The sequence below is a fragment of the Curtobacterium sp. NPDC098951 genome (assembly GCF_044759965.1).
Lineage (GTDB): Bacteria > Actinomycetota > Actinomycetes > Actinomycetales > Microbacteriaceae > Curtobacterium.
Genome location: NZ_JBIWAG010000003.1, coordinates 278,150 through 331,875 on the forward strand (window position 1 = coordinate 278,150; position 53,726 = coordinate 331,875).

Annotated in this window: 63 protein-coding genes (2 of these 63 running past the window's edge); 38 read left to right on the forward strand and 25 right to left on the reverse strand. The window is 72.7% G+C overall.

What is annotated here, in order from left to right:
* The 8 genes from ACIQUC_RS10290 to ACIQUC_RS10325 all read right to left on the reverse strand — a co-directional run.
* A protein-coding gene (locus ACIQUC_RS10290) for a hypothetical protein (protein WP_402266377.1) crosses the window boundary here: on the reverse strand, positions 1-185 show its beginning. The gene continues 2,644 nt to the left of window position 1, outside the view; only the first 185 of its 2,829 coding nucleotides appear in the window; it begins with the start codon at positions 183-185; its stop codon lies beyond the left edge, outside the window.
* Positions 182-913, reverse strand: a complete 732-nt coding sequence (locus tag ACIQUC_RS10295) for an ABC transporter ATP-binding protein (RefSeq protein WP_402266380.1) — start codon at positions 911-913, stop codon at positions 182-184. The genes ACIQUC_RS10290 and ACIQUC_RS10295 overlap by 4 nt, the downstream gene beginning before the upstream one ends.
* Entirely contained in the window at positions 910-1,488 is a 579-nt protein-coding gene (locus ACIQUC_RS10300; protein ID WP_402266383.1) for a PadR family transcriptional regulator, read from the reverse strand. Before ACIQUC_RS10300 ends, ACIQUC_RS10295 begins: the two co-directional genes overlap by 4 nt.
* 166 nt (positions 1,489-1,654) lie before the next feature.
* Positions 1,655-2,536: an aldo/keto reductase gene (locus tag ACIQUC_RS10305; protein WP_402266386.1), complete on the reverse strand. Its 882-nt coding sequence runs from the start codon at positions 2,534-2,536 to the stop codon at positions 1,655-1,657.
* Between the two features lie 109 nt (positions 2,537-2,645).
* Positions 2,646-3,227, reverse strand: a complete 582-nt coding sequence (locus tag ACIQUC_RS10310; RefSeq protein ID WP_402266389.1) for a YdeI family protein — start codon at positions 3,225-3,227, stop codon at positions 2,646-2,648.
* 38 nt (positions 3,228-3,265) lie between these two features.
* Positions 3,266-4,804 (reverse strand): FAD-binding oxidoreductase, encoded by a 1,539-nt coding sequence (locus ACIQUC_RS10315; protein WP_402266392.1) that lies wholly within the window; start codon positions 4,802-4,804, stop codon positions 3,266-3,268.
* Positions 4,801-5,037: a hypothetical protein gene (locus ACIQUC_RS10320; RefSeq protein ID WP_022907020.1), complete on the reverse strand. Its 237-nt coding sequence runs from the start codon at positions 5,035-5,037 to the stop codon at positions 4,801-4,803. The genes ACIQUC_RS10315 and ACIQUC_RS10320 overlap by 4 nt, the downstream gene beginning before the upstream one ends.
* Positions 5,034-5,621 carry an acyl-CoA thioesterase gene (locus ACIQUC_RS10325; protein ID WP_402266396.1) on the reverse strand — a complete coding sequence of 196 codons (588 nt, stop codon included), beginning with the start codon at positions 5,619-5,621 and terminating at the stop codon, positions 5,034-5,036. The genes ACIQUC_RS10320 and ACIQUC_RS10325 overlap by 4 nt, the downstream gene beginning before the upstream one ends.
* A 130-nt stretch (positions 5,622-5,751) precedes the next feature.
* Here ACIQUC_RS10325 and ACIQUC_RS10330 point away from each other — a divergent pair, with 130 nt between their 5' ends.
* Positions 5,752-6,738 (forward strand): aldo/keto reductase, encoded by a 987-nt coding sequence (locus ACIQUC_RS10330; protein WP_402266398.1) that lies wholly within the window; start codon positions 5,752-5,754, stop codon positions 6,736-6,738.
* A 76-nt stretch (positions 6,739-6,814) separates the two neighbouring features.
* On the opposite strand, the gene ACIQUC_RS10335 is transcribed toward ACIQUC_RS10330, so the two are convergent.
* Both ACIQUC_RS10335 and ACIQUC_RS10340 read right to left on the reverse strand, forming a co-directional pair.
* Positions 6,815-7,297, reverse strand: coding sequence for an FBP domain-containing protein (locus tag ACIQUC_RS10335; protein WP_022907023.1), 483 nt, complete (start codon positions 7,295-7,297; stop codon positions 6,815-6,817).
* 181 nt (positions 7,298-7,478) lie between these two features.
* Positions 7,479-8,285 (reverse strand): SAM-dependent methyltransferase, encoded by an 807-nt coding sequence (locus tag ACIQUC_RS10340; RefSeq protein WP_402266402.1) that lies wholly within the window; start codon positions 8,283-8,285, stop codon positions 7,479-7,481.
* A 38-nt stretch (positions 8,286-8,323) separates the two neighbouring features.
* Here ACIQUC_RS10340 and ACIQUC_RS10345 point away from each other — a divergent pair, with 38 nt between their 5' ends.
* Positions 8,324-8,590, forward strand: a complete 267-nt coding sequence (locus ACIQUC_RS10345; RefSeq protein ID WP_402266405.1) for a hypothetical protein — start codon at positions 8,324-8,326, stop codon at positions 8,588-8,590.
* A 187-nt stretch (positions 8,591-8,777) separates the two neighbouring features.
* On the opposite strand, the gene ACIQUC_RS10350 is transcribed toward ACIQUC_RS10345, so the two are convergent.
* The 3 genes from ACIQUC_RS10350 to ACIQUC_RS10360 form a co-directional block, all read right to left on the reverse strand.
* Positions 8,778-9,683 (reverse strand): helix-turn-helix transcriptional regulator, encoded by a 906-nt coding sequence (locus tag ACIQUC_RS10350; RefSeq protein ID WP_402266408.1) that lies wholly within the window; start codon positions 9,681-9,683, stop codon positions 8,778-8,780.
* A 78-nt stretch (positions 9,684-9,761) separates the two neighbouring features.
* The gene (locus ACIQUC_RS10355; protein ID WP_402266411.1) at positions 9,762-11,036 is read right to left on the reverse strand and encodes a hemolysin family protein; all 1,275 of its coding nucleotides are present in this window, start codon (positions 11,034-11,036) and stop codon (positions 9,762-9,764) included.
* 83 nt (positions 11,037-11,119) lie between these two features.
* A complete protein-coding gene (locus tag ACIQUC_RS10360) occupies positions 11,120-12,055 on the reverse strand; it encodes a M23 family metallopeptidase (RefSeq protein ID WP_402266414.1) in 936 nt (311 codons plus the stop codon).
* A 162-nt stretch (positions 12,056-12,217) separates the two neighbouring features.
* Between ACIQUC_RS10360 and ACIQUC_RS10365 the strand changes: the two genes are divergently transcribed.
* Entirely contained in the window at positions 12,218-12,712 is a 495-nt protein-coding gene (locus ACIQUC_RS10365) for a hypothetical protein (protein ID WP_402266417.1), read from the forward strand.
* Between the two features lie 28 nt (positions 12,713-12,740).
* Here ACIQUC_RS10365 and ACIQUC_RS10370 read toward each other — a convergent pair whose 3' ends face one another.
* Entirely contained in the window at positions 12,741-13,106 is a 366-nt protein-coding gene (locus tag ACIQUC_RS10370; protein WP_402266420.1) for a hypothetical protein, read from the reverse strand.
* Between the two features lie 190 nt (positions 13,107-13,296).
* Between ACIQUC_RS10370 and ACIQUC_RS10375 the strand changes: the two genes are divergently transcribed.
* A complete protein-coding gene (locus ACIQUC_RS10375) occupies positions 13,297-15,507 on the forward strand; it encodes an NADP-dependent isocitrate dehydrogenase (protein WP_402266422.1) in 2,211 nt (736 codons plus the stop codon).
* A 153-nt stretch (positions 15,508-15,660) separates the two neighbouring features.
* On the opposite strand, the gene ACIQUC_RS10380 is transcribed toward ACIQUC_RS10375, so the two are convergent.
* Positions 15,661-16,116 carry a DUF3817 domain-containing protein gene (locus ACIQUC_RS10380; protein ID WP_402266425.1) on the reverse strand — a complete coding sequence of 152 codons (456 nt, stop codon included), beginning with the start codon at positions 16,114-16,116 and terminating at the stop codon, positions 15,661-15,663.
* An 89-nt stretch (positions 16,117-16,205) separates the two neighbouring features.
* On the opposite strand from ACIQUC_RS10380, the gene ACIQUC_RS10385 reads away from it, so the two are divergent.
* Together ACIQUC_RS10385 and ACIQUC_RS10390 are read left to right on the forward strand one after the other, a co-directional pair.
* Entirely contained in the window at positions 16,206-16,982 is a 777-nt protein-coding gene (locus ACIQUC_RS10385) for a ThuA domain-containing protein (protein ID WP_402266427.1), read from the forward strand.
* Positions 16,979-18,109, forward strand: coding sequence for a PP2C family protein-serine/threonine phosphatase (locus ACIQUC_RS10390; RefSeq protein WP_402266430.1), 1,131 nt, complete (start codon positions 16,979-16,981; stop codon positions 18,107-18,109). The genes ACIQUC_RS10385 and ACIQUC_RS10390 overlap by 4 nt, the downstream gene beginning before the upstream one ends.
* A gap of 58 nt (positions 18,110-18,167) precedes the next feature.
* On the opposite strand, the gene ACIQUC_RS10395 is transcribed toward ACIQUC_RS10390, so the two are convergent.
* Positions 18,168-18,593 (reverse strand): hypothetical protein, encoded by a 426-nt coding sequence (locus tag ACIQUC_RS10395; protein ID WP_402266433.1) that lies wholly within the window; start codon positions 18,591-18,593, stop codon positions 18,168-18,170.
* A gap of 91 nt (positions 18,594-18,684) precedes the next feature.
* Here ACIQUC_RS10395 and ACIQUC_RS10400 point away from each other — a divergent pair, with 91 nt between their 5' ends.
* The 8 genes from ACIQUC_RS10400 (at position 18,685) to ACIQUC_RS10435 (ending at position 25,680) form a co-directional block, all read left to right on the forward strand.
* Positions 18,685-19,344, forward strand: coding sequence for a ScbR family autoregulator-binding transcription factor (locus ACIQUC_RS10400; RefSeq protein WP_402266436.1), 660 nt, complete (start codon positions 18,685-18,687; stop codon positions 19,342-19,344).
* Positions 19,345-19,522: 178 nt separating this feature from the next.
* Entirely contained in the window at positions 19,523-20,401 is an 879-nt protein-coding gene (locus ACIQUC_RS10405) for an aminoglycoside phosphotransferase family protein (protein ID WP_402266439.1), read from the forward strand.
* A gap of 60 nt (positions 20,402-20,461) precedes the next feature.
* Complete coding sequence (locus ACIQUC_RS10410; RefSeq protein ID WP_402266442.1) at positions 20,462-21,073, forward strand: hypothetical protein; 612 nt, start codon at positions 20,462-20,464, stop codon at positions 21,071-21,073.
* Positions 21,070-21,765 carry a DinB family protein gene (locus tag ACIQUC_RS10415; protein WP_402266445.1) on the forward strand — a complete coding sequence of 232 codons (696 nt, stop codon included), beginning with the start codon at positions 21,070-21,072 and terminating at the stop codon, positions 21,763-21,765. The genes ACIQUC_RS10410 and ACIQUC_RS10415 overlap by 4 nt, the downstream gene beginning before the upstream one ends.
* Positions 21,766-21,970: 205 nt before the next feature.
* Positions 21,971-22,618 (forward strand): ABC transporter permease, encoded by a 648-nt coding sequence (locus tag ACIQUC_RS10420; protein ID WP_022905976.1) that lies wholly within the window; start codon positions 21,971-21,973, stop codon positions 22,616-22,618.
* Positions 22,605-23,882 carry an ABC transporter ATP-binding protein gene (locus tag ACIQUC_RS10425; RefSeq protein WP_402266448.1) on the forward strand — a complete coding sequence of 426 codons (1,278 nt, stop codon included), beginning with the start codon at positions 22,605-22,607 and terminating at the stop codon, positions 23,880-23,882. The genes ACIQUC_RS10420 and ACIQUC_RS10425 overlap by 14 nt, the downstream gene beginning before the upstream one ends.
* The gene (locus ACIQUC_RS10430) at positions 23,879-24,640 is read left to right on the forward strand and encodes an ABC transporter permease (protein WP_022905974.1); all 762 of its coding nucleotides are present in this window, start codon (positions 23,879-23,881) and stop codon (positions 24,638-24,640) included. Before ACIQUC_RS10425 ends, ACIQUC_RS10430 begins: the two co-directional genes overlap by 4 nt.
* Positions 24,637-25,680 (forward strand): glycine betaine ABC transporter substrate-binding protein, encoded by a 1,044-nt coding sequence (locus tag ACIQUC_RS10435; RefSeq protein ID WP_402266451.1) that lies wholly within the window; start codon positions 24,637-24,639, stop codon positions 25,678-25,680. The genes ACIQUC_RS10430 and ACIQUC_RS10435 overlap by 4 nt, the downstream gene beginning before the upstream one ends.
* Positions 25,681-25,811: 131 nt before the next feature.
* Here the strand turns inward: ACIQUC_RS10435 and ACIQUC_RS10440 are convergent, their stop codons facing one another.
* Complete coding sequence (locus ACIQUC_RS10440; protein WP_022905972.1) at positions 25,812-26,441, reverse strand: TetR/AcrR family transcriptional regulator; 630 nt, start codon at positions 26,439-26,441, stop codon at positions 25,812-25,814.
* Positions 26,442-26,521: 80 nt separating this feature from the next.
* Between ACIQUC_RS10440 and ACIQUC_RS10445 the strand changes: the two genes are divergently transcribed.
* From ACIQUC_RS10445 to ACIQUC_RS10455, 3 genes are read left to right on the forward strand one after another with little or no spacing between them, the layout of a single operon-like run.
* Positions 26,522-27,250: an ABC transporter ATP-binding protein gene (locus ACIQUC_RS10445; RefSeq protein ID WP_022905971.1), complete on the forward strand. Its 729-nt coding sequence runs from the start codon at positions 26,522-26,524 to the stop codon at positions 27,248-27,250.
* Positions 27,247-28,524 (forward strand): ABC transporter permease, encoded by a 1,278-nt coding sequence (locus ACIQUC_RS10450; protein WP_402266455.1) that lies wholly within the window; start codon positions 27,247-27,249, stop codon positions 28,522-28,524. Before ACIQUC_RS10445 ends, ACIQUC_RS10450 begins: the two co-directional genes overlap by 4 nt.
* A 26-nt stretch (positions 28,525-28,550) precedes the next feature.
* Positions 28,551-29,078 carry a GNAT family N-acetyltransferase gene (locus ACIQUC_RS10455; RefSeq protein ID WP_402266458.1) on the forward strand — a complete coding sequence of 176 codons (528 nt, stop codon included), beginning with the start codon at positions 28,551-28,553 and terminating at the stop codon, positions 29,076-29,078.
* Between the two features lie 15 nt (positions 29,079-29,093).
* On the opposite strand, the gene ACIQUC_RS10460 is transcribed toward ACIQUC_RS10455, so the two are convergent.
* Positions 29,094-29,369 carry a hypothetical protein gene (locus tag ACIQUC_RS10460; protein ID WP_402266461.1) on the reverse strand — a complete coding sequence of 92 codons (276 nt, stop codon included), beginning with the start codon at positions 29,367-29,369 and terminating at the stop codon, positions 29,094-29,096.
* 103 nt (positions 29,370-29,472) lie between these two features.
* Here ACIQUC_RS10460 and ACIQUC_RS10465 point away from each other — a divergent pair, with 103 nt between their 5' ends.
* The 10 genes from ACIQUC_RS10465 (at position 29,473) to ACIQUC_RS10510 (ending at position 36,512) form a co-directional block, all read left to right on the forward strand.
* Complete coding sequence (locus ACIQUC_RS10465; RefSeq protein ID WP_402266464.1) at positions 29,473-30,144, forward strand: hypothetical protein; 672 nt, start codon at positions 29,473-29,475, stop codon at positions 30,142-30,144.
* 299 nt (positions 30,145-30,443) lie between these two features.
* Complete coding sequence (locus tag ACIQUC_RS10470; protein WP_402266466.1) at positions 30,444-31,889, forward strand: phytoene desaturase family protein; 1,446 nt, start codon at positions 30,444-30,446, stop codon at positions 31,887-31,889.
* Positions 31,890-31,891: 2 nt separating this feature from the next.
* Entirely contained in the window at positions 31,892-32,335 is a 444-nt protein-coding gene (locus tag ACIQUC_RS10475; protein ID WP_402266469.1) for an SRPBCC family protein, read from the forward strand.
* Between the two features lie 48 nt (positions 32,336-32,383).
* Positions 32,384-32,539, forward strand: coding sequence for a hypothetical protein (locus ACIQUC_RS10480; RefSeq protein ID WP_022905515.1), 156 nt, complete (start codon positions 32,384-32,386; stop codon positions 32,537-32,539).
* A gap of 248 nt (positions 32,540-32,787) precedes the next feature.
* On the forward strand, positions 32,788-33,519 hold the full coding sequence (locus ACIQUC_RS10485) for a class I SAM-dependent methyltransferase (RefSeq protein ID WP_402266472.1): 732 nt from the start codon (positions 32,788-32,790) through the stop codon (positions 33,517-33,519).
* Positions 33,516-35,324, forward strand: coding sequence for an alpha/beta fold hydrolase (locus ACIQUC_RS10490; protein ID WP_402266475.1), 1,809 nt, complete (start codon positions 33,516-33,518; stop codon positions 35,322-35,324). Before ACIQUC_RS10485 ends, ACIQUC_RS10490 begins: the two co-directional genes overlap by 4 nt.
* On the forward strand, positions 35,321-35,923 hold the full coding sequence (locus ACIQUC_RS10495; protein ID WP_022905512.1) for a hypothetical protein: 603 nt from the start codon (positions 35,321-35,323) through the stop codon (positions 35,921-35,923). Before ACIQUC_RS10490 ends, ACIQUC_RS10495 begins: the two co-directional genes overlap by 4 nt.
* Entirely contained in the window at positions 35,920-36,087 is a 168-nt protein-coding gene (locus tag ACIQUC_RS10500) for a hypothetical protein (protein ID WP_022905510.1), read from the forward strand. Before ACIQUC_RS10495 ends, ACIQUC_RS10500 begins: the two co-directional genes overlap by 4 nt.
* A gap of 71 nt (positions 36,088-36,158) precedes the next feature.
* A complete protein-coding gene (locus tag ACIQUC_RS10505) occupies positions 36,159-36,317 on the forward strand; it encodes a hypothetical protein (protein WP_156794815.1) in 159 nt (52 codons plus the stop codon).
* Positions 36,318-36,347: 30 nt separating this feature from the next.
* Entirely contained in the window at positions 36,348-36,512 is a 165-nt protein-coding gene (locus tag ACIQUC_RS10510) for a hypothetical protein (RefSeq protein ID WP_156794816.1), read from the forward strand.
* Between the two features lie 148 nt (positions 36,513-36,660).
* Here ACIQUC_RS10510 and ACIQUC_RS10515 read toward each other — a convergent pair whose 3' ends face one another.
* Positions 36,661-37,023, reverse strand: a complete 363-nt coding sequence (locus tag ACIQUC_RS10515; RefSeq protein WP_402266480.1) for a hypothetical protein — start codon at positions 37,021-37,023, stop codon at positions 36,661-36,663.
* Between the two features lie 267 nt (positions 37,024-37,290).
* On the opposite strand from ACIQUC_RS10515, the gene trpS reads away from it, so the two are divergent.
* Positions 37,291-38,331: a tryptophan--tRNA ligase gene (gene trpS, locus ACIQUC_RS10520; protein WP_402266483.1), complete on the forward strand. Its 1,041-nt coding sequence runs from the start codon at positions 37,291-37,293 to the stop codon at positions 38,329-38,331.
* Here the strand turns inward: trpS and ACIQUC_RS10525 are convergent.
* A complete protein-coding gene (locus tag ACIQUC_RS10525; RefSeq protein ID WP_402266486.1) occupies positions 38,312-39,133 on the reverse strand; it encodes a shikimate 5-dehydrogenase in 822 nt (273 codons plus the stop codon). The two genes, trpS and ACIQUC_RS10525, sit on opposite strands and share 20 nt — an antisense overlap.
* A gap of 134 nt (positions 39,134-39,267) precedes the next feature.
* Here ACIQUC_RS10525 and ACIQUC_RS10530 point away from each other — a divergent pair, with 134 nt between their 5' ends.
* The 8 genes from ACIQUC_RS10530 (at position 39,268) to ACIQUC_RS10565 (ending at position 48,937) form a co-directional block, all read left to right on the forward strand.
* Positions 39,268-39,459: a PspC domain-containing protein gene (locus ACIQUC_RS10530; RefSeq protein WP_022905505.1), complete on the forward strand. Its 192-nt coding sequence runs from the start codon at positions 39,268-39,270 to the stop codon at positions 39,457-39,459.
* A 34-nt stretch (positions 39,460-39,493) separates the two neighbouring features.
* Entirely contained in the window at positions 39,494-40,867 is a 1,374-nt protein-coding gene (locus ACIQUC_RS10535) for an L-serine ammonia-lyase (RefSeq protein WP_402266489.1), read from the forward strand.
* Between the two features lie 18 nt (positions 40,868-40,885).
* Complete coding sequence (locus tag ACIQUC_RS10540; RefSeq protein ID WP_402266492.1) at positions 40,886-41,116, forward strand: hypothetical protein; 231 nt, start codon at positions 40,886-40,888, stop codon at positions 41,114-41,116.
* Between the two features lie 62 nt (positions 41,117-41,178).
* Entirely contained in the window at positions 41,179-42,864 is a 1,686-nt protein-coding gene (locus ACIQUC_RS10545; protein ID WP_402266495.1) for a bifunctional 3'-5' exonuclease/DNA polymerase, read from the forward strand.
* A gap of 122 nt (positions 42,865-42,986) precedes the next feature.
* Positions 42,987-43,793, forward strand: a complete 807-nt coding sequence (locus ACIQUC_RS10550; protein WP_402266498.1) for a phosphatase PAP2 family protein — start codon at positions 42,987-42,989, stop codon at positions 43,791-43,793.
* Between the two features lie 10 nt (positions 43,794-43,803).
* Positions 43,804-45,432, forward strand: coding sequence for a protein kinase (locus ACIQUC_RS10555; protein WP_402266501.1), 1,629 nt, complete (start codon positions 43,804-43,806; stop codon positions 45,430-45,432).
* 47 nt (positions 45,433-45,479) lie between these two features.
* Positions 45,480-48,674 carry a GH92 family glycosyl hydrolase gene (locus tag ACIQUC_RS10560; protein ID WP_402266504.1) on the forward strand — a complete coding sequence of 1,065 codons (3,195 nt, stop codon included), beginning with the start codon at positions 45,480-45,482 and terminating at the stop codon, positions 48,672-48,674.
* A 59-nt stretch (positions 48,675-48,733) separates the two neighbouring features.
* Complete coding sequence (locus ACIQUC_RS10565) at positions 48,734-48,937, forward strand: hypothetical protein (RefSeq protein WP_402266507.1); 204 nt, start codon at positions 48,734-48,736, stop codon at positions 48,935-48,937.
* 161 nt (positions 48,938-49,098) lie between these two features.
* On the opposite strand, the gene ACIQUC_RS10570 is transcribed toward ACIQUC_RS10565, so the two are convergent.
* From ACIQUC_RS10570 to ACIQUC_RS10580, 3 genes are all read right to left on the reverse strand, one after another.
* The gene (locus tag ACIQUC_RS10570) at positions 49,099-49,626 is read right to left on the reverse strand and encodes a GNAT family N-acetyltransferase (RefSeq protein WP_402266510.1); all 528 of its coding nucleotides are present in this window, start codon (positions 49,624-49,626) and stop codon (positions 49,099-49,101) included.
* Between the two features lie 22 nt (positions 49,627-49,648).
* Complete coding sequence (locus ACIQUC_RS10575; RefSeq protein WP_402266513.1) at positions 49,649-50,587, reverse strand: aldo/keto reductase family oxidoreductase; 939 nt, start codon at positions 50,585-50,587, stop codon at positions 49,649-49,651.
* A 126-nt stretch (positions 50,588-50,713) separates the two neighbouring features.
* Complete coding sequence (locus tag ACIQUC_RS10580; RefSeq protein WP_402266515.1) at positions 50,714-51,325, reverse strand: hypothetical protein; 612 nt, start codon at positions 51,323-51,325, stop codon at positions 50,714-50,716.
* Between the two features lie 74 nt (positions 51,326-51,399).
* Between ACIQUC_RS10580 and ACIQUC_RS10585 the strand changes: the two genes are divergently transcribed.
* Complete coding sequence (locus tag ACIQUC_RS10585; RefSeq protein WP_022905493.1) at positions 51,400-52,209, forward strand: putative RNA methyltransferase; 810 nt, start codon at positions 51,400-51,402, stop codon at positions 52,207-52,209.
* Between the two features lie 17 nt (positions 52,210-52,226).
* Here the strand turns inward: ACIQUC_RS10585 and ACIQUC_RS10590 are convergent, their stop codons facing one another.
* Together ACIQUC_RS10590 and ACIQUC_RS10595 are read right to left on the reverse strand one after the other, a co-directional pair.
* Complete coding sequence (locus ACIQUC_RS10590; RefSeq protein WP_402266518.1) at positions 52,227-52,736, reverse strand: hypothetical protein; 510 nt, start codon at positions 52,734-52,736, stop codon at positions 52,227-52,229.
* Positions 52,737-52,846: 110 nt separating this feature from the next.
* A complete protein-coding gene (locus ACIQUC_RS10595) occupies positions 52,847-53,266 on the reverse strand; it encodes a VOC family protein (RefSeq protein WP_022908486.1) in 420 nt (139 codons plus the stop codon).
* 61 nt (positions 53,267-53,327) lie between these two features.
* Between ACIQUC_RS10595 and ACIQUC_RS10600 the strand changes: the two genes are divergently transcribed.
* Positions 53,328-53,726, forward strand: partial view of a helix-turn-helix transcriptional regulator gene (locus ACIQUC_RS10600; RefSeq protein WP_402266521.1) — the beginning only. 546 nt of this gene lie beyond the right edge of the window; 399 of the gene's 945 nt are visible here — the first part of the coding sequence; it begins with the start codon at positions 53,328-53,330; the stop codon falls past the right edge of the window.

Here is a 53,726-nt window from a genome sequence, read left to right on the forward strand (position 1 = left end):
GTGGACTGCACCACGACGGACACCGCGGCGAACCCCGCGGTGGGGATGCCGATGAGCGCGACGATGAGCGCCGCCCGTCCGGCCTTCGCGAACGCCAGCCGTCGACCCAGCCGGAGCGCCGGACGCAGGGCGAACGGGGTGCGGCGGGCCGGGCGGGCGTCGGCACGGCGCCGACGCGCACTCACGACGCGGCTCGGTCCGTGAGCGCCATCTCGACGCCGGAGTACACGGTCTCGTCGACGACCCGTCCGTCGCGGAGGAACACGATCCGGTCCGCCCACGCGGCGTGCCGGGCGTCGTGGGTGACGAGGAGTGCACCGGCCCCGGCGTCCACGTGGCGACGGAGCATGCGGAGCACGACCTCGCCGGTCTGCGAGTCGAGGGCGCCGGTCGGCTCGTCGGCGAGGACGAGTCGACGGTCGCCGACGACCCCTCGAGCGATCGCGACGCGCTGCTGCTGGCCGCCGGACAGGTCGTCCGGGAAGGCGTCGGTCCGGTGCCCGAGCTCGACGTTCTCGAGTGCGAGCTCGGCCGCGCGCCGGGCCCGGCTCGCCTTCCACCCGTCGAGCTCGAGCGGCAGCGCCACGTTCTCGACCGCGGTCAGCGAGGGGATGAGGTTGAAGTCCTGGAACACGAACCCGACGAGTCGACGACGCAGGGCGGCGAGGTCCTTGGCGGGCCGGTCGGACACGAAGGCGCCGTCGATGACGACCTCGCCGCTGGTCGGCGGCAGGAGCGTGCCCGCACAGGCGAGCAGCGTCGACTTGCCGGAGCCCGAGGTGCCCATCACGGCCACCATCTCGCCGCGGGCGATCCGCAGGTCGATGCCGGCGAGGGCGGTGACGGCCTTCGCGCCGGAGCCGTACTGGACGCTCACGGCGTCGAGCTCGAGGAGCGGCGTGGCGGCGTTCACCGGGCGCTCCGCACGGCTGCGTCGGACGGCTCGGCGACGTCGGTCGACCCGGGTGTCGGGGACGGTCGGAACCGGGCGACGCTCGCCTCGACGTGGTCGAGCCAGCGGACGTCGGCCTCGGCCTGGAACAGCATCGACTCGAGCACGAGCGACCAGGCGAGGTCGTCCGCCGGGTCCGAGGAGCGCTTCAGCCGGGTCAGGTCCTGCAGGTTCCGCACGGCGGCGGCGCGCTGGACCTGGACCAGTCGCGGGACGTCGACCCCGGGCACGGTGACGGCGAGGGCGAACTTGATCGCGAGCTCGTCGCGACCGCGCTTCGGCGGGACGGGCTCGCTGAACCAGCGTGCGACCTCCTCGCGACCCGCGTCCGTCGCCGTGTAGACGACGTGTCCGTCGTCGTCGGCGTCGCCGCGGGCCACGAGACCGTCGCGCTCGAGGCGGTCGAGCGTCGTGTAGACCTGGCCGATGTTCAGCGGCCAGCTGCCCCCGGTCCGGTGCTCGAACTCCCCCCGGAGCTGGTACCCGTACCCGGGTCCGGCCACCAGCAGTGCGAGTACGCCCATCCGTACGCTCATGTCGTCTTCCCCCTCGATCCGTCCGCCTTGGACATACCGAGTATGCCCATACTCGGTATGCATGCGCAAGGGGGCGCTCCTGACGGGGCAGCAGACGGACGGGAGGCGCGATGCCAGCTGGCACCGCGCCTCCTGTCCGGTGGGTGGTCGCGTCCGCGACCCGGGGTCAGGACCCCAGCTTCGACAGCTCCTCGAACTCGTCGTCGGTCAGCTCGACGGTCGCGCCCGCGAGGTTGTCCTCGAGGTGGGCGACGCTCGACGTGCCGGGGATGGGGAGCATGACGGGCGAGCGCTTCAGCAGCCAGGCCAGGGCGAGCTGGGCCGGGGTGGCGCCCTTGCGCTCGGCGATCTCGGTCAGCGGCGAGTCGCTGCCGGTGAGACCGCCGGTCGCGAGCGGGAACCACGGGATGAAGCCGATGCCCTGCTCGGTCGACCAGTCGAGGAGCTCCTCGGCGTCGCGCTTCTGCAGGTTGTAGAGGTTCTGGACGGAGACGATCGTCGCGATCTCCTGCGCCGCCTTGACCTCGTCGACCGACACCTCGGACAGGCCGATGTGCCGGATCTTGCCCTCGTCCTGTAGCTTCTTCAGCTCGCCGACCTGGTCCTCGAGCGGGACCTTCGGGTCGATGCGGTGGAGCTGGAACAGGTCGATGCGCTCGAGGCCGAGTCGGCGGAGGCTCATCTCGGCTTCCTGCCGCAGGTACTCCGGGCGGCCGACCGGCGGCCACTCGTTCGGCCCGGTGCGGGTGAGGCCGGCCTTCGTCGCAATGACGATGTCGTCGCCGTAGGGGTGCAGTGCCTCGCGGAGCAGGTCCTCGGCGACGTAGGGGCCGTAGGAGTCGGCGGTGTCGAAGAAGTCGACGCCCAGTTCGACCGCGCGCTTGAGGACGCGGACCGCCTCGTCGTGGTCCTTCGGGGGTCCCCAGACGCCCGGGCCGGTGAGCTGCATGGTGCCGTAGCCGAGGCGGTGGACCTCGAGGTCGCCCCCGATGCGGAAGGTGCCGGAGGCGGCGGCCGGACGGTTCGTGGTGTCGGTGCCAGTGGTCATGCCCCCGGTCTACGCCGCGTTCGTCGCAGCGCGCTGAGTCGGTGTCCCCCGGGATCGGTCGGAACCGGTTCGGCTCGCGGTTGCCGTGGCTCGTGCCGGTGTCGGCGCGTCAGGGCTTCCGTGGGTACGGGGTCTCGCCCCGCTCGAGCCCACCGACCAGCTTCGCGAGCCGGTTCGCCCGGGCCGTCGCACTCGGCGCGGTCGCGATCCGGTGGAGCACGGCGTACCGGTTCGTGGCGTCGAGTCCGGCGAACAGGGCGGCCGCGGCCGGTGCGGCGTCGAGCGCTGCCCGCAGGTCGTCCGGCACCGTGGCCGTCGCGGCACCGGCGTACGCACGGTCCCAGCGGCCGTCGCCCTTGGCACGGTCGACCTCGGCCTGCCCCCGGACGCGCATCCGCCCGTCGGCGACGAGCGTGGCGACGAGCCCGATGTTCCGCTCGGACCAGAGCGACGCCTTCCGCCGCGGGGTGAACCGCTGCCGGAAGGTGGCCGCGTCGCGCCCGCGCTTCTGCCCGTCGATCCACCCGGAGCAGAGGGCCTCGTCGAGCGCCTGGTCGTAGGTCAGCGTCGTCGGCTCGGTCGTGCCCTTCTTCGCGAGGACGAGCCACACGCCGTCGGGTTCGTCCTCGTGCGCGTCGAGCCAGGCACGCCAGGCGGCGGCGTCCGGCAGGACCAGGTCGTCGGCGTCCATGCGGTCATCGTATGGCGGCCCACCGTCGACGGGGCGGTTCACACCCAGTGCGGTTGCGAGAGCACCCCGTCCGGGTCCGCCTGCTCGGCGATGCGGTGCAGGCGCGAGGTGTTGTCGCCGAAGTACGCCGAGGGGTCCGTGATGGCCGCGTCGCAGTAGTTCGCGTAGGCGGCGTCGCCCCATGCCGGCCGCATCGCCTTCCGGAAGCCCCGGACGTAGGCGTCGAAGGGCGCCGGGTCCGATCCGTCGGCGAAGACCGCGGTGTACTGCACGGTCATGAGCGCGGACCGCCACGGGAAGGCTGAGTCCGTCCGGCCGATGTCGGCCACGACGCCGCCGAGGGCATCGAGGGAGACACCGCCCTCGAGGTTCCCCGGCACGTCGCCGGCCGCGTCCGCCCGGGCGACGAGCACGTCGATCTGCGCGTCGGTCAGCTTGACCGACCCGATCGAGGAGGTCGCCGCCTCGGACACCCGCTGCGGCTTGCCGGCCAGCGCGGCCATCGCGGACCCGTACGTGTGCTGCGTTGCGGTGTGGGCCAGCGGTTTCGCCCCGGTGGCGGCGATGAAACCGTCCACGGAGGTGTCGGCACCGGTCTTCGAACCCGTCCACACACCGGTCACGGTGACGGTCGGCGCGGTGTGGCGGGTGCCGTTCAGCAGCTTGAGCGTCGACCACAGCTGCGGGTCGGCGGTGGGCGCCCAGTCCTGCCAGGCGCGCACGACCGCCGCCGCGGCGGACCACGCGAAGGTGATGGTGAAGAGCAGGACGGGAGGCGCGGCCTGGGTCCGGTAGGTCAGTGCGGTCACGACGCCGACGGTCCCGCCGCCCCCACCGCGGCAGGCCCAGAAGAGGTCCGGTTCGGCCGAGGTCGAGACGTCGTGCACGACGCCGTCCGGGGTGACGAGCGTGACGCCGGTGAGCTGGTCACAGGTCAGACCGAAGGAGCGGACGAGCACGCCGACCCCGCCGCCCAGGGTGAGCCCGCCGATGCCGACGGTCGGGCAGGAGCCGGCGCCGATGGCCCGACCGGCCGTCGCGAGTGTGGCGTAGACGTCCCCGAGCTGCGCGCCGGGGCCGATCGTCACGGTGTCGTCGTCGTGCAGTTCGATGCCGTCGAGGTCCTGCGTGCTGATGACGAGCGACCGTGGGACGTCGGTGCCGGGTGCGCCGCCGGCCGACCACCCCGTGTACGAGTGCCCGCCGGCGCGGAGCGCGACCGGGGTGTGCGTGTTCCGGGCGAAGGCCAGCCCGGCCTGCACGTCGGCGACCCCGGCTGCGCGCAGGATGCCCTGCGGATCGGCGTCGTCGTAGCGTGGGTTCTCGACCAGGCGAGCAGTGTTCCACCCGTCCGACCCGGAGCGCAGCAGCCGTCCGGAGACCGCGGCGGCGAGGGCGTCCCACGAGTCGGGGCCGCCCGGTGTCGGTGACGCGGTCGGGGTCCTCGGGGGTCCGGGTGTGCCCGTGGCCGACGGGGACGGGGACGGTGCCGGTCGGCTGCACGCGGCGAGCACCCCGACGATCCCGAGTCCGACTCCCCCGGCGAGCACCGTCCGCCTGGTGGCGGGCCGGGTCACGGGCCGGAGACCCCGCCGCCGGCGCCGGAGACGCCCGGGTGCGCGGACTTCGACAGTCCCTCGGTCACCGAGTGCGCGGCATCGGCGTCCGCTCTCGCCTGCGCCCCGAGCCGCGGGTCGGCCGGTCCGAGGTGCGCGAGGCGCTTCGCGCGTCGGTGGTTCTGCACCTCGAGCACGGTGATGACGGCGGCGATCAGCACCGCGATGCCGATCACGATCCACACGATGGTCATGACGTCCCCTCTCGTCCCGGGGCATCCGTCCCCCTGCCCGCGAGCGTACCCGAGCTGCTGATCCGGGTGGCACCGGCCCAGTCGTGCACCCACTCCGGCACCGACAGGTCCCGGTCGGTGGCCCCCGCGGCGTCCAGCAGCTCCGCCGGGGACACCGTCCCACCGGCCCGCAGCAGGAACCGCGCCTGCACCACGGCTCGTGCCACCACGGTGCCGCGCCGGACGAACGTCTGCTCCAGGTAGGCCGCGCGGTCGTCCATCCCGAGCACCCGGGTCACGAGCTCGAACCGCTGTCCGAGCGTCAGAGACCGCTTGTACGTGATCGTCTGCGCGGAGACCACGGGGTACCAGCCGCGCTCGGCGATCGCACCCCAGAACCCGGAGCGCAGCATGAGGTCGAGTCGCCCGAGGTCGAGCATCGACAGGTACTTCCCGTTGTTCACATGGCGCAGCGGGTCGAGGTCGGTCAGGGTCACCCGGAACGGCGTGCGGACCTCGTCCCAGAGCGTCGGTCGACGTCCACCGACCGCGGGGCGGAGCCGGACGCGCAACCGGAGCAGGAACAGCCGGAAGTACAGGTTCACGCTCCGATCACACCAGGGTCGGGTCGGGAACGCGCGGAACCTTGGAGGAACCGCACGAACGGGCATTCCTGGCTGACGGGTCCGGTCAGTGCCTCCCTCCAACCGAGGGACGCGGAGTAGACCTGCACCCATGCAGACACGCACGCTCCGAGACCTCGAGGTCGGCCCCGTCGGCCTCGGCACCATGGGCATGAGCGCCTTCTACACGGGCGCCGGCACCGACGACGACGAGTCGATCCGCACGATCCACCGCGCGATCGACCTCGGCGTCACCCTGTTCGACACCGCCGAGGCCTACGGCCCGTACACGAACGAGGACCTGCTCCGCCGGGCCCTCGGGGACCGTCGGGACGACGTCGTCATCGCGACGAAGTTCGGCCTGATCACCCACACCCCCGGCGAGACCGAGCCGAGCACCCAGCGCGGGATCTCGAGTGCGCCCGAGTCGGTGCGCGAGGCGCTCGAGGGCTCCCTGCGACGGCTCGGCACCGACCACATCGACCTGTACTACCAGCACCGCGTCGACCCCGCCGTCCCGATCGAGGACGTGATCGGGCAGCTCGCCGGCTTCGTCGAGGAGGGCAAGATCCGGCACATCGGGCTCTCCGAGGCGAGCGCCGCGACGATCCGGAAGGCCCATGCCGTCCACCCGATCACGGCCCTGCAGAGCGAGTACTCGCTGTGGACCCGGGACCCGGAGGGCGAGGTGCTCGACACCCTCCGTGAGCTCGGCATCGGTCTGGTGCCGTACTCGCCGCTCGGCCGCGGGTTCCTGACCGGCGCGATCACGAAGCCGTCCGACCTCGACTCGGACGACTTCCGCCGTGCGAACCCGCGGTTCGCCGAGGCAGCGTTCGCCGAGAACATGCGGATCGTCGACGCCGTCAAGGACATCGCGTCCGAGGCGGGCGGCACCCCGGCGCAGGTGGCCCTGGCCTGGCTGCTCGCGCAGGGTGACGACGTCGTGCCGATCCCCGGCACGAAGCGGGTCACGCGGCTCGAGGAGAACGTCGGCGCCACCGACCTCACCCTCACCGCCGACCAGGTCGCGCGCCTGTCGGCGCTGCCGGTCCCCACGGGCGACCGCTACCCGGACATGTCGTCCATCGGTCGCTGACCGCACGACCCGACGGCCTGGAGGCGCGGTGCCGGCCCGCACCGCGCCTCCGGGCCGTCTGTTGGTCGCGCCGGTCCTAGACCTCCGCGGCGAACGACGCCGCGCGCAGCTGCAGGTCCTCGATCCGCTGCCGGCGGGCGGCCTCGACGTCGAACCCCTCGTACGCCAGGGGCGGCGTCCGCCGCACGTTCCGGGAGCACTGGAAGTCCTGGCAGACGAGCGTGCCGACGGTGTTGCCGTTGCGCCCAGCCGGCCCGGACCGTTTCGCGCTGTAGAACACGACGTCGTTCGGCAGCTTGACGTCCTGGCACCACGAGCACTGGGCCCGGGCGCGGGGCGACGCCTCGGCCTGCCGGAACAGGATGCCGACGAGTTCGCCCTCGAGCGTCGGCACGACGGCGTACGCGCGGCGCGCGAGCTTCGGGTCGCGCCAGCCGAGGTAGTCGAGCGCGTCCCAGTCGAGGGTGTCGAGGTCCCCGGGCAGGGTGAGGTCGCCGGTCTCCTTGCGGGAGGCGTTGACGAAGGACGTGCGGATGGTCTTCTCGCTGATGGGCAGCATGGTGGTTCGCTCTCGACAGGGCCCGGGGCACGCGGACGCGCGCCGCACCGGGCGGAGGGTCTCAGGGTTCGATGACGGCGGCCGCACCGCACGGTGCGACCGGGGGCATCACGCCCTGATGTCGGCGAAACGGGCGCCGACCACCTCCTGGAAGCTCACGGGACCAGCCTACGTCGACGTGTCAAGCGCGCGGCGGCACCGCGGTGACGAGGACGAGTGAGCCCACCCGTGACGGCTGCGTCCGGAGGGCGCCGTGCGCACGGTCCCAGTCCCCGGAGTCCAGCGCGTTCCGGAGCGCCGCGACCGAGCGGCGTGCGGTCAGCTCGTCCACGAGGCCCCAGGCGGGGTCGGCCCGCCGCGCCGCCGCGTCGAGGAGCCGCTCCGGTCGGGCGTAGTACGCCTCGGAGAACCCGTCGACGCACGTGAACGGGATCGGCAGCGGGGTGGTCGTGACGGTGTCCCCGGCGAGGGCCGCGGCGATGCGGCCCACCGGCGGGTACCGCCCGGCCTCGGCCGCGGTGACCTCGGGGGCGTACTCGGCGAGCCAGAAGTCCGGGACGCGGTCGGGGTCGGACGTCAGGACCACGATCGGACCCTGAGTCACCCGGCGCACCTCGGCGAGTCCCCGCTCGGGGTCGACCCACCCCTCCACGGGGAACGTCACGACCGCGGCGTCGAAGCGGTCGGCCGGGAACGGCAGCGCCCAGGTGCCGGATCCGTCGGAGTCGCTGGTGGTGTCGGTGGTGGCGTCGGTGTCGCTGGCGGCGTCGGTGTCGATCGCGTTCGTCGACGTCGCCGCGGTGACCGCGCGGTCGGCGGGCACGGAGGACACCGCGCCGTCACCCACCTCGAGGACCGTCCGGGCGTCGCCGAGGGCGGTCGCGACCGCCCGGACGAAGGACGGCTCCGGCCGGCGGTACTTCCGGTGGTCCTGCTCGGCGCGAACGGCTCCGGGCTCCCCCGCTGGGCCGTCCGCCGTCCTCGTCACGGCCCCAGCCTACGGACGGTGCCTGCTACCGTCGCCCCATGATCTCCGGGGGATTCGCCGTCGTCAGCCTGCTGTACGTCGCCTTCGTCGTGGCGCTCGCCGTCCTGACGGTCGCGCTCATCGTGCTCGTCTTCGCGGCGATCCGCGTGCTGCGCCTCTCCGCGACGGAGCGGGTGCTGCGCATCGAGCGGCTGCGGTACCGGGCGATCGTCGACGGCATCGCCGGCACCGACGACGGCAGTGCCGCGACCGACGACGGTGGCGCGGGCACGGACGCGACCGGTCCTGCGGCTCCCACCACCTGACACCGCCCCTGGCGATCCGCCGTGACCGTTCTGGTTCGGGGATCCCGGGGATCGCGAACCGGAACGGTCAACGACGCGACGGCACGGGTTGCCGAGCGGCCTCACCGGACCGATCGACCGTGACCGGACCGATCCACCGTGACCGGACCGATCCACCGTGACCGTTCGGGCCCACGGGGGCTCCGGGTCAGTCGACCGACTCGGTCTCCGACGCGCGCAGTGCCGCGTAGTGCTCGGCGCGTTCCGTGGCGGCCCACGACCCGAGGAGTGCCAGCGAGCGCTCGGACTCGCTGCCGGGTTCGGCCGAGTACGAGAACATCACGAGCCCGGGGTCCGCGACGAGCTCGAGGGCCTCGTAGTCGAGCCGGAGTTCGCCGACGATGGGGTGCACGATCCGCTTCTTGCCGGTGCGGTGCATCCGGACGTCGTGCGCGGCCCACCAGGTGCGGAACTCCTCGCTCCGGGTGGACAGTTCGCCGACGAGGGTCACGAGCCCGGGCTCGCACGGGTTCGACACCGCGGCCGCGCGGAGGATCGCCACCGCGTCCCGGGCGGTCTGCGCCCAGTCCGCGAAGAACTCCTTCGCCGCCGGGTCGAGGAACGTGAAGCGGGCGGTGTTCACCGGGCGCCCGGGTCCGGCGAACATCGGCGCGTACAGGGCACGACCGAGGTCGTTCGTCGCGACGACGTCGCCGCGCTCGTTCCGCACCCACGCGGGCGCTCCGGTGATCGAGTCGAGCAACCGCTGCACCCCGGGCCGGACGCGGGTCGGGACGTTCCGGTGCATCACCTTCACGCCGGAGTTCGCCAGGCGCGCGAGGTCCCACAGGTGGACGCGCTCGTCCTCGTCGAGCTGGAGTGCGGCGGCGAGCCCTTCGAGCACGCTGTCCGACACGCCCTTCAGCGAGCCCCGCTCGAGGCGCGTGTAGTAGTCGACGCTCACCCCGGCGAGCATGGCGACCTCGTGGCGTCGCAGCCCCGGCACCCGCCGGACGCCGCCGCCGAACGAGGGCATGCCGACCTGCTCGGGGGTGAGCCGCGCCCGCCTCGAGGACAGGAAGTCGCGGATCTCGTTGCGCACGTCGATACCCATGCGACGAGCGTACGTCCCGTGCCTGGTACCCCGGCAGGCCCTGCCCGTACCCGGGAGGCCCTGCCCGGGACCGCGACCTCAGGCGGCGACGTCCGCCGTGATGCGCACCCGGGCCACGCGGTGCCCGTCCATCGCGGTGACCTCGAGCCGGTACCCGTCGACCTCGACCACGTCGCCGACCTCGGGCACGCGGTCGAGCGCCACCTGCACCAGGCCGCCCACCGTCTCGTAGTCACCGTCCGGCAGCGTCGGGCCGCCGTCGGCGGCGAGGTCCTCGAGCACGGTCGCCCCGTCGACGCCGTCGTGACGGGCCGCCTGCTCGTCGAACTCGGCGGCGTCCCACTCGTCCCGGATGCGTCCGACGAGGTCCTCGAGCAGCGCCTCGAGCGTGACCATCCCGGCGCTCCCGCCGTACTCGTCGACGACCAGGGCGATCTGGTGGCCTTCGGTGCGCATGTCCGCGATGGCGCTCGACAGCGACTTCGTCTCCGGCAGCGCGAGCACGGGACGGACGAGGGTCGACACCGGCCGGGTGGGGTCCTCGGGTCGCAGCAGGTCGCGCAGGTGCACGAACCCGGCCACGTCGTCGCGCGAGCCCTCGGTCACGAGGTACCGCGTGTGGCCGACCTCGATGGCGTGGTCGGTGGCCTCGGCGATGGTGGTGTCGGCGGCGATGGTCGCGACGTCGAACCACGGGCGCATCGACTCGCGGAGGATCCGGTCGCCCGCGTCGAGGGCACTCCGGGCGATGCGGCGGCCCTGGGCGTCGATGGCGTCGTGCTCCTCGACGAGGCCGCGGAGCTCCTCGGTGCTCATCGACTCGCTCCGGGCGTCCGGGTCCCCGCCGAGCAGTCGCACCACGGCGTCGGTCGACTTCGAGAGCAGCCAGATCACCGGGCGCATGAGGGTGGCGAACCGGTCGAGCGTCGGCGCCACGGCCATCGAGAAGCCCTCGGCCCGCTGCAGGGCGAGCCGCTTCGGCACGAGCTCGCCGAACACCAGCGACAGGTAGGCGATCACGAGGGTCATGAGCACCAGTGCGACCACCTCGGCCGCGCCCTGCTCGAGGCCGATGCCGGTGAAGAGCGGGGCGACGTCCGGCGCGATCGAGGACGCACCGTAGGCGGCAGAGAAGAACCCCGCGACGGTCACGCCGATCTGCACGGCGGACAGGAAGCGGTTCGGGTCGCGACCGAGCTCGGCGACCCGCATCCCCCGCGAACCGCGACGCTCGAGCTGCTGCAGCTGTGACTCGCGCAGGGAGACGAGGGCGATCTCGGCCGCTGCGAACACGCCGCCGACGAGCACGAAGAGGACCACGAGCCCGAAGGCGATCCAGGTGTCGGCTCCCATCAGCGGGCCACCGGCTCAGATCGGCGTCGGGCGGGCGGTCTGTGGCAGTCGTCCATGCCTGTGACTCTGCACAGGAAACCTGATCAAGCGGTGAGGGAACGCCCGATGCGCGCTTCGAGCCAGGCCTCTGGGTCGATCGGCGTCACGCCGTCCATGAGGACTTCGAGGTGGAGGTGTGCGCCCGTGGAGACGCCGGACGACCCGACCTTGCCGATGAACTGCCCCGCCTCGACGGTGTCGCCGGCCCGGAGGGGCGAGGAGCCGGGGATCATGTGCCCGTAGAGCGTCGAGACCTTGCGGCCGTCCACGACGTGGTCGATGATCACCGCGGTGCCGTACGAGAAGTACGTGCCGGAGACCCGGACGGTGCCCGCGGCGACGGCGCCGATCGGCGCACCCATGCCCGGGTTGAAGTCGAGGCCCTGGTGGAGCGAGGAGCAGGCGCCGCAGGGAGCCGCACGGTAGCCGAAGCCCGAGCTCATCCGCACCGGACCGGGGAAGGGCGAGCGGATCTCGCCGCCGTAGGACACCGACGTGCCGGGGGTGCCCGTCGAGCCGCCGCCGACCGTGAACCCGTCGCGGTCGAGGGCCGAGGCGGCGATCGCCTGCGTGACGGCGTAGTCCTGCGTGCGCACGGACGGCGCGAGGGTCGCGGTCGCGATCGAGGTGCCGACGCTCGCGTGCGCGGGCATCGCGGACGCGGCGAACATGGCGAGGGCCGCCAGGGCGCTCGTGAGGGTGATGCGGCTGGCGCGGCGGGACCGGGAGGCGCGGGTCGCGCGGACGACGGCGGGCGCGGTCGGCGCGGGTCGGCGGACGACGCGCTGGACGCGGGGGTCGACGTGCTCGGTCGCGGCGCGTGCGGCTGCCGTGCGACGACCGGTCGGCACCGGCTTCGATGCACGCTCGCGGCGGGCCGGCTTCCGGGCTGCGGCGCGCTCGGCCTCGAGGGCGGCGCGACGGGACAGGTGCACCACCGGGGTGTCCGGGTGCTGGTCGAGTTCGCGTGCAGTCGTCATGGCCGCCCACCATTCTGCACGACTCTGTCGCTTTGTACAGGTCCTTTCGTGATCTCATCGTTACCGAGTGCTGGGAGGGTGCTGATCCCCGAGGCCCGCGGCGGACCCCGACGACGCCCGGTCAGTAGTGTCCGCAGTGAGCGAGCCGAAAGGACCCTCCACATGGCCCGAAGACCGCGCGAGCGGCACGAACCGGTCGACCTGGGCACGGCCCACGTCGTGCTCGCCGGCACGCAGGAACTCCTCCCCGTGCTCCGCACCGCTGCCGTGCGGGCTGGTGTCGACGCGGCTCGGATGCGGGTGGTCGGGGTCGACGACCTGCCGGACCCCGCCGAGACGTGGGACGCCGAACTCGCGGTCATCGCGATCCGTCGACCGGGCGACGATCCCGCGTTCCACCGCGCGCACGAGGCCGCCGAGATGATCGACCCGCTCCTGGCGCCGCACGCCGTCCGGATCGTCGTGACGGTGTCCGGGCTGACGCGTCTCGCCCCGAAGATCGAGCGGACGCTGACGTCCGAGGTCCTGCACCAGATCGGCGCGGCGTCGGCGCCGTCCGGGTTCGAGCGTCCGTTCCGGACCTTCCGGATGCGCCTCGGGCTCGCGGCGCTGAAGACCGCCGGTGTCCGCGTGTTCCGGGTGCGCATCGGCGAGTGACGCGCGCAGTCCGGGTCGGACCGGGCGGTCAGTCCCCGTCCGGCTCCGGGGTGTGGGCGGACGAGGCGTTCACCGCGTGGTGCGGCGGGGCGACGTGGGCGACGAGTGCCACGCTCCCCGCGGCGAGGACGAGCGCGAGCGTGCCCGCGGTCACGGCGGTCCCGATCCGCCGCAGCCGCGAGCCCGACCCGCGGTCCCGCGGCGCGAAGCGGGCGAGCCCGCGCCGGGGCGTCGGCCCCACCAGCCAGGGTCCGGAGCCGTCCTCGTCGTAGGAGAACGGCCCCGAGCCGTCCGGTGCGTACCGGTACGGTCCGCTGCCGTCCACGGCGTAGGCCGAGCGGAGGTCCTCCGCGGACCAGCCGAAGTCCTCCGGTGTCTGCCGTGTCGTCGCCATGTGCGCCTCCTGGTCCGTGTGTCGCGGAAGACCAGTCGACGGGACGTCCCTATGAGTCGCCAGTGCGCCTCCAGGAAGCAGACCGAGCATCCGCTCCACGCAGGCGGCACCATGTATCTTGATGTCGAGACATCCCGCTGCGCGAGTAGCGTGGACGTACCGACGGTCGAACAAGGGAGTACCCGCCAGCATGGCCAAGATCATCTACACCCTCACGGACGAGGCGCCGTTCCTCGCCACCCACTCCTTCCTCCCGGTCATCCAGGCCTTCGCCGGCACCGCAGGTGTCGACGTCGAGACCCGCGACATCTCGCTCTCCGGCCGGATCATCGCCCAGTTCCCGGAGCGCCTCACCGCCGAGCAGCGCCTGGACGACGCCCTCGCCGAGCTCGGCGACCTGGCGAAGACGCCCGAGGCGAACATCATCAAGCTGCCGAACATCTCGGCGTCGATCCCCCAGCTCAAGGCCGCGATCAAGGAACTCCAGGCGCAGGGCTACGACCTGCCGGACTACCCCGACGAGCCCGCGACCGACGAGGAGCGCGACACCCGCGCCCGCTACGACCGCACCAAGGGCAGTGCCGTCAACCCGGTCCTCCGCGAAGGCAACTCCGACCGTCGTGCCCCGCTCTCCGTCAAGAACTACGCCCGCAAGCACCCGCACCGCATGGGCGCCTGGAGCCACGACTCGAAGACGAACGTCGTGACGATGGGCACGGACGACTTCCGCTCGAACGAGCAGTCCTGGATCGCCCCGGCCGACGACGTCCTGACGATCGAGTTCGTGGGCAGCGACGGCGAGACCACGGTCCTGAAGCAGTCGATCCCCGTCCTCCAGGGCGAGGTCGTCGACGGTACGGTGCTGCACGTCCGCGCGCTCGAGGCCTTCCTGCGGGACCAGATCCGCGCGGCCGAGGAACAGGGCGTGCTGTTCTCAGTGCACCTCAAGGCCACGATGATGAAGGTCTCGGACCCCATCATCTTCGGGCACGTCATCCGGGCGTTCTTCCCGAGCGTCTTCGAGCGGTTCGGTGCCGACCTCGCCGCCGCCGGGCTCAACCCGAACGACGGCCTCGGCTCGATCCTCGCCGGGCTCGACGCCGTGCCGAACGGTGCGGAGATCAAGCAGGCGTTCGCGGACGGCATCGACGCGGGCCCCGAGCTCGCGATGGTCGACTCCGACAAGGGCATCACGAACCTGCACGTCCCGAGCGACGTCATCGTCGACGCCTCCATGCCGGCGATGATCCGCACCTCCGGCCACATGTGGGGTCCGGACGGCGAGGAGCACGACACCCTCGCGGTCATCCCGGACTCGAGCTACGCGGGCATCTACCAGGCGACCATCGAGGACTGCCGGGCCAACGGCGCCTTCGACCCGGCCACCATGGGCTCGGTCCCGAACGTCGGGCTGATGGCGCAGAAGGCCGAGGAGTACGGCTCGCACGACAAGACCTTCGAGGTCCCGGCCGCCGGCCGCGTCCGCGTGGTCACGAGCGGCGGCGAGACGGTCATCGAGCACGAGGTCGAGGCCGGCGACATCTGGCGCGCCTGCCAGACGAAGGACGTCGCCATCCGCGACTGGGTGAAGCTCGCCGTCACCCGCGCCCGTGCCACCGGCTCCCCCGCGGTGTTCTGGCTCGACGAGAGCCGTGCGCACGACGCGAACCTCATCGGCCTCGTGCGGACCTACCTCGGCGAACACGACACCGACGGCCTGCAGATCGAGATCATGTCGCCCGAGGACGCGATGCGCTTCTCGCTCGAGCGCATCCGCCGGGGCGAGGACACCATCTCCGTCACCGGCAACGTGCTCCGCGACTACCTCACCGACCTGTTCCCGATCATGGAGCTCGGCACCTCGGCGAAGATGCTCTCCGTGGTCCCGCTCCTCGGCGGCGGCGGCCTGTTCGAGACCGGTGCCGGTGGTTCGGCGCCGAAGCACGTCCAGCAGCTCGCCGAGCAGAACTACCTGCGCTGGGACAGCCTCGGTGAGTTCCTCGCGCTCGCGGTCAGCCTCGAGCACCTCGCGGGCGTGACCGGCAACGAGCGCGCGAAGATCCTCGGCGAGACGCTCGACCGTGCCACCGGGACCTTCCTCGACGAGGACAAGTCGCCGGGGCGCAAGCTCGGGTCGATCGACAACCGCGGCAGCCACTTCTACCTGGCGAAGTACTGGGCCCAGGAGCTCGCCGCGCAGACGCAGGACAGCGACCTGGCGGCGTCGTTCGCCGAGATCGCCGCGAAGCTCGACGCCCAGGAGCAGCAGATCGTCGAGGAGCTGAACGGTGTGCAGGGTCACCCGGCCGACATCGGCGGCTACTACCGTCCCGACGACGCCAAGACGAGCGCGGTCATGCGCCCGTCCGCGACGCTGAACGCGACGCTCGCCGCGCTGTAGGCGCGAGCGACGACGGACGGGAGGCGCGGTGCCGGCTGGCACCGCGCCTCCCGTCCGTCCGTGCGCGCGCCGCGCCGCTTCGTGTGCAGCAATGGTCGGGTCCGCACCACGAACCCGACCATTGCTGCTCACGAAGTGAGCGCGCGCCGCGCGTCAGGTGCGGGACGGGACGGGCGGGCCCGCCGCCAGCAGCACCACGAAGACCAGAGCAACCACGACGACCCCGATCACGACCGCCAGGAGCGGGCGGCGCACCACGAAGAACAGCAGGCGGTCCCAGAAGCCCGAGCGACCGTCGGCGGACCGGCGCCAGTCCCCGTCGAGCATCCCGCGCCGTGCGACGGCGACCTCGAACGGCACGGTCGCGTACGGCACCACGGCACTCGCCCACCCGAGCACGAGCGCGCCTGCCGACCACCGCTGGTTCACCGCGACGACGGTGGTCACCACCAGGTACGCCAGGAACACGAACCCGTGCACCCCGCCGCCGATCCGGACGCCCCAGTCGCCGGCGTCCAGCCCGTACTTCAGCACCATCCCGGCGATCAGCAGGGTCCAGGTCACGAGTTCGGCGACCGCGGCGGCGCGGAACAGGGATCGGGGAGTCATGCCCACATCGTCGCGGACGCCTCCCGGGAAAGCCCCGACACTCCGGTGGTCGTATCGATTCGACGACCAGGCGGACTAGCGTGGGAGCCATGTCGACGCCGACCGAATCCCGTCCCCTGAACATCGTCGTCTGGAACGAGAACGTGCACGAGAGCCGGGGTGACGAGACCGTCGTCGGGCACTACCCCGACGGCATGCACACCGTCATCGCCGCCGCGCTCCGCGAGCACCACCCGGACGCGACCGTGAGCACCGCCACCCTGCAGGAACCCGACCACGGCATCACCGCCGAGCGCCTGGCCACCACTGACGTCCTGTTCTGGTGGGGTCACGCCGCCCACGACGAGGTGAGCGACGCCGTCGTCGACCTGGTCGTCGACGCCGTGCACGCGGGCATGGGCCTCGTGGTCCTGCACTCCGGGCACTACTCGAAGCCGTTCAAGCGGCTGATGGGCACGACCTGCTCGCTGAAGTGGCGCAACGACGGGGAGCGCGAGCTGGTCTGGACGGTGGCGCCCGAGCACCCGATCGCCGCGGACGTCCCGCACCCGATCGTCATCGACCGCCAGGAGATGTACGGCGAGTACTTCGACATCCCGCGCCCCGACGAAGAGGTCTTCCTGTCGACGTTCGCCGGCGGCGAGGTCTTCCGCTCGGGCGTCGCGTACCGCCGCGGCCTCGGGAAGGTCTTCTACTTCTCCCCCGGCGACCAGGAGTACCCGGTGTACCACCACCCGGACGTCCAGCGGGTGCTGTCGAACGCGGCCGCGTGGGCGGCGCCCGTGTCCGAGCGGCGCGAGCTCACCGCCGACCCCCACCCGCGGGACTGGTTCCTGGGCGAGGGTGCGGGTAGACAGGACGGGTGACCCACCTCGACGCCGCAGCGCACCGGTCGGCCGTGATCGAGGCGCTCGGCGTGCTCGGGAGCGGCCCCGAAGAGCGCTTCGACCGCATCACCCGCATGACGCAGGAGGCCTTCGGCGTCCCGCTGTCCTTCCTCAACATCGTGCACGACGGCCTGGTGACGGCGCAGTCGACCCAGGGCTGGCACCAGGGCCGCAGCGCGCCGGCCGAGCAGGTGTTCTGCTCGACGACGGTGCTCGACGCTGCGCCGATCGTGGTGCCGGACGCCACGCTCGACCCGCGGTTCGCGCACCTCGCGGCCGTCACCGAGCAGGGGATCCGGTTCTACGCGGGCGCACCGCTGTCGATGCTCGACGGCACCCGCGTCGGCACCCTCTGCATCATGGACGCGGTCCCGCGGACGATGTCGCCGGAGGACCTCGACCTGCTCCGTGACCTCGCACGGTGGGCGGAACGGGAGCTCGGCCACGTGATCGAGCGCGACCGGGTCCGGCGGGTCGTGGACAGCCTCGTCCCGGAGCCCGTCGACGTCCCCGGGTACGCACTCCACGCCCTGGCACTCCCCCGCGAGGACTCCGGCGACGTCTCGGACTGGCGCGTCGCAGCGGACGGCCGCCTGCACTGCACCGTGGGTGCCGTCCCGGTCGCCGGTCGGGCCGCGGCGCTCCTCGCGGCCGCGGTCCGGGCGGCCGTGATCGCACGCACCGACGTCGACACCGTGACCGCGATCGAGGGCCTGGAGGCGCAGGTCGCCGCCGACCTGTCGGCTGCGGACACCGTCGCATCGCTCTTCCACCTGCGGCTCGACCCCGCGTCGGGGCACGTCGCGTACGTGGACGCCGGGCACGGCCTGGCGGCCGTCGTGCGCGCGGACGGCGGCACCGAGGTCCTCCGGTCACGCGACCTGCCGATCGGCCTGCAACCCGCGGGGACCCCGCGGACGACGGGGACCGTCGAGCTCGCACCGGGCGACCGCGTCGTGCTGTGCACCGACGGACTGCTGGCCGCGGTCGGGGGCCTCGACGCCCTGACCACGTCGGTGCGGACCGCCGACGACGTCGCCGACCTGGTCGAACGCGTCCGGGGCGACGCGGCGGTCGGCACGCTCCTCGTGCTCACGCGCGACTGACCGCCGGGCGCCCGGATGCCCGGTCGCGCGGGTGCCCGACGGCCCGGACCCCCGGTCGTCAGCGCTGCGCGGGCTTCGCCGTGAGCGACACGACGAGGAGCGTCGCGAGCATGCCGAACCCGGCGAGCTCGATCCCGAGCCCGGCGAGCTGCCAGTAGGCGCTCGCGACGACCTGCGGCCGGGTGATCGACTCCGGCCACCACCCGTCGACGAGCGGGAACACCGCGGGGAACGGGTCGAGCCCGAACACGACGAGCCCTCCGAGCAGGAGCACCACCCCGAGCGCCGCCATGGCACCACGCGACCGTCGGAGCATCCACGCGACGAGTGCTGCGGCGATGCCGGCCAACCCGACGACGGCGATCGCGAACGCCAGCACGACGACGGTCTGCGGCGCGAGCGCGACCCAGTCGAGCACGGCGATCGGCAGCAGCAGCCACCGCCCCGTCCGGGCCCAGCGCGCGGGGTTCCGCCATCCGTCCATGTCGGGAACCGTACGACAGCCGACCGGGGAGGATCCCGGACGCCGGCCGGACGCCGCCTGGGCGCTGTCGCGTCGGTACGCTTGCAGGATCATGGCGCAGGAGAGCGGGACGCGGCAGCAGCGAGCGGTCGAGACCCGCGCCGCGATCCTCGACGCCGCGGCGGGCGAGTTCGACGAGCGGGGCTACCTCGGCACCTCGATGGACGCCGTCGCCGAGCGGGCCGGCCTCACGAAGGGCGCGCTCTACTTCCACTTCACCTCGAAGGCGGACCTCGCCGGTGCGGTGGTCGCCCGGCAGCACGAGGTCTCCCGGCAGTACGGCGAGGCGGCCGTCGCGCGCGGCACCACCCCGCTCGAGGTGCTCATGTGGCTGTCGCAGGGGCTCGCGTCGCAGATGGTCCACGAGACGGTCGTGAGCGCCGGCATCCGGCTGTCCACCGACACCGCTGCGCAGGGCGTGGCACGGCGCGACCCGTACACCGACTGGATGCAGGTCATCGCCGACCTCGTCCGGCAGGGCATCGACGCCGGCGAGGTCGACCCGGCGTGGGACGCGGACCTCGTCGGCCGGGTCGTCATCCCCGCCTACACGGGCGTGCAGACGGTCTCCGACGTCCTCGCCGACCGCTCGGACCTGTACGAGCGGCTCCGCGAGCTCTGGACGGTCCTGCTCGCCGCGATCGTCACGGACCGGGTCCGTCCGGAGATCCCCCGACTCGTCGGGATGATCGCCCCGCTCCCGCTCGACTGAGCGAACCCCTCGACTGAGCGAACCCGCTCGACCGAGCACTGAGCGGACTCCCTCGACCGAGCGACGCGGGTCCCCCCACCGACACCCACGTCGCTGACCGCTCCGAGCATACCCAGCGGTAGGTTTGCGCTCACGCCCCCGTTCACGGGTCCGCCGCGGTCCGGGCTAGCCTGACCCGATGGCCACCCCCGCTGCCGAGGTCGACGTCGACGTCCCGCTCGTCGCCGCCCTGCTCCGTGACCAGCACCCCGACCTCGCCGACCTCCCGATGGCGATCGCCGCGAGCGGGTGGGACAACGTCGTGGTCCGACTCGGCGACCTGCTGGCCGTCCGGCTCCCCCGCCGCGCGGCCGCCGCGACCCTCATCGAGCACGAGCAACGCTGGCTGCCCGGGATCGCGCAGCGGGTGGCCCCGATCGTGCCGGTGCCGGACCCGGTCCGCACCGGTCGACCGGCCCTCGGCTACCCGTGGTCGTGGAGCGTGGTCCGATGGCTCCCGGGCGAACCGGCCGGCGAGCGACCGGGCGGGGTGCACGTCGCCGAGGCGCTCGCCGCGTTCCTCGGACTGCTGCACGTCCCGGCACCCGCCGACGCCCCGGTGAACCCGGTCCGGGCGGTGCCGCTCGCGACCCGGAGCGAGGCGGTGCTCACGCGGCTCGCGACGGCGGACGTGCCACGGGCCCGCGCACTCGCGGCAGTCTGGCGGACGGCGGCGGCGCTGCCGGCGTACGCCGGGCCTCCCGTCTGGGTGCACGGCGACCTGCACCCCTTCAACGTGCTGTTCGACACGGCGCCCGACGGCGGTACCCGCCTGTCGGCGGTCGTCGACTTCGGCGACGTGACGGCGGGCGACCCGGCGGTCGACCTCGCCACCGCGTGGCTGACGCTCGACCGGGAAGCGCGGCGCACCTTCCGCGCACGCGTCGCGGCCGACGACGAAACCTGGGAGCGGGCCCGCGCCTGGGCCGTGTCGATCGGTTCGGCACTCCACCTGTCCGACGACCGCGCGTTCCGTGTCGTCGCCCACCGGGTGATCGGAGAAGTGCTGGACGACTGAGTCCGCGCGGGGCTATCGTGACCGCACCAATCCGTGCACGTGAAGATCGGAGGGGCCGTCATGACCCTCGAGTTCCGCGTCCAGCACGACGTCGCCACCGACGCCTCTCCCGTCCCGTCCGCCCCGACCCGCACCGGCATCCGCGGGCTCCTCGACCGCCTCGCAGCGCGCCGCACCGCGGCACGCGAGCGTCGTCTCGAAGCCCGTCTGCAGGAGCTCGACGACCTCGCCAGGCTGCTCTCCGGTGCCCGCGGCGTCATCGAACGGGGGTGGATCCAGCACGCGTGGTTCGCCTACGTCGACGAGCACGGACGGATGCGGAAGGCCTCGAGCGCCGCCGCCATGGACGTGCAGGGTCGGCCACTCGTCGCCGCGTGCCTGGTCGGCTCGGTCGTCTCCGCGGCGGGCGGCCCGCACGCCGTGCACTCGCAGCAGGTCCAGCGCGCCCTCGACCTGGTGTGGCACGCGCTCGCCTCCGACGAGGGAGCGCCGGTGCTGTGGTGCCCGGCACCGGACGTCCGGATGGGACGCGTCCGCGACCTCACGAGCTGGAACGACGCACCGACGCGCAGTTCCGGCGAGGTGGCCGGTCTCCTGCTCACCGCCGAACGCGTCGCCGTGACCGAGTCGCAGCGCGTGCGTGACCGCGCGGTGGCACGATCGAGGGCATGACGCGCACCGACCCGGTCCCCGAGGTCCACCCCGCACCGGCAGCACCGACCATCGCCTCGAGCGGTGGGTCGATGCTGTCGGACGAGGGCGTCGCGACCGGTGTCGACGCCGCCGCGCGCAAGCGGACGCTGCACCGTTCCCTGCAGAAGCAGCGCGCCGCGCTGATCGCCAAGCTCGACGGACTCGCCGAGCGGCAGGCACGGTGGCCCGTCACGCCGACCGGCACGAACGTGCTCGGGCTCGTGAAGCACGTCGCGGGCGTGCAGGCCCGGTACTTCGGCGAGGTCTTCGGGCGTCCGCTGCCGGATCCGCCCGCCTGGCTCGAGTCCGAGGACGGCGACGACATGTACGCGTCGCTCGACGAGACCCTGGACGAGATCGTCGCGTTCCACCACCGCAGCGCCGCGCACACGGACGCCACGATCGAGGCGCTCGACCTCGACAGCCGCGGGGTCGTGTCCTGGTGGCCGGAGGACCGCCGCCAGGTGACCCTGCACCGGATCCTCGTGCACATGGGCGCCGAGACCGCCCGGCACGCGGGCCACGCCGACATCGTGCGCGAGATGCTCGACGGACTCGCCGGCGACGGGGACGGCAACCTCGCCGAGAAGAGCCCCGCCGAGTGGGTCGCCTGGCGCGAGCACCTCGTCGACCTCGCCGAGCGATCCGGGCTCCGCGACCTCGACGCATAGCCGACGACGGCTCGGGATCGTTACCGTTCTCCCAGCTACACGCGCCTGAAGCCTTGCTGACCTGGGGTTTATTCCTTGACGGATCCGCAGGATCACCCCGGTTCGGACGTTTGCAGGTGTACAACACTCGTCGCGCTGCCTAGGTTCGAAGGCACCTGTGCCCCGACCCGTGGGTACTTCGGCCGACCGGGAGGAGCGCTTCCGCGTGTTCCAGTTCATCGTGGAGCGATGGGACCAGATCTGGTTCGCGTCGTGGCAGCACTTCTCGCTGGTGGTCCAGTGCACCGTGCTCGCGACCGTCATCGCCGTGGTGCTCGCCACCCTCGTCTACCGCAGCCCCCGGCTGACCTCCGTCGCGAACGGGGTGTCCGCGATCGGCCTGACGCTCCCGTCGTTCGCCGTCATCGGTCTGCTCATCGTGCCCCTCGGGTTCGGCGTCGTACCGTCCGTGACCACCGTGGTGTTCTTCGCCGCGCTCCCGATCCTGCGCAACGCCGTCGTCGGACTCGCCGAGATCCCGCCCACCGTCGTCGAGTCCGCGCGCGGCATCGGCATGAGCCGCTTCCGCACGCTCGTGCAGGTGGAGCTGCCGATGGCGTGGCCGATCATCCTCAGCGGCGTCCGGGTGTCGGCGCAGATGGTGATGGGCATCGCCGCGATCGCCGCGTACGCACTCGGTCCCGGGCTCGGCGGCTTCATCTTCTCGGGCCTCTCGCGCCTCGGTGGTGCGAACGCCCTGTCCTCCGTCGTCGTCGGCGTGGTCGGTGTCGTGATCATCGCCTTCGTCCTCGACCTGCTCCTCATCGGCCTCGGCCGCCTGACCATCTCGAGAGGTATCCGTGTCCAGCACTGACCCCGCCACCACCACCGCTCCCGACGGCGACGTCACCGGCCGGAGCATCCTGCTCGACGAGGTCACCAAGCGGTACCCCGGCCAGCAGAAGCCCGCCGTCGACGGCATCACGCTCGAGATCCCCGCGGGCAAGATCGTCATGCTCGTCGGTCCCTCCGGCTGCGGCAAGACGACGACGCTCAAGATGATCAACCGACTCATCGAACCGACCGAGGGACGCATCGTCGTGGGCGACGACGACGTCACCGGGATCGACGCCGACGAGCTCCGTCGCCGGATGGGCTACGTCATCCAGGCCGGCGGACTCTTCCCGCACATGACGGTCGCGGCGAACATCGCGATCGTGCCGAAGATGCTCGGCTGGTCCAAGGAGCAGATCGCGGCCCGCGTCGACGAACTGCTCGACCTGGTCTCGCTCGACCCCGACACGTACCGCGACCGCTACCCGCGGGAGCTCTCCGGCGGGCAGCAGCAGCGCGTCGGCGTCGCCCGGGCGCTCGCCGCGGACCCGCCCGTCCTGCTCATGGACGAGCCGTTCGGTGCGGTCGACCCGATCACCCGGCAGCGCCTGCAGGACGAGCTCCTCCGCATCCAGGAGGAGCTGCACAAGACGATCGTGATCGTCAGCCACGACTTCGACGAGGCCGTGAAGCTCGGCGACTGGATCGTGATCTTCACCGAGGGTGCGCACATCGTGCAGTACGACACCCCGGAGCGGATCCTCGCCGAGCCGGCGAACGAGTTCGTCGAGAACTTCATCGGGTCCGGCGCCGGGCTCAAGCAGCTCACGCTGAACCGGGTCCGCGACGTCGAGCTCGCACCGGCGGTCACCTGCTCGCCCGGCGAGGAGACGAAGGCCGTCCTGCAGCGCATGCAGGAGGCCGGCGGTCACGGGCACGCCGTCGTCGTCGACCGTCGTCAGCGTCCGATCGGGTGGCCGACCCGCCGTCAGCTCGAGCGGCTGGACCGGATCCCGGAGGGCATCGAGCCCGACCTGCCCGTCGTGGGCGAGGCGGCGACCCTGAACGACGCGCTCGACACCATGCTCGTCTCGAGCGCCGGTGCCGCGCTCGTCACCGGCCGCGGCGAGGCGTTCCGCGGCGTCATCACGGTCGAGGTCGTCATGGACGCCATCACCCGTTCGCGCGCCGCCGCCGCCGAGGAGCAGCAATACGCCCCGGTCGGCACGAACACCAACCCGATCGAGACCATGCCCTCGTCGCCCGCCGCCCCGACGACCGCGCCGTCCGGGGAGGACCTGTGAGCGCGGTCGCCGCCGGACCGGCCACGGGCGCCAGCACGTCCTGGAAGGGCCTGCTGTTCCAGCCGATCGCGATCCTCGTGGTCCTCGCGGCGTTCGCCGTGTGGCTCGCGACCGCGGACCTCACCGCCACCGAGCGGGGGACCCTGAACCCGTCGACCATCCTCGACCTGACCGGGCAGCACCTCGTGCTGACCCTCGAGGCCACCGTGCTCGTGCTCGTGATCGGGATCCCGCTCGGGGTCGTCCTCACCCGCGGGCCGCTGCGTCGGATCAGCCCCGGGGTGATCGCCGTCGCGAACTTCGGCCAGGCGGCGCCCGCCGTCGGTCTGATCGTCCTGCTCGCGGCCTGGCTCGGGCTGAACTCCTGGTCGGCCGTCGTCGCCCTCGTGCTCTACGCCATCCTGCCGGTGCTCCGGAACACGATGATCGGCGTGCAGAGCGTCGACGCTCGGCTCGTCGAGGCCGGACGGGGCATGGGGATGAGTGCCTTCAGTGTGCTCATGAAGGTCGAGCTGCCGCTGGCCGTCCCGGTCATGCTCTCCGGCATCCGCACCGCCCTCGTCCTGCTCGTCGGCACCGCGAGCCTGGCGACCTTCGTCGGCGCCGGCGGCCTGGGCCTCCTCATCACCACGGGGGTGACGCTGTTCCTGCCGAAGGTGCTCGTCTCCGGGGCGCTCCTCGTGGCGCTCCTCGCCCTGTCCATCGACTGGCTCGGCCGCGTGGTCGAGACGGTCGCACGACCGAAGGGACTCCGATGACGCACGCCGACGCGCGCGACGCACGCCGCGCCTCCCGTCCGACGTTCCGCCGCCGCATCGTGACCGCCACCGCCGTGGCGGGCGCCGCCGCGCTCGCACTGACGGGCTGCGGACTCCAGCCGGCGACGTCCTTCGTGCCCGCCGCGGACCCGGGATCGATCCAGCGGATCGACGACCTGCCCGCCGGGGCGCACCTCACGGTGACCTCGAAGAACTTCACCGAGCAGCTCGTGCTCGGCAAGATCGCCGTGCTCGCCGCCAAGGCCGCCGGCTTCGACGTGACCGACGAGACGAACGTCCCCGGCAGCGTCGCGGTCCGCGAGCTGATGACCTCGCACGCGGCGGACTTCACGTACGAGTACACCGGCACGGCCTGGCTGACCTTCATGGGGCACAGTGAGGGCATCCCGGACAAGACCGAGCAGTGGGAGGCGGTCAAGCAGGAGGACGCGGGCAACGGCCTCACCTGGCTCGAACCCGCTCCGATGAACAACACCTACGCCTTCGCCGTCCGCGACGAGGCCGTGTCGGAGCTCGGCGACGTCAAGACACTCTCCGACATCACCAAGCTGCCCGTCAGCGAGCGCACCTTCTGCGTCGAGTCCGAGTTCAACTCACGCGCGGACGGCTTCAAGCCGATGCTCGAGAAGTACGGGCTCGAGCTCGGCGGCTCGGGCGAGAACGGCATCCCGCGCGGCAACGTCAGCATCCTCGACACGGGCACGGTCTACGCGGCGACCGACCGTGGCAAGTGCAACTTCGGCGAGGTGTTCACCACCGACGGCCGCATCAAGTCGCTCGGCCTGACGGTGCTCGAGGACGACAAGGGGTTCTTCCCGGCCTACAACGTCGCTCCGGTGCTCGACTCGGAGACGCTCGAGGAGTACCCGCAGCTCGCGGACGTCTACGATCAGATCTCGCCGAAGCTCACCGACGCCGTGCTGCAGGAGCTGAACCGGCAGGTCGACGTCGAGGGCCGGGAGCCGGCGGACGTCGCCTTCGACTGGATGGTCAAGGAGGGCTTCATCACGAAGCCGTGATGCGTGCGGCGCGTGCGGCGCGCTCGCATCGTGAGCACAAATGGTCGGGTCCGCGCGCGGCACCCGACCATTTCTGCTCACCATGTACGGACTGGAGGCGCGGGGCGGGCCCGTCACGCGCCTCCCGTCCGCTACCGGGTGGTGATGCGCGCAGCGGTGTCGCGGATCGACGCGACGACCGCGGCGCGGACCGCGTCGGGGTCCGACCCCTCGTGGCGTGCCGAGCTGCGCAGCCCGGTCATGCACATGCCGAGCAGCATCTCGGCCGCCTGGGGGGTGGCCGCGTCCGGACCCCACGCCGGGTCCCGCTCGAGGATCGTGCGGACGGCACCCGTCATCGCCTCGGCCACCGTGGTCATCCGCGAGACCTGCCGGCGCATGAGCTGCGGGAACCGCACGATGACCTCCTTGCGGGCGAGCCGTTCGCGCTCGTCGCCGAAGGACTCCCCGAACACCAGGAACGCCAGGTCGACCACGGCCTGCGCCGCCGGTTCGCCCTCGACCGCGGCCAGGTGTGCGGCGAGCGTCTCAGGGGCGAGGTCGAGCTCGGTGTGCCCGAGGACCGCGTCCTCCTTGCTCTCGAAGTAGTTGAAGAACGTCCGGGGCGACACCTCGGCGCGCGCGGCGATCTGCTCGATCGTGGTGCGGTCGATGTCCTGTTCGAGGGCGAGCGTGCGTGCGGCCTCGGCGATGCGGTGCCGGGTCTCGAGGCGTTTGCGGTCGCGGAGGCCCATCTCGGAGGCGGGCGCGGTGTCGGGCATGGCCCGACTGTAACCGGAACGTCACATGGTTTACAGCAAACGCAAACTTGCAGTCGTGCAGTGGACAGTACGGTTGGCGCATGACCACTCCCGTGCTCGAGGCCCGTGGCCTCGCCAGGACCTACGGCCGCGGCGCGACGCGGTTCGACGCGCTCAAGGGGGTGTCGCTGCAGGTGGACCAGGGCGAGAGCCTCGCCATCGTCGGCAAGTCGGGTTCCGGCAAGTCGACGCTCATGCACCTGCTCGCGCTGCTCGACAAGCCCTCGGCCGGCCAGGTGCTGCTCGACGGCACCGACGCGGCGACGCTCAGCGCACGGCAGGTCAACCGCACGCGGAACAGCACGTTCGGGTTCGTCTTCCAGCAGTTCTTCCTGACGCCGAAGACCTCGGTGCTCGAGAACGTCGTGCTCCCGCTGAAGATCGCGGGCGTCACCGGCGCCGAGCGGAAGCGCCGGGGCATGGCCGCGCTGGACGCCCTCGGGCTCGCCGACAAGGCGAAGAACGACGCGAACGACCTGTCCGGCGGGCAGAAGCAGCGCGTGGTCATCGCACGAGCCCTGGTGGGGGAGCCGAGCGTCATCTTCGCCGACGAACCGACCGGCAACCTCGACACGAACACCGGTCAGGTCGTCGAGGACATGCTCTTCGGCCTGCAGCGCGACCGGGGGATCACCCTCGTGGTCGTCACCCACGACGAGGAGCTCGCCGAACGCTGCGACCGCCGCGTCAACGTCCGCGACGGACTCATCGTGGGCGGGGACGATGCCGTCGACGCCGTCGCCACCGGGCACGGGAGGCACTCCGCATGAACGTCCTCGACCTCTTCCGCACCGCGGTCGCGAACACCTTCCGGTCGAAGCTCCGCACGACGCTCACCGTCATCGCGATCTTCATCGGCGCGTTCACCATCACCCTGACCTCGGCCATCGGCACGGGCGTCAGCAACTACATCGACACCCAGGTGGCCTCCATCGGCGACACCGGGTCGCTGACGATCACCAAGGCCGTCGAGTCCTCGACCGACTCGGGGCCGGCGAAGTACGACCCCGACGAGTCGAGCCAGAGCGTCGACCGCGGGCCGGCGTCGTTCGCGTACCTGTCGCAGTCCGACGTCACGAAGATCGAGGACGTCGCCGGCATCGAGAGCGTCCGTCCGGCCGTCGCCCTCAGCACGAAGTGGGTCGAGTACGGCAGTGCGGGCAAGTACGTCGTCGACATCGCGGCGAACGCGGGGGAGCTCGACGCCGACCTCGCCGCGGGGAAGCAGCTCGACGACTCGTCCTCCGCCGGCAACCAGGTGCTGCTGCCGACGAACTACCTGAAGAACCTCGGGCTCGGCAGCGCGAAGGCCGCGGTCGGCAAGGACCTCACCATCGCGGTCGACGACTACCAGGGCAAGGAACACACCCTGACCGCCACGGTCGCGGGCGTGCAGAACGAGTCGCTGTTCGGCGGCGGGGCCGGTGCGAACGCAGCGCTCACCGACGCGATGCAGGCGGCGCAGGAGACCGGCAAGCCCTCGTCGATCGCCACCTCGTACGCCAGCGCCACCGCCACCCTCGACAGCGGCGCGTCGGCGACCACCGTGAAGAGCGCCCTGTCGAAGGACGGCTACACGGGCCAGACCATCCAGGACCAGCTCGGCCAGTTCCAGACGGTCATCAACGGCATCGTCGGCGTGCTGAACGCCTTCGCCGTCATCGCACTCGTCGCGGCCGGGTTCGGCATCATCAACACGCTGCTCATGAGCGTGCAGGAGCGCACCCGTGAGATCGGACTGATGAAGGCGATGGGGATGGGCGGCGGGAAGGTCTACACGCTGTTCTCGCTCGAGGCCGTGTTCATCGGGTTCCTCGGCAGCGCGATCGGCGCGGGCGTGGCGATCCTGCTCGGCACCGGGATCTCGAACGTGCTCGCCGGCACCGTCCTCAAGGACCTGCCGGGCCTGCAGATCATGCAGTTCGCGCCGTCCTCGGTGATCACGATCATCCTCGTCGTGATGTTCATCGCCTTCCTCGCGGGCACCCTGCCCGCGCGTCGGGCCGCTCGGCAGAACCCGATCGAGGCGCTCCGGTACGAGTAGGCGCGCGCGTGCCTAGTCTCTGAGGGGTGGCGGCGTTCGGACGGGACCTCGGGGACGGGTACACGCTGACGCTGCGCGACCTCACGACCGTCCGGCCGCTGCACGAGCTCGTCGTCGCCAACGCCGACCGGCTGCGCGCGGCGGAACCGTGGGCGTGGCAGGAGCAGACCGTCGAGACGATCGGCCTGCACACCGAGCGCCTGCTCGCGCAGTACGCGATGGACCGGGCGCTCCCGTGCGTCATCCGGCTGGACGACCGGGTCGTCGGTGCCGCCTCGCTCGCCTTCGACCCCTACCTCGGGCAGGCATCCCTCGGCTACTGGGTCGATGCGGGCCAGGAGGGACGGGGTGTCGCCCGGCGGGCGGCCACCGTCCTCGTCGGGGTCGCCCGGACCCGCGGCTCGGCCCGGGTGGAGATCCGGACCGCCGTGGACAACCGCCGGAGCCGTGCCCTCGCCGAGCGGCTCGGCTTCGCGTACGAGGGCACCCTGCGGAGCGCGCTGCCGCTCGGGCCGGTGCGGGTCGACGTCGCCGTGTACGGCCTCGTGTTCTGAGTCGGGCGCTCCGGTTCAGCGGCCCTGGGTGACCCCGGTCCAGACTGCGAGCGCCCCGCCGACGACGAACAGCGCGAGCAGCAGGATCCAGACCGCCAGCGCGACGAGGTTGAGCAGGATCCCCCAGCCGGCACGACCACGGGCGAACGGCTCGCGGCTCCGCGAGGCGACGCCGAGGCACAGCCCCACGATCGGCGCGACGAACGTCCACCCGGCGAGCAACGAGCAGATGCCGAGCACGAGACTCGCCGTGCCGAGACCGGTGCGGGGGGATTCCGAGATCGTGGCCATGCACCCGACGCTACGGGTCCGTGGGAGGCGGGTCGTCCCTCCCGAGCGTGATCCGGGTCCACCTGCGGACGGATGGTCACCCGACGCCGGTATCGTCGACTGCATGGCCTTGTTCGGACGACGCAGCAAGCACGACGTGCGCGACCGGCCCGTCAGCCAGGTCGAGCTGAAGCGAGCGGTCGACGAGGGTTTCCTCATCGCCAAGGCCGCCGTCACCATCGCCGTCGGCAACCGGATCATCACGAACGCGCTGCGCGACGAGGGGTACTTCGACCACGCCGTGATCGCCGAGGCCGCGCGCGAGGAGCTCCACCGCATGGCCGACGAACAGCGCGGCGACGCCGCCCGGATGCGCGACATCCGGTCGCGGTCGAGCAAGCAGAAGGGGCGCTCGCGGCACCAGCACGACTACCGCCGCGGCGACGACCTGAAGCTCCGCACGCGTGAGGCGACGTACGAGCAGCTCGCGACGATGCTCGACAAGCGCCGGGACGACAAGGGGTTCGTCGACGGCATCGTCCTCGCGGCCCGGGCCCGGGCGTGGGACGACATCGGCACGACCGTCGTCGGGCGGCTCGGGTGGGCGCAGCGTCCGGCGGACGACTACGAGGTCGGACGGGACGACCGGCTGCAGCAGATGCTCGACGAGGACTTCGCGGCGCTCCTGGCCGAGCACCCGGTGGGGTCCACCGCGCTGGACGCCGACGAGCCCGACGCTGCGGACGCGGGCGACGACGGATCGGACCCCGCCGACCCGGACGCGGCGCGCGTCTGACCTGTCAGGCTGCCAGGACGGCAGAGCCTCCGACACGTTCCCGGGTCCTGTCGCCGAAGCGGGTCCATCGTCCTCGGCGCGCGCGGCAGGATGCGTTGAATCCGTCGGCGCGTTGACCGTTCCGGTTCGCGATTCCCGGGGTTCGTGAACCGGAACGGTCAGCGGCGGAACCGGGAACGGCCCTGGACCGCGCCCGACGACGGACCTAAGGCGTGGGGCGGCACCGAACCGCGCCTCCGGTCCGCAGCGGACCGTCCCGACCGAGACGGCGCGCAGCAGCGGTCCCTAGGCTCGGGTGCATGGTGGATGCGGTGGTCGTCGGAGCGGGGCCGAACGGACTCGCGGCGGCGGTGACGCTCGCACGTGCGGGGTTGTCGGTCGAGGTCGTCGAACGCGGCGACACGATCGGCGGTGGCGCACGGACCGCCGAACTCACGCTGCCCGGGTTCCGGCACGACGTGTGCTCCGCCGTGCACCCGATGGCGCTGCAGTCCGAGTTCTTCCGGCGCTTCCGGCTCGAGGACCGCATCGAACTCCGCCTGCCGGAGGTCCAGTACGGGCACCCGCTCGACGGTGGGCGCGCCGGCATCGCGTACCGGGACCTCGCTCGCACCGCGGAGTCGCTCGGCGTCGACGGTCCCGCGTTCCGGCAGCTCATGGCGCCCCTGTCCGGCAACGCCGACCAGGTCGCCGACTTCGCCACCGACGCGCTGCTGCACGTCCCGCGGCACCCCCTCACGGTCCTCCGGTTCGGACTCCGCGCCCTCGAGCAGGGAACGAGCGCGTGGAACCTCCGCTTCCGCGACGAGGTCGCGCCCGCCATGGTCTCCGGGGTCGCGGCGCACTCGATCCAGCACATGCCGTCCCTCTCCACCGCCGCCGCGGCGCTGTCGCTCGGCTCCTACGCGCACGCCCGGGGCTGGCCGGTCCCGATCGGCGGCAGCCAGGCGATCGTCGACGCGCTCGCCGCGGACCTCGTCGCGCACGGCGGCCGGATCGAGACCGGCCGCGAGGTCCGCTCGCTCGGCGACCTCACGCCGGCCAAGGCGGTGCTGTTCGACACGAGCGTCCCCGGCATGCTGCGGATCGCGGGGAAGCAGATCCCGACGCCGCGGCGCGGGGCCCTCCGTCGGTTCCGGTTCGGCAACGCCGCCGCGAAGGTCGACTTCGCGCTCTCCGACCCGGTGCCGTGGACGAACGCGGCGCTCCGCGAGGCCGGCACTGTGCACATCGGCGGGACCCGTGCCGAGATCGCCGCTGCCGAGGGCGCGGTCGCGCGTGGTGCGCACGCCGAGCGGCCCTACGTGCTCGGTGCCGAGCCCACCGTGGTCGACCCGAGCCGCGCACCGGCCGGCAAGCACGTCTTCTGGGCCTACGCGCACGTGCCGGCAGGGTCCGACGTCGACCAGACCGAGGCGATCACGCGGCAGATCGAGCGCTTCGCACCGGGGTTCCGCGACACCGTCCTGCAGTCGAGCAGCCGCACCGCGGTCGACATGGGCGCGTACAACCCGAACTACGTCGGTGGCGACATCGCCGCCGGCGCCGCGAGCTTCTGGCAGCTGGTCAAGCGCCCGGTGCTGTCGTCCGACCCGTGGCGGATGGGCGGTGGCATGTACCTCTGCTCCGAGGCGTCCGCCCCGGGCCCCGGCGTGCACGGCATGGCCGGCTGGCACGCGGCACGGAGCGCCCTGCGACACACGTTCGGGCTCACCGAGCGCGTCGATCTCACACCGGAGGACTGACCATGGCGAAGAACCTCCGCATCCTGCACTGCCGCCCGGAGGACGTCTTCGACGTGTTCTCGGACGGTTGGCTCTTCACCACCTGGGTCGTCGGCGCCTCGCGCATGCGCGGTCAGGACGAGGGGTGGCCCGCGGTCGGCACCCGCCTGCACCACTCGTTCGGCATCTGGCCGCTCGTGATCGACGACGTGACGACGGTCCTCGAGTGGGACGCTCCGCACCGCATGGTGATCCAGCCGAAGGGGTGGCCCCTCGGCGAGGCCCGGGTCGAGCTCGTCGTCGAGGAGCACCGACGGGGCTGCAAGGTCACCATCGTCGAGGACGCCGTGGCGGGGCCGGGTGCCTGGGCGCCGGACGTCCTGGTGCAGCCGATGATCTGGATCCGGAACCGCGAGACGTTGCGACGGCTCGGCTGGGTGGCCGCGGGTCGCGCCGCGACCGCCTGAGGGCCTGGAGGCGCGGATCGGGCCCGCACCGCGCCTCCCGTCCGTCCTGTGGTCGCCTCGGGCGAGATCCGGTGCGGACACGACGAGGACCTGTACCTGCGCACCCGGAGCGAGTACGTCACCATCGGTCCGACGTCCGGGGACTCGACCGTCGGCTGGTACGCGGCCACCTACAGCGACCTCGCGGCGACAGCCGCCGACTGACCGCGGGGCCGGGGTACGCGCGGGTCCGCCGCGTGCCCGACCAACCCGATCCGGTGCCCACCCGCCTGCTTCCCCGAGCTGGTGCGGTTCGACGCGGCGCACGCGCCGAGGCGGGATGCCCACCGGACCTGGCGAACGCCTCCGAGCAGCCTGAGCGATCGTCGGGACTCGCGTGACTGAGCGGACGTACAGGCCTAGCGTCCCTCGGTGTCGGGCCGAGGGAGCCCGACGCCGAGGGGGGTCGGGTCGTGCAGCACACGTACGGACAGCAGTTCGCGGAGATCTACGACGACGTCTTCCCGCCGGACCCGGGCCTCGTCGAGGTGCTCGCTTCCAGCGCACCGGCGACGGCGCTCGAGCTCGGCGTGGGGACCGGTCGCGTGGCGATCCCGCTCGCGCAGCGGGGCATCAGCGTCACCGGCGTCGACCTGTCCGCCGAGATGCTCGACCGGTGCCGCGACGGCGCCGACGAGGCCGGCGTCGACCTCGACCTGGTGCAGGGCTCGATGACCGACCTCCGCCTCGGACAGCGGTTCGACCTGGTCTTCTGCGTCTGCGCGTCCATCTCGATACTGCTGACCCGCGAGCACCAGCGCGAGACGCTCGCCACCGCGCGGGACCACCTCGCCGACGGTGGCCGCTTGGTCGTCGAGACGCACAACCCGGACGCGGTGCTCGGCCTGCACGGCGGACGTCGTCGTGAGACCTGGTTCGTCCCGTACCCTGGCGTCGGCCGTGGTCTGCAGACCTACGCGACCCTGGACGAGCCGACCGGACTCTGGCAGGTCAGTCACCTGTGGCACGACGGCGGACGGACGACCATCGGGAACGAGGTGAGCCTCCTCACACCGGTCGAGGTCCTGACCGGCCTCGGTACGGAGCTCGGGCTCGCGGTGCGCTCCGTGACGGGCGACCGGGACGGCGGTCCGGTGACACCGGAGTCCCCCACGTACACGGTGGAGTTCGAGGTGGCGTCGTGATCGGGTTCGTGGACCGGGTCGTCCGCGGTGTCGTCGACCGGTCGGCCGACCGCGGGAACGTGCTCGCCGCGACCGAGCGGGCCTCCGCGCTCGTGGTGCTGATGGGGAGTCTCGAGCACCTCGCGAACGCGGACAACCGCCGGACGGGCGGCCTGAACGACTGGACCCTGCTGCGGGGCTCCGCGCTCGTCCGCAACGAGCGACTGCGCCGCGTGCTGGACCGCGTCTACCGGCCCCGGGTGGTGACCGCGATGCACGGGCTCCGGGTGGCCGCCGCCCTCGTCCACCTGTCCCCGGTCCGCGACCGACGCGTCCGCGCCGCGGCGTCCGCCGTCACGGTGCTCACCGGCTACGCACTCGGGCCACTGCACCACAACGGCGGCGACGGCAGCGACCAGGCGGCGTTCTTCACGCAGGCGCTGTCGGGTGTTGCCCGGGCCTCCCGACGACCCGCGACGGTGGACACCGCGCTGTGGGCGGTCGCGAGCCAGGCGACGCTGTCGTACCTCGTCTCGGGGTGGGTGAAGCTGATGGGTGAGCCCTGGCGGAACGGCTCGGCGCTGCTCGGGGTGATGCGCACGCGGACCTACGGTTCGGAGCGGGTGTGGCGGGTCCTGCGCGACCGGCCGGCACTGGCCCGGGTGGGCGAGGTCGCCACACTCGTCCTCGAGTGCGCGTTCCCGATCGTGTTCGTGCTCGGCCCGCGGATGCGCGTGGCGTACCTCGGCGCGATCGCCGGGATGCACCTCACCATCGCCGCGACCATGGGACTCGGTCGGTTCCTCCCAGCGTTCCTCGCACTGCAGCCCGCGGTGCTCTACGTCACCGCAGACCGCCGATCGGTCGTACCGCGTCGTCACGACGGGTTCCCGTGGGTCCTCGGCGTGATCGGGGCCGCGGTCGGGACGCAGGCTGTGGTCCGGCAGGTCGTGGACGCCCGGCGCAGTCGACGTCCCCGCGCCGGGCAGACCGTGGTCGAGACGCCCGCCGGATCGCGCCTGGCCGTGCGGTACCGGCCGGCAACCTCGGGGCCGGGGGCACCCCTGGTGGTGTTCGAGAACTCGCTCGTCGCGGTCCAGGAGTACTGGGACCCGATCATCGCGGAGCTCGGCGGCGACGTCGCCACGCTGACGTACGACCGTCCCGGGACCGGGGCGAGCACGGCACCAGGCGCGACGCTCGCCACCTACGCGGAGGACCTCCGCTTCCTCGTCGGCCGCCACGCCGGGGACGGACCACTCTGGCTCGTCGGGCACTCGTTCGGCGGGCACCTGCTCCGACGCCACGCGGCCGAGCTCGGGCGCGACGTCGCCGGGGTGGTCCTCCTCGACCCGACCACCGGTTTCGTGGACCGACCCGACGAGGACGTCCTGACCGCCGTCCGGTCGCTCACGGACGGCTTCCCGCTGATGGAGTGGTCCCTCCGGACCGGCTGGGGATGGCTGCTCGACGCCACGACCTGGGCGATCCCCGCACGCCAGGGGCGGACCGACGACCTGAGCCCCGTGTACCGGAACGCCCGGCTCTGGCGCACCGGCCGTGCGGAGTGGCAGGCGGCGGAGCCGGACCTCGTCGCCGACCGACCCGGACGCCGCATCCCCGAGGGTGCCGACGTGCTCGTCGTCACGGCGAGCACGAGCGACGAACTCCAACCGGCGGTGAGCGCCGCGCACGAACGCGTCGCGCACGAGCACGACGGCCGCCGCGAGGTCGTGCGGTCCACCCACGACGGCCTGCTCGTCCACCCCGCACCGGTCCGACGGGTCGGTGCACTCGTCCGCGAGGCGATCGGGGTGGACCGATGAGCCGCCGTGGAGACGGTCCGGCACTGCCCCTCGCGATCGGCCTCGCGCTCTGGATCATCGCGACGGTCATCGGCCAGCACCCGAACCGTCGGTTCGACCGGGTCCGGCAGGTCGACACCGCCGCGCTGCTCATCCCGAACTGGCGCTTCTTCGCACCGATCCCCGCCTCGATGGACTTCGAGCTGCTGTACCGGTACCGGCAGGACGACGTGGTCAGCGAGTGGACGCGGACCAAGGACGTCGCAGCACGCCGGCTCCGGCACATGCTGTGGTTCCCGGACCGGCGGGTCGACAAGGGCCTGTTCGACGTGGTCGGACGGTTCTTGGTGGCAGCGGAACAGCTGCCGGACGGGTACGAGACGGGCGCCGACTACCGCGCGCTGCTCGCCTTCGTCCGCCGCGTCGTCGCCGCGCAGACCGGTGGCCGCGCCGATGCCGTCCAGTTCGCGATCGTCCGCACGGGCGGCCACGACGACACCGTGCCCGTCGAGGAGCTCTTCGCATCCCGACGGGAACCCATGCACGACGGGGACGGCCCCCGTCGGCAGCCGGACGCCGCCTCCGCAGCGTCCGCACGACCGAAGGAGGAGACCAGATGAACGCCAACACACGGACCGCGCTGTGGTTCGCAGCACCCGTCGTGCTCATCGCCATCGCGGTGGCGATACTCCTGTTCGACCTGCCCGGCTTCGCGTGGCTGTCGGTCCTGGTCGTGCTCGGCATCGCAGCCGCAGTCTTCGTCGTCTCGGCACGACGAGAGTGACCTCGGCCCCCCGGGCCGGGAACCGGGCCCAGCGCCCGACCATCACCATCGCAGAACGGAAGGAATCCAGCATGACCACCATCGCCGACATCGCGTTCGACAGCGACCGCGGGCAGCGGTTCGCACCGGAGCAGCCCCTCGCCGCGACCCCGCTCGCAGCGCTCGCCGCCACCTCGGTCTTCACGGGTGCGGTCGCCGCGTACGCGGTCGAAGAGGCCGTCGGGAACTGATCACCAGGACATCGAGGAAGGAAGCAGCGCATGCAGCAGACACGACAGCTCGACGCCGTCCCGTTCGACAGTGACGAGGCGACCACGTTCCGTGGCCTCCGTCCCGTCGCGGCCACCCCGGCAGCGGTGGCCTGGGCCGGCGCCGTCGTGGCGGCGGCCGGGGTCGGTGCCGCCATCGGGGACGCCGTCGACTGACCCAGCCGCGTGACGGCGCCGGTGGGCGCCGTGTGCGGGCAGGACGGGAGGCGCGGTGCCGGTGGGTACCGTGCCTTCCGTCGTGGACGGTGCACGATCAGGGCGCGGCGCGGGTGCAGCTCGGTGCGGGGTTCGGGTGTGCTCCGCGCTACGGCCGGGTGTCGACGAGCGCGACGAAGCGGCTGCCGATGCCCTCGACCTCGTGCCGGGTGAAGCCCGAGGCGGGGTCCGGCGCCTGGTAGGGCTCGTGGTAGTCGCACATCAGATGGTCCCAGTCGGGCCACCACTTCTTCGGACGGGCCTCCTCGGAGTAGCCGCACACGACGCACTCGAGCCGCGTCCAGACCTTCTTCGTGCCGGTGCGGTTCGCCCGGGACTGCACGAGCCAGGCGGGCGGGTCCTGCTCGATCGCGGTGAGCTCGGCCTCGCTGAGGCGTGCGGGGATCCCGTGTCGGGTCGCCATCTCGAGGGGGATGTCGAGCCGGACGGCGGCGTCACGTCGGGAGAGCATCCGACCAGCGTAGGCGACCCCGGCACCCGTGGCGGGGTCGTGCCGGGCGCTGGACGGTGGACGGCGCCGAGGGGTGTCGCTCCGGATGGGACCGCGCTACGATCCGCTGCATGCGTACACGTCGTTCTTCGTGGTGGCTGCGGTAGCAGCCTCATGACGCATGGTCGCGGGCTGCACGGCAGCTCGTAGACCCGCAGGACCGTCGTGCAGCCCTTTCTCTCGAGAGGGCAACTCCAGTGGACACCTTCACCGCCACACAAGCACCGCATGCACGACCTCGACGCGCGGATCCGCGCCCGACCCGATCGGTTCCGCGTCCTGACCGGCGAACGGCCGACCGGTCGCCTGCACCTCGGGCACTACTTCGGCACGATCGCCGAACGGGTCGCGCTGCAGGGGCGCGGCGTCGAGACCTTCCTCGTGCTCGCCGACTACCAGGTCATCACCGACCGGGACACCGCCGGCGACGTCGCCTCGAACGTGCACGAGGCGGTGCTCGACTACCTCGCGGCCGGACTCGACCCGGATGCGACGACGATCTTCACGCACTCCTCGGTGCCGGCGCTCAACCAGTTGCTGCTGCCGTTCCTGAGCCTCGTCACGGAGGCGGAGCTGCACCGCAACCCGACCGTGAAGGCCGAGCTCCAGGCCTCCGGTCGCACGCTCAGCGGGCTGATGCTCACCTACCCGGTCCACCAGGCCGCCGACATCCTGTTCTGCAAGGGCAACCTCGTCCCGGTGGGCAAGGACAACCTGCCGCACGTCGAGATGACCAGGACGATCGCGCGGCGGTTCAACGACCGGTTCGGCGAGGTGTTCCCGGAGCCGGAGCCCCTCGTCACGACGTCCCCGGAGGTGCCGGGGGTCGACGGGCGGAAGATGAGCAAGAGCTACGGCAACGCCATCGCGCTCGGCATGACCGAGGACGAGACGGCGGCGGTGGTGCGACGGGCACGGACGGACAGCGACCGGCACATCACCTTCGATCCGGAGCGTCGTCCGGGGATCGCAGCGCTCCTCACGACGGCGGCGCTCTGCACGGGCACGACCCCGGAGGAACTGGCGGACGAGATCGGCTCAGCGGGCGCGGCGGCGGTGAAGCGTGTCGCGGTCGAGGCGGTCAACGAGCGCTTCGCCGCGCACCGACGCCGTCGCGCCGAACTCGCACGCGACCCGTCGGTCGTCACCGCGGTGCTGGCCGCCGGCAACCGTCGGGCGAACGAGATCGCCGAGGTGACCCTCGACGAGGTCCGCTCCCGCATGGGCATGCGGTACACCGACCAGCCGATCACGCCTCCCGGCGACTGAACTCGCTCGCCCGTCGGACCTGGTCGTCGGTCAGCGCGACGCCGGTGTACCGCTCGAACTGGCGTGCGGCCTGCAGAGCGATCACCTCGGCGCCGGTGACGACCTGCTTGTCGGCAGCGCGCCCGGCGCGGACGAGCGGGGTCTCGGACGGGAACGCGACCACGTCGAACACGGTCGTCGCGGCGTCGACGCGGTCCTGGTCGAAGGCGAGCGTGTCCTGCTGGTCGCCACGCATCCCGAGGGGTGTGACGTTCACGAGGACGTCGGCGTCCGGCGCGTCCCGCTCGTCGGCGACCCACTCGTAGCCGTACTGCGCGGCGAGGGCGGGTCCGGCCTGCTCGTTGCGGGCGAGGACGGTGAGGCGGTCGAAGCCCGCGCCGCGGAACGCCGCGGTGACCGCCTTGGCCATCCCGCCCGAGCCACGCAGGAGCACGCTCCGGCCGGGGTCGACCGCGTGCGAGGCGAGCAGCGACGCCACCGCTTCGTAGTCGGTGTTGGACGCGGTGAGCACGCCGTCGTCGTTCACCACGGTGTTGATCGACTCGATGGCGGCCGCGGAGTCCTCGACGACGTCGACGAGGGGGATGATCGCCTCCTTGAAGGGCATCGACACCGAGCAGCCGCGGATCCCGAGCGCCCGGATGCCCGTGACGGCGCCCGGCAGGTCGGTCGTGGTGAACGCCTTGTAGACGAACTCGAGCCCGAGTTCGTCGTAGAGGAAGTTGTGGAACCGGGTGCCGATGTTGCTCGGTCGCGCGGCGAGCGAGATGCAGACCTGCATGTCCTTGTTGAGGATGGGCATGCCGTCAGTCTCCCATGTCCACGGGGATGGAGCGGTCCACCTCCGAGTGCTATGCAGGGGTGGGGTTGTCCCCACCTCGGATCGGGGTGTCCCCCGGGTGCGATGCCGGGCGGAACCTCCGTAGCGTCGAGGCCATGACCACACTCATCCGCCCTCGCACGGGCCGTCTCCTCGCCGGGGTCTGCGCCGGCATCGCCGACCGCTTCGGCTGGTCCCGCACCCTCGTCCGCGTCGCCTGGGTGATCCTGAGCTTCTTCCCCGGGCCGCTCTGGATCGCCTACGTCGTCCTCTGGATCCTCATGCCGAACCAGGGCTCGCGTCGCTGATCGCCCACCCGTCCGGACGGGTTAGTGTGGCGGGATGCCGGTCTCCGTCTTCGACCTGTTCAGCATCGGGATCGGTCCGTCGAGTTCCCACACCGTCGGGCCGATGCGGGCCGGGCGCGCGTTCGCGTCCCGCCTGGCCGGAACCCCGGTCGCGTCGGTCGCCGTCGACCTGTACGGCTCGCTGGCGTCGACGGGCCAGGGCCACGGGACGCTCGGTGCGGTCGTCGCCGGTCTGATGGGCTCCGACCCCGAGACCGTCGACCCCGATGCCATGGGCGCGTCGCTCGCCGAGCTCGAGGACACCGGTCGGCTGCGGCTCGCCGGCGGCGCGACCGTCCCGTTCCGGCTGGCGGACATCGTCCTGCACCCCCTGACGATGCTGCCCCGCCACCCCAACGCGATGCGCCTCCGGGCCACCGACGCCTCGGGCGCGGTCCTCGCCGAGGAGACCTACTACTCGATCGGTGGCGGCTTCATCACGAACGACTCCGAGGGTGACGTCGCCGAGGCCGCCATCCCCGTCGACGACGCCGTGCCGTTCCCGTTCTCGAGCGGCGCCGAGCTCCTCGCGGCGTGCGCGGCGAACGGGTTGCCGGTCAGTGGGATCGCGCTCGCCAACGAGACCGCCACGCGCAGCACCGAGGACGTCCGGGCCGGCCTCCTGCGCATCCACGACGTCATGGAGTCCTGCGTCGAGCGGTCCGTCGCGCGCTCCGGGACGCTCCCTGGCGGGCTCACCGTGCGCCGCCGTGCCGCGAACTGGTTCGAGCAGCTCACCGCCGACGACCCCGAGCACGACCCGCTCTTCGCGATGGAGTGGGTGAACCTCATGGCGATGGCCGTCAACGAGGAGAACGCCACGGGCGGCCGGGTCGTCACGGCGCCGACGAACGGGGCTGCCGGCATCATCCCCGCCGTCCTGTACTACGCCCTCACCTACGTCCCGACGGTGACCGCGGAAAACCGCGACGACACCGTCGTGCGCTTCCTGCTGACCGCCGGCGCCGTCGGCTCGATCTACAAGGAACGGGCCTCGATCTCCGGCGCCGAGGTCGGCTGCCAGGGCGAGGTCGGGTCGGCGGCCTCGATGGCCGCCGCCGGGCTCGCCGAGGTGCTCGGCGGGACGCCCGAGCAGGTCGAGAACGCCGCCGAGATCGCGATGGAGCACAACCTCGGGCTCACCTGCGACCCGATCGGCGGACTCGTGCAGATCCCGTGCATCGAGCGGAACGCGATCGCGGCGAACAAGGCGATCAACGCGGCGCGGATGGCGCTCCGGGGCGACGGCGTGCACCACGTGTCCCTCGACCAGGTCGTCGAGACGATGCGCCAGACCGGGGCCGACATGTCCACGAAGTACAAGGAGACCGCGATGGGCGGGCTCGCGGTGAACGTCCCGCTCTGCTGACCGCGTACGGTCGGCTCCATGACGAAGCCCGACCGTGACCACCTCGACGACGGAGTCGACATGTCCTTCGAAGCCCGCCGGCAGGACACCCTCCGACGCATGTCGGGCTCCGACGAGCACGACTCCGAACCACGCGTCGAGGTGTCCCGCGCCGACGACGGCGACGTCCGCATCGACGTCGCCGACACCGCCGCCGTGCGTCCCGGTGACGCGGCCGGCCGGGACCGCCGCCGCGACCCCGAGCAGTGACACCGGCAGCCACCGCACCGACCGTGTGAGGCACTGACGGTGGCGCACGGCATGATCGTTCCGTGCACCTCGTCCTCCACCGCGCCGACGGTGGCGTCCTCGCGACGCCCCTGACCGACGCGGGGACCGCCGACGGCGAGCCGATCCGCGTGGACGAGCCGCGCCTCCCGGCCTTCGTCGCGGCCCGCGACGCACCCGACGTGCGCTGGGTGTGGGACGACACCGCGCGCTGGTACCCGGCCGTGCTCCGAGCGGGCGGCCGTGTCGGCCGGTGCATCGACCTCCGGCTCTGCCGACGCATCCTGCGGTCCGCGCTCGCGACGCGGGGCACCGCGCTCGCCGCGGCGCCGGCAGACGGGTGGGACGCACCCGTCCAGGAGGCGCGGGTCGCCCGACCGACGCACGCCCGGCTCTTCGACGACGCGCTCTTCGACGTGTCGCCTCCCGACGACGCGCTCGACCCGGTGGCGGAGCTGCGCGCGCAGCTCGACGCGGTCGCGTCGTCCACCGCGCCCGGCGCGCTGCGACTCCTGGTGACGGCGGAGTCGGCGGGTGCGCTCGTCGCGGCGGAGATGCTCCACGCCGGACTGCCGTGGCGTGCGGACGTGCACGAACGCCTGCTCGAGGACGCCCTCGGCCCGCGGGTGCCGTACGGGGTGCGGCCGCGACGACTCGAGGAGATCGCGGCCGTCGTGCGGGACCGGGTGGGGGACCCGTCGCTCAACCCGGACTCACCCGCCGACGTGCTGAAGGCCCTCCGTCGGGCCGGCCTGATGGTCACGAGCACGCGGAAGTGGGAGCTGCAGGAGATCGAGCACCCGGTCATCGAACCGCTGCTCGAGTACAAGCGGCTCGCCCGGTTGCTGACCGCGAACGGCTGGACCTGGCTCGACGAGTGGGTGCAGGACGGTCGTTTCCACCCGAAGTACCTCGTCGGCGGGGTCGTGACGGGGCGCTGGGCCGCCGACGGCGGGGGAGCGATGCAGCTGCCGAAGGGGATCCGTGCCGCCGTGGTCGCCGACGACGGCTGGAAGCTCGTGGTGGCCGACGCGGCACAGCTGGAACCCCGGGTGCTCGCGGCGATGTCCGGCGACCGGGCGATGGCGACGGCCGGGGACGGGCGCGACCTGTACGACGGCGTCGTGGCGTCCGGTGCGGTCGAGACCCGGCAGCAGGCCAAGGGCGCGATGCTCGGCGCGATGTACGGGGCGACCCAGGGCGAGGGCGGGCGGCTCGTCCCGCGGCTCGAGCGGGCGTTCCCGGCCGCCCTCGGACTCGTCAGCCGGGCGGCCCGGGCGGGGGAGCGAGGTGAGGCCGTGACGACCCTGCTCGGCCGGACGTCCCCGGTGCCGGACGCCGCCTGGTTCGAGGCGCGGAACCAGGCGTACACGGTCGAGGGGACGCCGGCGATGCAGCGCGCGGTCGAGTCACGGGCGCGGAGCTGGGGCCGGTTCACCCGGAACTTCATCGTGCAGGGGACGGCGGCCGAGTGGGCGCTCGCGTGGATGGGGTCGCTGCGCTCGCGGCTCGCCGAACGCTTCCCGGGGCCGGTGACGGACGGCCCGCACCTGGTGTTCTTCGTGCACGACGAGATCGTCGTGCACACCCCGGCCGAGCACGCCGAGTGGGTGGCCGAGCAGGTGCGGGCCGCGGCGGCCGATGCCGGGCGGCTGCTGTTCCGCGACTTCCCGGTGGTGTTCCCGCTGTCGGTGGCGGTCGTCGACGACTACGGCGCGGCGAAGGACTGACCCGCGACGGCGTGCGGGACCGGGTGCCCGGGCCCAGGTGCCCGGTCCCGTGCCCGGTGTCCGGCGCCGGTCGCCGCGGCGTGCACCGCACCTGCACACCCGGGTTCGGGCAGGGTGGGTCGATGCAGACCGATCACCCGGAGGCGCCCGACGAACGCGTCGGCACCGTCGACCTCACGACGTGGCGCACCCGTGCCGGACGGGCGACGGCGGCCGGCTGGGCAGCGCTCGGCCACCGCTGGGGCGCCCTCCCGCTGCTCGTGGTCACCCTCGCGATCGGCATCGGGGTGGCCGTCACCGCGACCTGGGTGGCGTCCGAGGTCTACGACGCGGTGCGCGAGGCGGACGACGTCGCCGTGCTCGACCGGCCCGTCCTCGACTGGATGCTGACGCTGCGGTCGCCGACGGCCGACACCCTCGTGACCTGGTGGACGGACGTCGCCGGCACGATCGGGATGCCGATCGTCGCCCTGGGGTTCCTCGTCGGGTTCACGATCCAGCGTCGTGCGTGGACGCCGGTGGTGCTGCTCGTGGCGGCCTCCGGCGGGTCGCTGCTGATGACGGTCGCGGGCAAGGACCTCATCGGCCGCGCCCGACCGCCGCTCGCCGACGCCGTCCCGCCGTACGAGCACTCGCCGTCGTTCCCGTCCGGGCACACGCTCAACGCCACGGTCATCGTCGGGACGATCGTCTACCTGCTGCTGCTCCGGCAGTCGAAGCTCGTGACCCGGGTGTGGACGATCGTCGCGGGCACGGCGTTCGTCGTCTCGGTCGGCATCTCGCGCGTGTTCCTCGGGCACCACTGGCTCACCGACGTGCTGGCGGCGTGGGCGCTCGGGCTCGCCTGGCTCGCCCTGGTCATCACGGCGCACCGGTTCTACCTGACGGCACTCCGCCGAGGTGCGCCACCCGTCAGGTCGCCCCGGTAGGTTGCCCCGCATGGAAGAACGGGTCTTCGGCGGTCGGTACCGCGTCACGGGAACGCTCGGGCACGGCGGCATGGCGTCCGTCTACCGGGCGGTCGACGAGCAGCTCGGCCGCGAGGTGGCGGTCAAGGTCTTCCGCATCGGGGCGGTCGACCACGGCGAACGTGCCCGTGCCGAGGCGGAGATCCAGACGCTGGCGGCGCTCCGCAGCCCGGCGCTCGTGACCCTCTACGACGCGGCGCTCGACGACGTCGACGGCGACTCGTACCTCGTGATGGAGCTGGTCCCGGGCAGCGACCTCGCGACCCGACTGCGCGAGGGACCGCTCGACCGGTCGACCGCCGCGGGCGTCGGGGCGCAGGTCGCAGACGGCCTCGCAGCGGCGCACGCGCAGGGCATCGTGCACCGTGACGTCAAGCCCGCGAACGTGCTGCTCGAGAGTGACGGCGTGCACGTCAAGCTCGCCGACTTCGGCATCGCCCTGCTGCGGGACGGCGCCCGGGCCACCCAGACCGGCACGGTGATGGGCACGGCGGCGTACATCGCGCCGGAGCAGGTCCTCGCGCAGCCGATCACGGGCAAGGCCGACGTCTACGCGCTCGGGCTGATGCTCCTCGAGAGCCTGACCGGCCGCCAGCCGTTCCCGGGCAGCGCGGTCGAGTCCGCGACCGCGCGCCTGACCCGTGGCCCGGAGATCGACCAGCACCTGCCCACCGCGTGGCGCACGCTGCTGCACGTCATGACCGCGCAGGACCCGTCGGAGCGACCCTCCGCCGCCGAGGCTGCGCAGCGACTCCGCGCGCTCGGCCACGACGACGCCGCGCCGGCCACGCAGCTGCTGCCCGGCGGTCCCGGGACCGTCACGCCCGCGGCGGCTGCCGGCGCGGCCGCCGCCGGTGCCGCCGCAGCCGGAGCGGCCGGGGCAGCACGCGCCGACGAGGCGACGCAGGCCATGCCGGCGCCGGGCGCCTCCGGGAACGACGCGGCGACGCGCGCGATGCCGACCGCGTCCCCGGGTGCCGAGGACGCGACCCGCGTGATGGACACGCACCGCCCGAGCGCCGCCGACGACGTCGCGACCACCGTGCTCGGCGCGCAGGCGTCCCGCGGCGCCACCGGTGCGTCGGCCGCCGGTGGTCGGCCCGGCGGTCCGGCCCCGACCCCCTCGGCAGCGGCAGCGGACGACCGACCCCGTCGTCGGCGCGGCGCGATCATCGCGGCCGTGGTGGTCGTCGTGCTCGTGCTCGCCGGCATCGTCGTGGCCGTGGTCGCCCTGGGTGGTGACGACGGGTCGACGCCGGCCCCGACCGAGTCGAGCTCGTCGTCGACGGACGACCAGCAGCCGTCCCAGCCGGCCGAACAGCCCTCCGAACCCGCGGACCAACCGTCGGAGCCCGCCGAGCAACCCTCCGAACCGGCCGAGCAGCCGTCCGAACCGGCCGAGCAGCCGTCCGAGCCCGCGCAGCCGAGCGACCCGGCCGACGAGCCGTCGGTGGGGCCGGAGCCGTCGGCCCCGGCGAGCAAACCCGTCCAGGCACCGCAGGACGGCGCGGACCCGGCCGTCGACACGAGCGGACCCGGGAACACCGGGAACACCGGACCGGGGAACTCCGGCAACGCTCCCGGTCACGACAAGGGCTGACACGCCGGGGGTTCTCCTCCAGACGCTGGAGCAAATACGCTGAGCCGGTGCGAGAACTGCAACGGAGCGGTGGCCCGACGACGGCCGTCGCCGCGCGGAACGGCGTCGGCTTCGACTCGGCCGAGGGCCTCTTGGTCGAACGTCCCTCCGGCGACCACGTCGCCGAGGCGGTCGTGCCCGGGTTCACCGGGCGGGCGATCGAGTCGGGTGACGAGCTGTCGTGGGTGTGGTTCCCGGAGCGGGTCCTGCCCGACGGCCGCACGGAACCGACCGAGGCCGACCTGCCGCACTTCTGGGACGCCACGGCGTTCGTGGTGGACGTCGTCTGCACCGACGGCACCAGGCTGAGCGACACGGCCCACGACCAGTACGGCGACGCGCTCACGCCCGCGGCGCAGGCGGCCGCGCGCAAGCAGTGGGTCGACCAGTGGAACCGTCGCGCGGTGGACCTCACGCCGCTCGCGGGCCGGGTTGTGGACCGCCTGGAGGCGCGGCTCGGCTCCGACCCGCACCCCACGAGCGCAGACGGGTCACGCCCGGCGCTCCGTGGCTGGCTCGACGCCGTCCGCATCGGTCCCGCGCGCCCGACCCCGCGCACCCCGCTCGACCACGTCCGCACGACCCGCGGCACGCAGGCGTCCGCCCGGTTCTCCCGCGGCAACAACGCCCCGCTGGTCGGCCTCCCGCACGGCGGGGTCTTCGGGCTGCCGATGACCGACGCCTCGAGCAACCGCTGGCCGTACACCTACCAGGAGCACGACCGCACCGACGCGACCGGTCGGGTGCGCCCGGCGATCCAGGGGTTCGCGACGAGCCACATCCCGTCGCCGTGGATGGGGGACCGCGGCGTCTTCCAGGTCATGCCGTCGCCGCTCGACGCCCCGGACACGGATCGGGCCGCCCGCGCGCTCGGGTTCGACCACGACCACGAGCAGGACGGCCCGCACCGCTACCGGGTCGAGCTCGACCAGGGCGTCACGGCCGAGATGACCGCGGGGGAGTTCGCCCTCGGCTTCCGGTTCACCGGCGCCCGGAGCATCGTGCTCGACCACCACGGCCGGGTCTCGGACGTCTCGGTGACGGTCACGGACGGCACCGCCGTGGTCGAGGCCCTGCTCGACGACCGTCCCGGCACCCCGCCGCACTTCGTGCACGTCCGGATCCCCGGCGCGACCTCCGACCACACGACGTCCAGCGAGCAGCAGCTCCGCGGGTGGGTCGGTCTCGGCGACGCCACCGGGACCGACGTGCTGCTCGGCATCTCGACGGTCTCGTTCGCGGACGCCCGCGCGAACCTCGACGCCGCCGGCCCGTTCGACACCATGCGGGCCCGCGCGGAGCGGCTCTGGACGGACGAGCTCGGCACCCTGTCGTTCGAGGGCGCGACCCCCGACCAGCTCACGAGCCTGTACTCCGGCCTGTACCGGCTGTTCCTCTACCCGAACCGTGCCGGCGAGACCGCTCGGGACGGGGTACCGCGGCACCGTTCCCCGTACGGCGCCGTGCAGGAGTCCCCGATCCGCGACGAACCCGGCCCCGAGGTCGTCGAGGGCCCGTTCACCACCACGAACGGCTTCTGGGACACCTACCGGACCGCCTGGCCGCTGCTCGCCCTGCTCACCCCGGACACCGCCGGCGAACTCGCGCAGGGCTTCGTCGAGCACCACCACGACGGCGGGTGGACGCCCCGGTGGAGTGCCCCCGGCGCCGAGGACTGCATGACCGGCACGACGAGCGACACCGTCTTCGCGGACCTCGCGGTGAAGGGCATCGCCGGCTTCGACCTCACCGAGGCCTACCGCAGCGCACTGCGCAACGCGACCGTCCCGCCACGGGACGAGCGCGTCGGACGCAAGGGGAGCCTCCCGGGCGCCTTCCGCGGCCACGTCGACACGGCGACCCACGAGGGGATGAGCTGGACCCTCGACGCGGCCATCAACGACTGGGGGCTCGCGGTGATGGCGGGCCTGCTCGCCTCGCGCGCTCGGACCCCCGCGGACCTCGCACGGTACGAGGCCGAGTCGGAGTGGTTCGCCCGTCGCTCGCTGCAGTACCGGAACGTGTTCGACTCCGAGCGCGGCTTCTTCATCGGCCGCGACCCCGACGGCTCCTGGCGGGTCGGCACCGAGTTCGACCCGCGCGACTGGGGCGACGACTACACCGAGACGAACGCGTGGGGGACCGCCTTCACGGCTCCGCACGACGGGGTCGGTGTCGTCGACCTGCACGGCGGACCCACGCGGTTCGATGCCGCCCTCGACACCTTCTTCACCACCCCGGAGACCGGGGCGACGGTACGGTCCGGCTCGTACGGCTTCCCCATCCACGAGATGACCGAGGCCCGCGACGTGCGGATGGGCATGCTCGGGCTGTCGAACCAGCCGGCGCACCACATCCCGTTCTTCCCGATGTTCACCGGGCGGCACGACGAGGCGCACCGCATCGTCCGCGAGGCGCTCGAGCGCCTGTTCGTCGGCTCGGACCTCGGTCAGGGCTACCCCGGCGACGAGGACAACGGCGAGATGAGCGCCTGGTACGTCTTCGCGACCATCGGCCTGTACCCACTGGCGCCCTCCACGGGCACCTACGTCCTCGTGCCGCCGTCGGTCCGCAGGACGGTGCTGCAGCAGCCGGGAGGCACGCCCACCGTCATCGAGGTCGCCGACGGCTCCGAGGGCGCGTACGTCGCGTCGGTGACGGTCGACGGCACGCCGTGGACGTCGGTGAGCATCCCGCACCGCGTGGTGGTGTCGGCGTCCCGGATCGAGTTCACGCTGTCGCCCGAGCCGCAGGGCTGGGCATCGGACACCCGCCCGGTCTCGGCGTCCGAGGTGCACGGCTACCGGGACACCCCCGTCGACCTGCTGCCGGTCGGCTCCGCTCCGCAGGGCTCCGCACCGCACGGCTCCTCACCGCAGGGCTCCGCACCGCACGGCGCCTCGTCGCTCGTCGACGACACCGGACGGACGGTCACGGCGGTCCCCGCGGGCACCTCGGTGTCGTTCGCGGTCGAACCGGTCCCGTCGTCGCTCTACACGGTGACCGCAGCCGAGCCGGGGACGTACTCGTGGGAGGTCGCCCTCGGGGACACCCGTGCCGCCGTGCAGGACGCGGTGTTCGACTGGGCCGGCCAGACCCGGGTGTTCCGGTTGCAGGGCTCCGGGACGGCCTTCACGGTCACGGCCGTCTCCGACCTGCCGCTCACCCAGCTCGAGCTGATCGCGGCGGACGGACAGCGCTGATCGCCGTCTCTTCGGGCACTCCAGGGCGATTGCCAAGCGGCTCGGGCATGCTCGTGCGCATGTCGATCGCGAACTCGTGGGACCCGTCCGGTGGCCGTGCAATCCCGGAGGACCAGGTGAAGCACGACGGGCTGGAGCTCGACGAGGACACCGCTGCCGAGCTCGGCATCACGTTCGACGTCGTCGGCGGGGCGTCGGCCGACCCCGCTCGAGTGTCGCCCGTCGACGTGGCGGTCCCGAGCGCCCCGACCCGCGCCGACTGACGCGGCGCGCCGCCGCCCCGCGCCGCCCCCGCGCCGCCCCCGCGCCGCCCCCGCGCCGCCCCCGCGCGGTGTACCTGGTCGAATCGGGCGTACCTGGTCAGAAGTTCCGACCCGGTACGCGCGGGAAGCCCATGCATCGCGGGCGTCCTGGGAAAGAAACGTCAGTGCAGCGGGACGTCGGGCACCCGGTACTTGAACCCGACGTGCGATCCGGTGAACCCCAGCCGCTCGTAGAACCGGTGGGCGTCCGTCCGCTCAGCGTCCGACGTCAGCTGCACGAGCGGCGTCGCGAGCTCCCGCGCCGCGACGTCCACCACCCACCGCATCACCGCGCCGCCGATCCCGCCCGAGCGCACGGCACTGCTCACCCGGACGGCCTCGACGAGCAGCCGGGCGGACCCTCGCCGGGCCATCCCGGGGATCCGCGTGAGCTGGAGCGTCCCGACGACGACGTCCTGTGCATCCGTCACGACGAGGAGCGCGTTCGACGGGTCCTCGACGATCGCCCGGAGTGCGGCGGCGTACAGCGGGGCGTCCTCCGGCGCGGCGACGTCTCCGCGGGCGGCACTGACCGGGTCGTCCGACAGCAGCGCGACCAGGGCGTCGAGGTCGTCGGGCGTCGCGTCCCGGACGGTGACCGGGCCGGAGCGCGTGTCGAGCGTGACGGGCAGGGTGAGGTCGTGGAGCACGGTCCCACCCTGCCCGATCGGCTCAGGGGACGGTGTGCCCCGCGGCGGTGAACACGCGGTACCACTCCTCGCGCGAGAGCTCGACGTCGGAACCGGCGGCCGAGTCCCGGACGCGCTGCGGGTTCGTCGTGCCGAGGACGACCTGGAAGTGCGCCGGGTGGCGGGTGATCCACGCCACGGCGATGCCGGTCGGGGTGACGCCGTGCGCGACGGCGAGCTCCTCGAGGACGTCGTTCAGCTCGGCGTAGTGCTCGCGATCGCCGAGGAAGACGCCGTCGAAGAAGCCCTTCTGGAACGGCGACCAGGCCTGCAGCGTGACACCGTTCATCCGCGAGTGGTTGAGGATGTCGTTGTCGCGGTCGATCGACTGGTCGAGGCCGCCCATGTTCGCCGTGACGCCCTGTGCGATGACGTTCGCGTGCGTGATGCTCAGCTGCACCTGGTTGAACGCGAGCGGCTGCCGCACCGAGCGGCGCAGCAGGTCGACCTGCCCCGGCGTGTGGTTCGAGACGCCGAAGTGGTGGACCTTGCCGGCGGCGTGCAGCTCGTCGAAGGCCTTCGCGACCTCCTCTGGCTCGACGAGGGCGTCCGGGCGGTGCAGCAGCAGGACGTCGATGAAGTCGGTGCGCAGGGCCTCGAGCGACTCGTGCACGGACTCGATGATGTGCTCGTACGAGAAGTCGAAGTACGCGCCGTTCGGCGTCGGGCGGATGCCGACCTTCGTCTGCAGCACGATCTCGGCGCGCTCGGCGGGGGAGAGCGTGACGGCCGAGCCGAACCGCTCCTCGCAGCCGTGCCACCCGCCGTACACCGCGGCGTGGTCGAACATCGTCACGCCCGCGTCGCGCGAGGCGGCGTACAGCGCGCGGATGTCCTCGTCGCTCATGTCGTTGATCCGCATCAGGCCGACGACGACGTCGGATGCGGTGAGGTCCGTCTGTGGCAACTCCAGTGTCTTCACGCCCTCGATCCTCCCACCGGCGCCGCCGGGCAGGCAGGCCCTGTCCGTACCGGCATCGGTGCGGCCGACGGACGGGAGGCGCGGCTCGGCCCCACCGTGGACGTCGCGGCCGTCAGGTGGTCCGGTTCAGGGCACCAGGACCGCGAGCACGCCGATGCCGTCGGCCCAGCCGCCGGTGAGCGTGCGGCCCGCGGGCAGTTCCGCCCCGACGGCACGGGCGACGACGAGCGTCCCGTGACCGGTCGCGACGGAGGTCAGGGCGCCGGAGGTCTGCGCGTCCACGGTCGTCACGGTGGGGGAGTCGGCATCGGACCCGCTGCCCGATGCCGTCCCCTCGGCGTCCCACGCCCCGGATCCGTCGGCGCGCTCGAGGGTGGCCTCGTTCCCGCCCGTGGCGATCGCCCGGCGCAGCACGTCGGCGTACACCGGGTCGCCCACGGCGTCGTAGACCCAGCGTCGTCGGAGCACGGAGTGGTCCATCTCGGTCACGAGGAAGGCCTCGGCGCCGCCCCGCGGCGCCCCGCGGTAGGTCAGCGGCGCCTGGAGCACCCGGCCGTCCGTGGTGCGCACGAGCACCGTCTCGACGCCGACCTCGCCCGCGGGGTCGTCGAACCGGAACTTCCCGGCGATCGCGAGGTCGTCACCGGCGGACACCCCGCTCCAGGGCTGGTCCGGCAGCCAGACGGCGAGCGCCTCGAGCTTCGACGGACGGAGGGTTGCGTGGTGGATGACGGCCATGCCCCGACCGTACCGACGATCAGTGCACCGAGAACCCGCCGTCCGATCGGGCTACCGACGCCTACGCTGGTCGGGTGCGCGACGACCTGCTCCCCGTGCTCGCCTGCCCCGTCTGCGCCGAGCCCCTCGGCCGCGTCGACGGCGGCCAGGTGGGCTGCGCGACCGGTCACCGGTTCGACGAGGCCAAGCAGGGACACCTCACGCTCCTGCCCGCGAAGCGCCGTGCGCTGACGGCGGACACCCCGGAGATGGTCGACGCCCGACTCCGCTTCCTCGGCCGGGGGCACTACGCGCCCATCGAACAGGCCGTCGCCCGGGCGGTTGCCTCCGTGGACGTGCCCGGTGTCGTCCTCGACGTCGGGTCCGGGCCGGGCACCTACCTCGCACACGCGCTCGACGCCGTGTCGCGGCTCGGGGTCGCCCTCGACCTGTCCGCGGTCGCGATCCGGCGGGCCGCTCGCATCCACGAGCGCGCGGGAGCCGTCGTCGGGGACGTGACCGAGCGCCTCCCGGTCGTCGACGGCGCAGCCGCGGTCGTGCTGGACGTCTTCGCGCCACGCAACCAGTCGGAGTACGCCCGCGTGCTGCACCCCGAGGGCCTCCTCGTGGTGGTGACCCCGCGCACGGGACACCTGGCGGAGCTGGCCGAGGCGACCATCACGGTGGACCCCGAGAAGGAACGGCGGCTGCACGACTCCCTGACGCCCGCGTTCGTGCAGCGGTCGGCCGAGGACCTCACGTGGACGATGGAGCTGTCCGCCGAGGACGTGCACGACGTGGTGCACATGGGGCCGAGTCACCACCACGTCGACCCGGCGCAGGTGTTCGCGCCGACGAGCGTGACCGCCACCGTGACCGTCAGTACGTGGAGTCCGGCGACCTGACCGTGGCCCCCGCTCCGTCAGCCACGGGTCGCTGACCGCCGGGCGGTGTGCGACCGTCCGCGCGCACGGTCGACCGCCATGCCGACCCGGGCGAGCAAGAGTACGGCGCCGACGCCGCCCGCGCCGATCGGGGTCACGAACAGGCCGAGGTCCATCCCCGGCATCCGCCACCAGTCGATCGACCACGCGGCGACGACGGCGAACCCGAGCAGCAGCGCCGCTCGCCACCACCAGCGCCCCGGCAGCCGTCCGACGCCGAGCGCGGCCAGCACCAGGAGCGCCCAGCAGCCCTCCGGAACGAAGGACCGTGGGTCGTTCGTCCCGCACGAGGACACGGCGCACTCCCACTCGACCTGGTCGGCGACGCCGGCGTACCAGCGGAACAGCAGGACGGCTGCGACCAGGGCGACGAGCGCGACCGGCGGTCCGACCCAGCGCCACACGCGGCCGAACCGGGTCCGGCGCCGGCGGGCGCCCACCCACCCGCCCCCGAGCTCGTAGCCGGGCATCGGTCGGTACTCGGGCATGCCGGCACGCTACCGGCGGTCGGTTTTCGTGGGGAAGTGGCTCGGAAACCGCGCAGCCGGCAGCCGACGTGCGTGTGGCCCGGGGACCGTCCCCGGGCCACACCTGCGCGCTACTCGGTCGGTGCCGCGACGTCGAGCGCCCAGATCACACCGAAGCGGTCACGGAGCTGGCCGGCCAGGGGTGCCCAGGCCGACGGACCGAGCGGCTGCCGGATCTCGGCCCCCTCGGACAGGGCGGCCCAGTACCGCTCGACCTCGGCCGCGTCGTCCCCGTGCACGTACACGTAGAAGGCGTTGGTGCCCTGGTCGTACGGCTGTCCCGGCCAGACGTCGAACGCCATGACGCGCAGACCGGCGTCGGTGGCCACCTGGCCCCACACGATGCGGTCGGCCCATGCCGGCTCGTCCGAGGCGCCCATCGCGCCGTAGGTCATGGACGCGACCTGGCCGCCGAAGACCGCGGCGTAGAAGTCGAGGGCCTCGCGGGCCTGTCCGTCGAAGTTGAGGTGGGTTGTCGTCTCGATGCTCATGGGACCAGCATCGACGGCATTGCGGTCAGATTGTGTCCGCTTCTCGATCGATACTGGAACCATGTCCGGACCGTCCTCGCGCATGCTCGCTCTGCTCTCGCTGCTGCAGGTGCACCGTGACTGGCCCGGCGACGAGCTGGCAGAGCGGCTCGAGGTCAGCCCGCGCACGCTCCGTCGCGACGTCGACCGGCTCCGCGGCCTCGGGTACCGCGTGGAGTCCCTGCGCGGCCCGGCCGGCGGGTACCGGCTCGGCGCGGGCGCGGACCTGCCGCCGCTGCTCTTCGACGACGACCAGGCGGTCGCCATCGCCATCGCGCTCGCCGTGGCTCCGGCGTCCGGAGCGGACATCGCCGAGTCGGCGGCAAGGGCCCTCGCGACCGTGCGACAGGTGATGCCGGCACCGCTGCGCGCACGGGTGGACGCCGTCCACGCGGTCACCTCGGCGGGTCGCGACCCCGTC

What these genes read in the sequence shown, in the direction of transcription:
- ACIQUC_RS10415 (WP_402266445.1), top strand. Translation starts at nt 21,070, where the DNA reads ATGACGCGCACCGACCCGGTCCCCGAGGTCCACCCCGCACCGGCAGCA.
- ACIQUC_RS10525 (WP_402266486.1), bottom strand. Translation starts at nt 39,133, where the DNA reads ATGCCCATCCTCAACAAGGACATGCAGGTCTGCATCTCGCTCGCCGCG.
- ACIQUC_RS10360 (WP_402266414.1), bottom strand. Translation starts at nt 12,055, where the DNA reads ATGACGACTGCACGCGAACTCGACCAGCACCCGGACACCCCGGTGGTG.
- ACIQUC_RS10350 (WP_402266408.1), bottom strand. Translation starts at nt 9,683, where the DNA reads ATGGGTATCGACGTGCGCAACGAGATCCGCGACTTCCTGTCCTCGAGG.
- ACIQUC_RS10365 (WP_402266417.1), top strand. Translation starts at nt 12,218, where the DNA reads ATGGCCCGAAGACCGCGCGAGCGGCACGAACCGGTCGACCTGGGCACG.
- ACIQUC_RS10515 (WP_402266480.1), bottom strand. Translation starts at nt 37,023, where the DNA reads ATGCTCTCCCGACGTGACGCCGCCGTCCGGCTCGACATCCCCCTCGAG.
- ACIQUC_RS10435 (WP_402266451.1), top strand. Translation starts at nt 24,637, where the DNA reads ATGACGCACGCCGACGCGCGCGACGCACGCCGCGCCTCCCGTCCGACG.
- ACIQUC_RS10470 (WP_402266466.1), top strand. Translation starts at nt 30,444, where the DNA reads ATGGTGGATGCGGTGGTCGTCGGAGCGGGGCCGAACGGACTCGCGGCG.
- ACIQUC_RS10395 (WP_402266433.1), bottom strand. Translation starts at nt 18,593, where the DNA reads ATGGACGGATGGCGGAACCCCGCGCGCTGGGCCCGGACGGGGCGGTGG.
- ACIQUC_RS10595 (WP_022908486.1), bottom strand. Translation starts at nt 53,266, where the DNA reads ATGAGCATCGAGACGACAACCCACCTCAACTTCGACGGACAGGCCCGC.
- ACIQUC_RS10345 (WP_402266405.1), top strand. Translation starts at nt 8,324, where the DNA reads ATGATCTCCGGGGGATTCGCCGTCGTCAGCCTGCTGTACGTCGCCTTC.
- ACIQUC_RS10500 (WP_022905510.1), top strand. Translation starts at nt 35,920, where the DNA reads ATGAACGCCAACACACGGACCGCGCTGTGGTTCGCAGCACCCGTCGTG.
- ACIQUC_RS10440 (WP_022905972.1), bottom strand. Translation starts at nt 26,441, where the DNA reads ATGCCCGACACCGCGCCCGCCTCCGAGATGGGCCTCCGCGACCGCAAA.
- ACIQUC_RS10460 (WP_402266461.1), bottom strand. Translation starts at nt 29,369, where the DNA reads ATGGCCACGATCTCGGAATCCCCCCGCACCGGTCTCGGCACGGCGAGT.
- ACIQUC_RS10320 (WP_022907020.1), bottom strand. Translation starts at nt 5,037, where the DNA reads ATGACCATCGTGTGGATCGTGATCGGCATCGCGGTGCTGATCGCCGCC.
- ACIQUC_RS10375 (WP_402266422.1), top strand. Translation starts at nt 13,297, where the DNA reads ATGGCCAAGATCATCTACACCCTCACGGACGAGGCGCCGTTCCTCGCC.
- ACIQUC_RS10400 (WP_402266436.1), top strand. Translation starts at nt 18,685, where the DNA reads ATGGCGCAGGAGAGCGGGACGCGGCAGCAGCGAGCGGTCGAGACCCGC.
- ACIQUC_RS10370 (WP_402266420.1), bottom strand. Translation starts at nt 13,106, where the DNA reads ATGGCGACGACACGGCAGACACCGGAGGACTTCGGCTGGTCCGCGGAG.
- ACIQUC_RS10590 (WP_402266518.1), bottom strand. Translation starts at nt 52,736, where the DNA reads ATGCCCGAGTACCGACCGATGCCCGGCTACGAGCTCGGGGGCGGGTGG.
- ACIQUC_RS10535 (WP_402266489.1), top strand. Translation starts at nt 39,494, where the DNA reads ATGCCGGTCTCCGTCTTCGACCTGTTCAGCATCGGGATCGGTCCGTCG.
- ACIQUC_RS10330 (WP_402266398.1), top strand. Translation starts at nt 5,752, where the DNA reads ATGCAGACACGCACGCTCCGAGACCTCGAGGTCGGCCCCGTCGGCCTC.
- ACIQUC_RS10495 (WP_022905512.1), top strand. Translation starts at nt 35,321, where the DNA reads ATGAGCCGCCGTGGAGACGGTCCGGCACTGCCCCTCGCGATCGGCCTC.
- ACIQUC_RS10405 (WP_402266439.1), top strand. Translation starts at nt 19,523, where the DNA reads ATGGCCACCCCCGCTGCCGAGGTCGACGTCGACGTCCCGCTCGTCGCC.
- ACIQUC_RS10410 (WP_402266442.1), top strand. Translation starts at nt 20,462, where the DNA reads ATGACCCTCGAGTTCCGCGTCCAGCACGACGTCGCCACCGACGCCTCT.
- ACIQUC_RS10335 (WP_022907023.1), bottom strand. Translation starts at nt 7,297, where the DNA reads ATGCTGCCCATCAGCGAGAAGACCATCCGCACGTCCTTCGTCAACGCC.
- ACIQUC_RS10300 (WP_402266383.1), bottom strand. Translation starts at nt 1,488, where the DNA reads ATGAGCGTACGGATGGGCGTACTCGCACTGCTGGTGGCCGGACCCGGG.
- ACIQUC_RS10475 (WP_402266469.1), top strand. Translation starts at nt 31,892, where the DNA reads ATGGCGAAGAACCTCCGCATCCTGCACTGCCGCCCGGAGGACGTCTTC.
- ACIQUC_RS10530 (WP_022905505.1), top strand. Translation starts at nt 39,268, where the DNA reads ATGACCACACTCATCCGCCCTCGCACGGGCCGTCTCCTCGCCGGGGTC.
- ACIQUC_RS10510 (WP_156794816.1), top strand. Translation starts at nt 36,348, where the DNA reads ATGCAGCAGACACGACAGCTCGACGCCGTCCCGTTCGACAGTGACGAG.
- trpS (WP_402266483.1), top strand. Translation starts at nt 37,291, where the DNA reads ATGCACGACCTCGACGCGCGGATCCGCGCCCGACCCGATCGGTTCCGC.
- ACIQUC_RS10550 (WP_402266498.1), top strand. Translation starts at nt 42,987, where the DNA reads ATGCAGACCGATCACCCGGAGGCGCCCGACGAACGCGTCGGCACCGTC.
- ACIQUC_RS10445 (WP_022905971.1), top strand. Translation starts at nt 26,522, where the DNA reads ATGACCACTCCCGTGCTCGAGGCCCGTGGCCTCGCCAGGACCTACGGC.
- ACIQUC_RS10465 (WP_402266464.1), top strand. Translation starts at nt 29,473, where the DNA reads ATGGCCTTGTTCGGACGACGCAGCAAGCACGACGTGCGCGACCGGCCC.
- ACIQUC_RS10310 (WP_402266389.1), bottom strand. Translation starts at nt 3,227, where the DNA reads ATGGACGCCGACGACCTGGTCCTGCCGGACGCCGCCGCCTGGCGTGCC.
- ACIQUC_RS10540 (WP_402266492.1), top strand. Translation starts at nt 40,886, where the DNA reads ATGACGAAGCCCGACCGTGACCACCTCGACGACGGAGTCGACATGTCC.
- ACIQUC_RS10380 (WP_402266425.1), bottom strand. Translation starts at nt 16,116, where the DNA reads ATGACTCCCCGATCCCTGTTCCGCGCCGCCGCGGTCGCCGAACTCGTG.
- ACIQUC_RS10565 (WP_402266507.1), top strand. Translation starts at nt 48,734, where the DNA reads ATGTCGATCGCGAACTCGTGGGACCCGTCCGGTGGCCGTGCAATCCCG.
- ACIQUC_RS10305 (WP_402266386.1), bottom strand. Translation starts at nt 2,536, where the DNA reads ATGACCACTGGCACCGACACCACGAACCGTCCGGCCGCCGCCTCCGGC.
- ACIQUC_RS10580 (WP_402266515.1), bottom strand. Translation starts at nt 51,325, where the DNA reads ATGGCCGTCATCCACCACGCAACCCTCCGTCCGTCGAAGCTCGAGGCG.
- ACIQUC_RS10385 (WP_402266427.1), top strand. Translation starts at nt 16,206, where the DNA reads ATGTCGACGCCGACCGAATCCCGTCCCCTGAACATCGTCGTCTGGAAC.
- ACIQUC_RS10450 (WP_402266455.1), top strand. Translation starts at nt 27,247, where the DNA reads ATGAACGTCCTCGACCTCTTCCGCACCGCGGTCGCGAACACCTTCCGG.
- ACIQUC_RS10505 (WP_156794815.1), top strand. Translation starts at nt 36,159, where the DNA reads ATGACCACCATCGCCGACATCGCGTTCGACAGCGACCGCGGGCAGCGG.
- ACIQUC_RS10355 (WP_402266411.1), bottom strand. Translation starts at nt 11,036, where the DNA reads ATGGGAGCCGACACCTGGATCGCCTTCGGGCTCGTGGTCCTCTTCGTG.
- ACIQUC_RS10555 (WP_402266501.1), top strand. Translation starts at nt 43,804, where the DNA reads ATGGAAGAACGGGTCTTCGGCGGTCGGTACCGCGTCACGGGAACGCTC.